Origin of the sequence: Sphingomonas jinjuensis, assembly GCF_014197105.1 — a bacterium.
In the GTDB taxonomy this organism is placed as follows: Bacteria; Pseudomonadota; Alphaproteobacteria; order Sphingomonadales; family Sphingomonadaceae; genus Sphingomonas; species Sphingomonas jinjuensis.
The window spans coordinates 56,686-111,671 of the sequence record NZ_JACIEV010000005.1 but is presented as its reverse complement, the minus strand read 5'-3'; the positions used below and the strand labels follow the sequence as shown (position 1 = coordinate 111,671).

57 protein-coding genes and 1 pseudogene (2 of these 58 only partly in view) are annotated in these 54,986 nt (G+C 67.9%); 28 read left to right on the top strand and 30 right to left on the bottom strand.

Features of this window, described 5'->3' with window-relative positions; all coding sequences use genetic code 11:
* A protein-coding gene (gene fmt, locus GGQ80_RS09960) for a methionyl-tRNA formyltransferase (RefSeq protein WP_183984319.1) crosses the window boundary here: on the bottom strand, positions 1–613 show its 5' portion. The gene continues 299 nt to the left of window position 1, outside the view; 613 of the gene's 912 nt are visible here — the first part of the coding sequence; it begins with the start codon at positions 611–613; its stop codon lies off the left edge, out of view.
* A gap of 79 nt (positions 614–692) precedes the next feature.
* Here fmt and recR point away from each other — a divergent pair, with 79 nt between their 5' ends.
* Complete coding sequence (gene recR, locus GGQ80_RS09955; protein WP_183984317.1) at positions 693–1,289, top strand: recombination mediator RecR; 597 nt, start codon at positions 693–695, stop codon at positions 1,287–1,289.
* Here recR and GGQ80_RS09950 read toward each other — a convergent pair.
* The gene (locus GGQ80_RS09950) at positions 1,270–1,761 is read right to left on the bottom strand and encodes a GAF domain-containing protein (protein WP_183984315.1); all 492 of its coding nucleotides are present in this window, start codon (positions 1,759–1,761) and stop codon (positions 1,270–1,272) included. The two genes, recR and GGQ80_RS09950, sit on opposite strands and share 20 nt — an antisense overlap.
* A gap of 97 nt (positions 1,762–1,858) precedes the next feature.
* On the opposite strand from GGQ80_RS09950, the gene def reads away from it, so the two are divergent.
* From def to GGQ80_RS09935, 3 genes are all read left to right on the top strand, one after another.
* Complete coding sequence (def, locus tag GGQ80_RS09945) at positions 1,859–2,380, top strand: peptide deformylase (protein WP_183984313.1); 522 nt, start codon at positions 1,859–1,861, stop codon at positions 2,378–2,380.
* 245 nt (positions 2,381–2,625) lie between these two features.
* Positions 2,626–3,960 carry a DNA recombination protein RmuC gene (locus GGQ80_RS09940; protein ID WP_183984311.1) on the top strand — a complete coding sequence of 445 codons (1,335 nt, stop codon included), beginning with the start codon at positions 2,626–2,628 and terminating at the stop codon, positions 3,958–3,960.
* Positions 3,961–4,125: 165 nt separating this feature from the next.
* Entirely contained in the window at positions 4,126–4,407 is a 282-nt protein-coding gene (locus GGQ80_RS09935) for a hypothetical protein (RefSeq protein ID WP_246346989.1), read from the top strand.
* Positions 4,408–4,419: 12 nt separating this feature from the next.
* Here the strand turns inward: GGQ80_RS09935 and GGQ80_RS09930 are convergent, their stop codons facing one another.
* The 7 genes from GGQ80_RS09930 to GGQ80_RS09900 form a co-directional block, all read right to left on the bottom strand.
* The gene (locus GGQ80_RS09930) at positions 4,420–5,220 is read right to left on the bottom strand and encodes a TrmH family RNA methyltransferase (RefSeq protein WP_183984309.1); all 801 of its coding nucleotides are present in this window, start codon (positions 5,218–5,220) and stop codon (positions 4,420–4,422) included.
* Positions 5,221–5,361: 141 nt separating this feature from the next.
* Positions 5,362–5,637 carry an HPr family phosphocarrier protein gene (locus GGQ80_RS09925; RefSeq protein WP_183984306.1) on the bottom strand — a complete coding sequence of 92 codons (276 nt, stop codon included), beginning with the start codon at positions 5,635–5,637 and terminating at the stop codon, positions 5,362–5,364.
* Positions 5,634–6,041 carry a PTS sugar transporter subunit IIA gene (locus GGQ80_RS09920; RefSeq protein ID WP_183984304.1) on the bottom strand — a complete coding sequence of 136 codons (408 nt, stop codon included), beginning with the start codon at positions 6,039–6,041 and terminating at the stop codon, positions 5,634–5,636. Before GGQ80_RS09920 ends, GGQ80_RS09925 begins: the two co-directional genes overlap by 4 nt.
* A 17-nt stretch (positions 6,042–6,058) precedes the next feature.
* Entirely contained in the window at positions 6,059–6,973 is a 915-nt protein-coding gene (gene rapZ, locus GGQ80_RS09915) for an RNase adapter RapZ (protein WP_183984302.1), read from the bottom strand.
* Positions 6,970–7,392, bottom strand: coding sequence for an HPr kinase/phosphorylase (locus GGQ80_RS09910; RefSeq protein ID WP_183984300.1), 423 nt, complete (start codon positions 7,390–7,392; stop codon positions 6,970–6,972). The genes rapZ and GGQ80_RS09910 overlap by 4 nt, the downstream gene beginning before the upstream one ends.
* On the bottom strand, positions 7,389–8,966 hold the full coding sequence (locus GGQ80_RS09905; protein ID WP_183984298.1) for a sensor histidine kinase: 1,578 nt from the start codon (positions 8,964–8,966) through the stop codon (positions 7,389–7,391). The genes GGQ80_RS09910 and GGQ80_RS09905 overlap by 4 nt, the downstream gene beginning before the upstream one ends.
* Complete coding sequence (locus tag GGQ80_RS09900; protein WP_183984296.1) at positions 8,935–9,642, bottom strand: response regulator transcription factor; 708 nt, start codon at positions 9,640–9,642, stop codon at positions 8,935–8,937. The genes GGQ80_RS09905 and GGQ80_RS09900 overlap by 32 nt, the downstream gene beginning before the upstream one ends.
* A 169-nt stretch (positions 9,643–9,811) precedes the next feature.
* Between GGQ80_RS09900 and GGQ80_RS09895 the strand changes: the two genes are divergently transcribed.
* Both GGQ80_RS09895 and GGQ80_RS09890 read left to right on the top strand, forming a co-directional pair.
* Positions 9,812–11,425: a phosphoenolpyruvate carboxykinase gene (locus GGQ80_RS09895; RefSeq protein WP_183984294.1), complete on the top strand. Its 1,614-nt coding sequence runs from the start codon at positions 9,812–9,814 to the stop codon at positions 11,423–11,425.
* A gap of 43 nt (positions 11,426–11,468) precedes the next feature.
* On the top strand, positions 11,469–11,924 hold the full coding sequence (locus tag GGQ80_RS09890; protein ID WP_183984292.1) for a hypothetical protein: 456 nt from the start codon (positions 11,469–11,471) through the stop codon (positions 11,922–11,924).
* Here GGQ80_RS09890 and GGQ80_RS09885 read toward each other — a convergent pair.
* Both GGQ80_RS09885 and GGQ80_RS09880 read right to left on the bottom strand, forming a co-directional pair.
* A complete protein-coding gene (locus GGQ80_RS09885; RefSeq protein WP_183984290.1) occupies positions 11,921–12,376 on the bottom strand; it encodes an NfeD family protein in 456 nt (151 codons plus the stop codon). The genes GGQ80_RS09890 and GGQ80_RS09885 overlap by 4 nt on opposite strands.
* Positions 12,373–13,341, bottom strand: coding sequence for an SPFH domain-containing protein (locus GGQ80_RS09880; RefSeq protein WP_183984288.1), 969 nt, complete (start codon positions 13,339–13,341; stop codon positions 12,373–12,375). The genes GGQ80_RS09885 and GGQ80_RS09880 overlap by 4 nt, the downstream gene beginning before the upstream one ends.
* A 117-nt stretch (positions 13,342–13,458) precedes the next feature.
* Between GGQ80_RS09880 and guaB the strand changes: the two genes are divergently transcribed.
* Positions 13,459–14,916 (top strand): IMP dehydrogenase, encoded by a 1,458-nt coding sequence (gene guaB, locus GGQ80_RS09875; RefSeq protein WP_183984286.1) that lies wholly within the window; start codon positions 13,459–13,461, stop codon positions 14,914–14,916.
* Here guaB and GGQ80_RS09870 read toward each other — a convergent pair.
* The gene (locus GGQ80_RS09870) at positions 14,882–16,255 is read right to left on the bottom strand and encodes a chloride channel protein (RefSeq protein WP_183984284.1); all 1,374 of its coding nucleotides are present in this window, start codon (positions 16,253–16,255) and stop codon (positions 14,882–14,884) included. The two genes, guaB and GGQ80_RS09870, sit on opposite strands and share 35 nt — an antisense overlap.
* 472 nt (positions 16,256–16,727) lie before the next feature.
* On the opposite strand from GGQ80_RS09870, the gene GGQ80_RS09865 reads away from it, so the two are divergent.
* The 3 genes from GGQ80_RS09865 (at position 16,728) to GGQ80_RS09855 (ending at position 19,182) form a co-directional block, all read left to right on the top strand.
* On the top strand, positions 16,728–17,252 hold the full coding sequence (locus GGQ80_RS09865) for an acyloxyacyl hydrolase (RefSeq protein WP_246346988.1): 525 nt from the start codon (positions 16,728–16,730) through the stop codon (positions 17,250–17,252).
* Between the two features lie 199 nt (positions 17,253–17,451).
* Entirely contained in the window at positions 17,452–18,633 is a 1,182-nt protein-coding gene (locus GGQ80_RS09860; RefSeq protein ID WP_183984280.1) for an RsmB/NOP family class I SAM-dependent RNA methyltransferase, read from the top strand.
* A 33-nt stretch (positions 18,634–18,666) separates the two neighbouring features.
* Positions 18,667–19,182, top strand: coding sequence for a tetratricopeptide repeat protein (locus GGQ80_RS09855; RefSeq protein ID WP_183984278.1), 516 nt, complete (start codon positions 18,667–18,669; stop codon positions 19,180–19,182).
* On the opposite strand, the gene rsmA is transcribed toward GGQ80_RS09855, so the two are convergent.
* From rsmA to GGQ80_RS09835, 4 genes are all read right to left on the bottom strand, one after another.
* Positions 19,163–19,990 carry a 16S rRNA (adenine(1518)-N(6)/adenine(1519)-N(6))-dimethyltransferase RsmA gene (gene rsmA, locus GGQ80_RS09850; RefSeq protein ID WP_183984276.1) on the bottom strand — a complete coding sequence of 276 codons (828 nt, stop codon included), beginning with the start codon at positions 19,988–19,990 and terminating at the stop codon, positions 19,163–19,165. The two genes, GGQ80_RS09855 and rsmA, sit on opposite strands and share 20 nt — an antisense overlap.
* Positions 19,987–20,982 carry a 4-hydroxythreonine-4-phosphate dehydrogenase PdxA gene (gene pdxA, locus GGQ80_RS09845; protein ID WP_183984274.1) on the bottom strand — a complete coding sequence of 332 codons (996 nt, stop codon included), beginning with the start codon at positions 20,980–20,982 and terminating at the stop codon, positions 19,987–19,989. The genes rsmA and pdxA overlap by 4 nt, the downstream gene beginning before the upstream one ends.
* A 4-nt stretch (positions 20,983–20,986) precedes the next feature.
* Positions 20,987–22,276, bottom strand: a complete 1,290-nt coding sequence (locus tag GGQ80_RS09840; RefSeq protein WP_183984678.1) for a peptidylprolyl isomerase — start codon at positions 22,274–22,276, stop codon at positions 20,987–20,989.
* A gap of 158 nt (positions 22,277–22,434) precedes the next feature.
* The gene (locus tag GGQ80_RS09835; RefSeq protein WP_183984676.1) at positions 22,435–24,609 is read right to left on the bottom strand and encodes an LPS-assembly protein LptD; all 2,175 of its coding nucleotides are present in this window, start codon (positions 24,607–24,609) and stop codon (positions 22,435–22,437) included.
* Between the two features lie 233 nt (positions 24,610–24,842).
* On the opposite strand from GGQ80_RS09835, the gene GGQ80_RS09830 reads away from it, so the two are divergent.
* Positions 24,843–26,315, top strand: coding sequence for a leucyl aminopeptidase (locus tag GGQ80_RS09830; RefSeq protein WP_183984272.1), 1,473 nt, complete (start codon positions 24,843–24,845; stop codon positions 26,313–26,315).
* Between the two features lie 16 nt (positions 26,316–26,331).
* The gene (locus GGQ80_RS09825; protein WP_183984270.1) at positions 26,332–26,772 is read left to right on the top strand and encodes a DNA polymerase III subunit chi; all 441 of its coding nucleotides are present in this window, start codon (positions 26,332–26,334) and stop codon (positions 26,770–26,772) included.
* On the opposite strand, the gene GGQ80_RS09820 is transcribed toward GGQ80_RS09825, so the two are convergent.
* Positions 26,769–27,479 (bottom strand): hypothetical protein, encoded by a 711-nt coding sequence (locus tag GGQ80_RS09820; RefSeq protein WP_183984268.1) that lies wholly within the window; start codon positions 27,477–27,479, stop codon positions 26,769–26,771. The two genes, GGQ80_RS09825 and GGQ80_RS09820, sit on opposite strands and share 4 nt — an antisense overlap.
* An 89-nt stretch (positions 27,480–27,568) precedes the next feature.
* On the opposite strand from GGQ80_RS09820, the gene ndk reads away from it, so the two are divergent.
* Together ndk and GGQ80_RS09810 are read left to right on the top strand one after the other, a co-directional pair.
* On the top strand, positions 27,569–27,991 hold the full coding sequence (gene ndk, locus GGQ80_RS09815) for a nucleoside-diphosphate kinase (RefSeq protein WP_183984674.1): 423 nt from the start codon (positions 27,569–27,571) through the stop codon (positions 27,989–27,991).
* Position 27,992: 1 nt separating this feature from the next.
* Complete coding sequence (locus GGQ80_RS09810) at positions 27,993–28,514, top strand: GNAT family N-acetyltransferase (protein ID WP_183984266.1); 522 nt, start codon at positions 27,993–27,995, stop codon at positions 28,512–28,514.
* On the opposite strand, the gene GGQ80_RS09805 is transcribed toward GGQ80_RS09810, so the two are convergent.
* The 4 genes from GGQ80_RS09805 to purM all read right to left on the bottom strand — a co-directional run bounded on the left by GGQ80_RS09805 (position 28,511) and on the right by purM (position 31,121).
* Positions 28,511–29,095 carry a hypothetical protein gene (locus tag GGQ80_RS09805; RefSeq protein WP_183984264.1) on the bottom strand — a complete coding sequence of 195 codons (585 nt, stop codon included), beginning with the start codon at positions 29,093–29,095 and terminating at the stop codon, positions 28,511–28,513. The two genes, GGQ80_RS09810 and GGQ80_RS09805, sit on opposite strands and share 4 nt — an antisense overlap.
* Entirely contained in the window at positions 29,092–29,451 is a 360-nt protein-coding gene (locus tag GGQ80_RS09800; protein ID WP_183984262.1) for an MmcQ/YjbR family DNA-binding protein, read from the bottom strand. Before GGQ80_RS09800 ends, GGQ80_RS09805 begins: the two co-directional genes overlap by 4 nt.
* Entirely contained in the window at positions 29,448–29,954 is a 507-nt protein-coding gene (gene purN / locus GGQ80_RS09795) for a phosphoribosylglycinamide formyltransferase (protein WP_183984672.1), read from the bottom strand. Before purN ends, GGQ80_RS09800 begins: the two co-directional genes overlap by 4 nt.
* A gap of 75 nt (positions 29,955–30,029) precedes the next feature.
* Positions 30,030–31,121 (bottom strand): phosphoribosylformylglycinamidine cyclo-ligase, encoded by a 1,092-nt coding sequence (purM, locus tag GGQ80_RS09790; RefSeq protein WP_183984260.1) that lies wholly within the window; start codon positions 31,119–31,121, stop codon positions 30,030–30,032.
* 65 nt (positions 31,122–31,186) lie between these two features.
* Here purM and GGQ80_RS09785 point away from each other — a divergent pair, with 65 nt between their 5' ends.
* From GGQ80_RS09785 to GGQ80_RS09770, 4 genes are read left to right on the top strand one after another with little or no spacing between them, the layout of a single operon-like run.
* Positions 31,187–32,425, top strand: coding sequence for a heavy-metal-associated domain-containing protein (locus GGQ80_RS09785; protein ID WP_183984258.1), 1,239 nt, complete (start codon positions 31,187–31,189; stop codon positions 32,423–32,425).
* The gene (locus GGQ80_RS09780) at positions 32,422–33,051 is read left to right on the top strand and encodes a P-loop NTPase family protein (protein WP_183984256.1); all 630 of its coding nucleotides are present in this window, start codon (positions 32,422–32,424) and stop codon (positions 33,049–33,051) included. The genes GGQ80_RS09785 and GGQ80_RS09780 overlap by 4 nt, the downstream gene beginning before the upstream one ends.
* 3 nt (positions 33,052–33,054) lie before the next feature.
* Positions 33,055–35,214, top strand: a complete 2,160-nt coding sequence (locus tag GGQ80_RS09775; RefSeq protein WP_183984254.1) for an RNA degradosome polyphosphate kinase — start codon at positions 33,055–33,057, stop codon at positions 35,212–35,214.
* Positions 35,211–36,698: a Ppx/GppA phosphatase family protein gene (locus tag GGQ80_RS09770; RefSeq protein ID WP_183984252.1), complete on the top strand. Its 1,488-nt coding sequence runs from the start codon at positions 35,211–35,213 to the stop codon at positions 36,696–36,698. Before GGQ80_RS09775 ends, GGQ80_RS09770 begins: the two co-directional genes overlap by 4 nt.
* An 11-nt stretch (positions 36,699–36,709) precedes the next feature.
* Here the strand turns inward: GGQ80_RS09770 and GGQ80_RS09765 are convergent, their stop codons facing one another.
* Together GGQ80_RS09765 and rnd are read right to left on the bottom strand one after the other, a co-directional pair.
* Positions 36,710–36,994 (bottom strand): I78 family peptidase inhibitor, encoded by a 285-nt coding sequence (locus tag GGQ80_RS09765; protein ID WP_183984250.1) that lies wholly within the window; start codon positions 36,992–36,994, stop codon positions 36,710–36,712.
* Positions 36,991–38,166 (bottom strand): ribonuclease D, encoded by a 1,176-nt coding sequence (rnd, locus tag GGQ80_RS09760; protein WP_183984248.1) that lies wholly within the window; start codon positions 38,164–38,166, stop codon positions 36,991–36,993. The genes GGQ80_RS09765 and rnd overlap by 4 nt, the downstream gene beginning before the upstream one ends.
* 148 nt (positions 38,167–38,314) lie before the next feature.
* Between rnd and aspS the strand changes: the two genes are divergently transcribed.
* Positions 38,315–40,108: an aspartate--tRNA ligase gene (gene aspS / locus GGQ80_RS09755; RefSeq protein ID WP_183984246.1), complete on the top strand. Its 1,794-nt coding sequence runs from the start codon at positions 38,315–38,317 to the stop codon at positions 40,106–40,108.
* Between the two features lie 45 nt (positions 40,109–40,153).
* On the opposite strand, the gene GGQ80_RS09750 is transcribed toward aspS, so the two are convergent.
* A complete protein-coding gene (locus GGQ80_RS09750) occupies positions 40,154–40,597 on the bottom strand; it encodes a hypothetical protein (protein ID WP_183984244.1) in 444 nt (147 codons plus the stop codon).
* Positions 40,591–41,088: a hypothetical protein gene (locus tag GGQ80_RS09745; RefSeq protein ID WP_183984242.1), complete on the bottom strand. Its 498-nt coding sequence runs from the start codon at positions 41,086–41,088 to the stop codon at positions 40,591–40,593. Before GGQ80_RS09745 ends, GGQ80_RS09750 begins: the two co-directional genes overlap by 7 nt.
* Positions 41,089–41,338: 250 nt before the next feature.
* On the opposite strand from GGQ80_RS09745, the gene lipA reads away from it, so the two are divergent.
* Both lipA and GGQ80_RS09735 read left to right on the top strand, forming a co-directional pair.
* Positions 41,339–42,268 (top strand): lipoyl synthase, encoded by a 930-nt coding sequence (lipA, locus tag GGQ80_RS09740; protein ID WP_183984240.1) that lies wholly within the window; start codon positions 41,339–41,341, stop codon positions 42,266–42,268.
* Positions 42,261–42,728, top strand: a complete 468-nt coding sequence (locus GGQ80_RS09735) for an SRPBCC family protein (RefSeq protein ID WP_183984238.1) — start codon at positions 42,261–42,263, stop codon at positions 42,726–42,728. Before lipA ends, GGQ80_RS09735 begins: the two co-directional genes overlap by 8 nt.
* On the opposite strand, the gene GGQ80_RS09730 is transcribed toward GGQ80_RS09735, so the two are convergent.
* Genes GGQ80_RS09730 through GGQ80_RS09720 form a run of 3 tightly spaced genes read right to left on the bottom strand, consistent with a single transcriptional unit; the run spans position 42,680 to position 44,837 of the window.
* On the bottom strand, positions 42,680–43,192 hold the full coding sequence (locus GGQ80_RS09730) for a CinA family protein (protein ID WP_183984236.1): 513 nt from the start codon (positions 43,190–43,192) through the stop codon (positions 42,680–42,682). The two genes, GGQ80_RS09735 and GGQ80_RS09730, sit on opposite strands and share 49 nt — an antisense overlap.
* A complete protein-coding gene (locus GGQ80_RS09725) occupies positions 43,189–43,716 on the bottom strand; it encodes a hypothetical protein (protein ID WP_183984234.1) in 528 nt (175 codons plus the stop codon). The genes GGQ80_RS09730 and GGQ80_RS09725 overlap by 4 nt, the downstream gene beginning before the upstream one ends.
* Positions 43,710–44,837, bottom strand: a complete 1,128-nt coding sequence (locus GGQ80_RS09720) for a bifunctional 2-C-methyl-D-erythritol 4-phosphate cytidylyltransferase/2-C-methyl-D-erythritol 2,4-cyclodiphosphate synthase (RefSeq protein WP_183984232.1) — start codon at positions 44,835–44,837, stop codon at positions 43,710–43,712. The genes GGQ80_RS09725 and GGQ80_RS09720 overlap by 7 nt, the downstream gene beginning before the upstream one ends.
* Positions 44,838–44,924: 87 nt before the next feature.
* Between GGQ80_RS09720 and dusB the strand changes: the two genes are divergently transcribed.
* The 7 genes and pseudogenes from dusB to hflX all read left to right on the top strand — a co-directional run bounded on the left by dusB (position 44,925) and on the right by hflX (position 54,003).
* Positions 44,925–45,923: a tRNA dihydrouridine synthase DusB gene (dusB, locus tag GGQ80_RS09715; protein ID WP_183984230.1), complete on the top strand. Its 999-nt coding sequence runs from the start codon at positions 44,925–44,927 to the stop codon at positions 45,921–45,923.
* Entirely contained in the window at positions 45,892–46,974 is a 1,083-nt protein-coding gene (locus GGQ80_RS09710) for a two-component system sensor histidine kinase NtrB (protein ID WP_183984228.1), read from the top strand. Before dusB ends, GGQ80_RS09710 begins: the two co-directional genes overlap by 32 nt.
* Positions 46,971–48,389, top strand: coding sequence for a nitrogen regulation protein NR(I) (gene ntrC / locus GGQ80_RS09705; RefSeq protein WP_183984226.1), 1,419 nt, complete (start codon positions 46,971–46,973; stop codon positions 48,387–48,389). Before GGQ80_RS09710 ends, ntrC begins: the two co-directional genes overlap by 4 nt.
* A gap of 104 nt (positions 48,390–48,493) precedes the next feature.
* Positions 48,494–50,716: a sensor histidine kinase gene (locus GGQ80_RS09700; RefSeq protein ID WP_183984224.1), complete on the top strand. Its 2,223-nt coding sequence runs from the start codon at positions 48,494–48,496 to the stop codon at positions 50,714–50,716.
* Between the two features lie 3 nt (positions 50,717–50,719).
* Positions 50,720–52,093 carry a nitrogen assimilation response regulator NtrX gene (gene ntrX / locus GGQ80_RS09695; RefSeq protein ID WP_183984222.1) on the top strand — a complete coding sequence of 458 codons (1,374 nt, stop codon included), beginning with the start codon at positions 50,720–50,722 and terminating at the stop codon, positions 52,091–52,093.
* Between the two features lie 60 nt (positions 52,094–52,153).
* Positions 52,154–52,705: pseudogene (gene hfq, locus GGQ80_RS09690) on the top strand (RNA chaperone Hfq); the annotation flags it as partial.
* Positions 52,702–54,003, top strand: a complete 1,302-nt coding sequence (hflX, locus tag GGQ80_RS09685) for a GTPase HflX (protein WP_183984218.1) — start codon at positions 52,702–52,704, stop codon at positions 54,001–54,003. The pseudogene hfq and the gene hflX, both read left to right, overlap by 4 nt.
* A gap of 21 nt (positions 54,004–54,024) precedes the next feature.
* On the opposite strand, the gene mazG is transcribed toward hflX, so the two are convergent.
* On the bottom strand, positions 54,025–54,759 hold the full coding sequence (mazG, locus tag GGQ80_RS09680; protein WP_183984216.1) for a nucleoside triphosphate pyrophosphohydrolase: 735 nt from the start codon (positions 54,757–54,759) through the stop codon (positions 54,025–54,027).
* A gap of 36 nt (positions 54,760–54,795) precedes the next feature.
* Positions 54,796–54,986: the final stretch of a retropepsin-like aspartic protease family protein gene (locus GGQ80_RS09675; RefSeq protein ID WP_183984214.1), read on the bottom strand. Its footprint extends 427 nt past the window's final position; the window shows 191 of its 618 coding nt (coding positions 428–618); its start codon lies off the right edge, out of view — the gene reads right to left on this strand; its stop codon occupies positions 54,796–54,798.

The window sequence follows — 54,986 nt, the reverse complement described above, 5'->3', positions numbered from 1 at the left end:
CCTTGCTGATCTTGGCGGCATAGGTGACGCCGTCGTCGGGCTGCGCGACGGGAGGATGGCCGTCGAGGTCGCCCAATACCGTCACCATCAGCGCGGCGCCCATCGCCGCCAGCTCCTGCGTCATCTCGCCTGCCGTCTTGCCGTCGACCGGCGTCCGCCCCTCCAGCCGCACCGGCCCGGTGTCGAGGCCGATCTCCATCTGCATGATGCCGACGCCCGTCTCGGCATCGCCTGCCTCGATCGCACGCTGCACCGGCGCCGCCCCCCGCCAGCGCGGCAGCAGTGAGCCGTGGACGTTGAGGCAGCCGTGGCGCGGCGCATCGAGCACCGGCTGGGGGAGCAGCAGCCCATAGGCCGCGACCACCGCGACGTCGGCGTCGAGCGTGGCGAATGCCGCCTGCGCCTCGGTATTGCGCAGGGTTTTCGGAGATCGCACCTCGATCCCCAGCGTTTCGCCACGCCGCTGGACGGGAGAGGCGACCAATTCGCGACCGCGCCGTCCGCCAGGGCGGGGCGGCTGGGTATAGATGGCGACGACGTCATGCCCGGCCTCGACCAGGGCATCGAGTGTCGGCACCGCGAAGTCGGGCGTTCCCATGAAGACGATCCGCATGTCCGCCCTTCACCACATCATGGCGTCTCCGTCACCCCGCCGCTGGCGAAGCGGGACACAAGGCGCCATATCGGACGCCATGGCCTCTCCCGAGATCGACGCGCTGACCCAGGCGCTTTCCCGCCTGCCGGGCCTCGGCCCGCGATCGGCACGCCGCGCGGTGCTGCATCTGCTCAAGAAGCGCGAGGCGGCGCTCGGCCCCTTGCGGGCCGCGCTGGAGGCAGTCGACGAAAAGCTCACGACCTGCTCGGTCTGCGGCAACGTCGATACCGCCGATCCTTGCGCTATCTGCGCCGATCCGCGTCGCGACCAGCGCGCCCTCTGCATCGTCGAGGAGGTCGCGGACCTGTGGGCACTCGAACGCTCGCGGCTCTTCCCGGGGCGCTTCCACGTTCTTGGCGGGCGATTGTCCGCACTGGAGGGCGTGCGGCCCGAGGACCTGTCGATCGACCAGCTCGTTCGCCGGATCGAGGCGGGGGGAATCGACGAGGTCGTGCTGGCGATGAACGCGACGCTGGAGGGGCAGACCACCGCCCATTATATCGCCGAACGCATCGAGCGCTTCCCGATCCGCGTTACCCAGCTGGCGCACGGCCTGCCGGTCGGTGGCGAACTCGACTATCTCGACGAAGGCACGCTCGCCCAGGCGCTTCGCGCTAGGCGGCCACTCGCTTGAGCGCGAGCCGCTTTTCCAGCAGCTCGATCACCTGCGCCGCGAAGCTCGCCAGCTGGCGCTTCTCGCGCTCGGTCAGCGGCGGCCTCGGCACCTTGTCGTAGATACAGACGGTGCCGATCCGCGCGCGATTGAGTGCCTTGATCGGCGCGGCGGCGTAGAAGCGAATGCCGTCCGACCCACGCACCGCCGGGTTGCCGCGAAACCGCTCGTCGAGCCGCGCGTCGGGGACGACCACCACCTCGTCGGCGTCGATGACCCTGGTGCAGAAGGATTCGCTTCGCCGCACCTCGCTCGCCGCGGCTCCGATCCGCGCCTTGTACCACTGGCGCTCCCCGTCGATGAACGAGATCAGGACCGATGGTACGGCGAACAGCTCCGCGATGCGGCATGCCAGGTCGTCGAATTCAACCTCATTGGCTGTATCGAGGATGTCGTAGCGGTGTAACGTGGCAAGACGGTTGGATTCATCCATGTGGATACCCCCGACTCGACGATAATACAGCCGTCCTTACCGAATTGCTAAAGCCCGCGCGCTTGACGCTCGCGATCGTCGAGCATAGCCGCGCGCCATGGCCGTTCTACCCATCGTCGAGATTCCCGACCCGCGTCTCCGCCTCGTTTCCAAGCCCGTCGAGGCGGTAACCGACGAGACGCGCACGCTTGTCGCCGACATGATCGAAAGCATGTACGACGCGCACGGCATCGGCCTTGCCGCGATCCAGGTCGGCGTCGACCAACGCGTCCTCGTGATCGACCTGCAGGATCAGGAGGATGAGGAGGGCAAGCCGATCAAGGATCCTCGCGCGTACATCAATCCCGAGGTGCTCGAAGAGAGCGAAGAGACCAGCGTCTACAACGAAGGCTGCCTTTCGATCCCCGAGCAATATGCCGAGGTGCAGCGCCCCGCGCGCTGCCGCGTTCGCTGGCTCGACGAACAGGGGGAGAGCCATGAGGAGGAATTCGACGGCCTTCGCGCCACCTGCATGCAGCACGAGATCGACCATCTGAACGGCGTGCTGTTCATCGACCATATCTCGCGATTGAAGCGCGGCATGCTGCTCAAGAAGCTCGACAAGGCGCGGCGGGGGTAGACACACGTCTTTCCACTCCCGTCATGTTGAACTCGTTTCAGCATCTCATCGAGGAGTGGACGACCTAACCTGGCGGTCCTGCACCAATTTTTAGGGCTGTCCTACCAACTCCGTTCGTTATACGTTCCACCAATGGCTTCGCATAAAACTCTGGTCCGAACGAATATCGCCGTGCCGTCGCCGACCGCCCCCGGCACCTCTCGCATACGGGTCGTCACCTTCGTTACCTTTGCGAGCCTCGCGGCATGACCGAACTCATCCTCGCCGCCATCCTGGCCCTGGCCATCGGCCTTCTGATCGGCTGGCTCGTCGCAAGTCGCCGCGTCGGCGCGATCGCCAGCGACCTTGCCGTCGCACAAAGCCGCGTGGCCGACGCCGATCTCGTCCGCCAGGCACGCGACGCGGTCGAGCGCGAGCGCAACGATGCGATGCGTGAGGTCGCGATCCTCCGCGCCCAGGCCGAAGAGCGCGACGCCGCCCATGCCCGCACGCTTGCCCAGCTCGAACAGCATTTCGGCGCGACCGCGGGCAAGGTGCTCGCCGCGGCGCAGACCCAGTTCCTCGAACAGGCTCAGGCGCGCTTTGCCGACTCCGAACGTGCGCAGGGCCAGCGCCTCGCCGCGCTACTCCAGCCGGTCAATGAGCGCCTGCTCCGCTACGAAGAGGGCGTCCGCAAGGTCGAGGACGAGCGCCGTTCCGCCTTCGGCGAGCTGAAGGGCCAGATCGAGGCGATGCGGGTCGGGCAGGAGCGCGTGTCGGGCGAGGCGGCGAAGCTCGTCAACGCGCTGCGCAATGCGCCCAAGGCGCGCGGTCGCTGGGGCGAGCAGCAGCTGCGCAACGTGCTCGAAACCTGCGGCCTCGCCGAGCATACCGATTTCCGCACCGAAGTCAGCATCGACGACGGGGAAGGGGGTCGGCTGCGCCCCGACGCGATCGTTCGCGTGCCCGGCGGCAAGGCGCTGGTGATCGACGCCAAGGTGTCGCTCAACGCCTATCAGGACGCGTTCGGCGCGGTCGACGAGGCGGAGCGCCATGCCGGCCTGACCGCCCACGCCGCCGCGATGCGCGCGCACGTCAACGGTCTCGGAACCAAGGCGTATTGGAGCCAGTTCGACGACGCGCCTGACTATGTCGTGATGTTCGTCCCCGGCGAGCATTTCCTGTCGGCCGCGCTCGAACATGATCCGACGCTGTGGGACTATGCGTTCGACAAGCGCGTGCTGCTCGCCACCCCGACCAACCTGATCGCGATCGCGCGCACCGTCGCCGCGGTCTGGCGCCAGGAGCTGCTCGCGACCGAGGCGCGCGAAATCGGCAAGCTCGGCAAGGAGCTGTATCAGCGCCTTGCCGTGATGGGCGGCCATGTCGCGAAGCTCGGCCGCAACCTCGACACGGCGATGACGGCCTACAACCAGTTCGTCGGCAGCCTGGAAAGCCAGGTGCTGACCAGCGCCAAGCGCTTCGAAACGCTCAATATCGATCCCGGCGCGAAGACGATCGAAACGCTACCCGTCGGCGAGCAGGCGGCACGCCCGCTGACGAAGCTGATGAGCACGGTCGATCCGGCTGGGACGTCGTGACCGCCTCCCTCCCGTCATTCCCGCGAAGGCGGGAATCCATATCCCAGAGGCGCCGATGAGTCCCACTGTGCCCAGCTATTATGGATTCCCGCGTTCGCGGGGATGACGAAAGTGGCAAGGGCGGTCCTATTTCGCCCCGTCGTGCTGAACTTGGCGCCGGCGGCAATGAACCGCATCGATCCACCCCGCGTTATCGCGCCAACCTTGGGAGCGTTAACGATGAACAGGATGCATGCCGGCGATCTCGTCGTGGAACAGGACGGCCGGATTCGGGCCATGGTCGCAGGCGACGTCATCGTCCGTCCCGGCGTCCGCGCGCAGATCGACGCGATGATCGGCGGCGACTTGATCGTCGAGGAGGGCGCCGACGTCAGCGTGCGCGGTATGGTTGGCGGGCGCGTGATCGGCGCCGCGAATGTCACGGGGATGGTCGGATCGCGGCATTGATCCGGCGCCGCGTCAGCCCCGCTGCTGCGCCAGCACCTCATAGGCCATCACCGCCGTCGCGACCGCCGCATTGAGGCTGTCGGCCTTGCCCAGCATCGGGATCTTCACCAGCAGGTCGCACGCCGCGGCATAGCCCTCCGGCATCCCCTGCGCCTCGTTGCCGGTCAGCAGGAACGTCGGCGCCGCATAGGTCGCCGAGCGGTAATCGATGTCGGTATCGAGGCTCAGCCCCACCAGCTGCCCCGGTCCACCGCGCAGCCAGTGCAGGAACGGTTGCCAGTCGCTCCGCACCACCGGTACGGTGAACAGCGCCCCCATGCTGGCGCGCACCGCCTCGACCGAAAAGGGATCGACGCACTCCCCGACCAGGATCAGCCCGCCGGCGCCCACCGCGTCGCCGGTGCGCAGGATCGTGCCGAGATTACCCGGATCGCGCAGCCGCTCGGCGACCAGCCAGATACCGGCCCGCGATCGATCGAGATCGGCGAGGCTGGTCTCGAACTCGTCGAACACGCCGACGACCGCCTGCGGATTGTCCTTGCCCGACAGCTTCGACAGGATATCGGCAGTCGTCTCGATCGCCTCGCCCCCCGCCGCCTCGACGTCGCGCACCAGCGCCTGGACCAGCGGATGCAGCCGGCTTGGCGCGGCATAGAACAGCATCGCGGGCAGGCGGCCGGTCTCGCGCGCCTCAGTCAGGATGCGCAGCCCCTCGGCCAGGAACTGCCGCGCCTCGCGCCGATGCCGCTTGTCGCGCAGGTCGCGGACCCGCTTGATGAGGGGGTTGGAATAGGCGGTGATTTCGCGGGGCATAAACGTCTCGTTCGATGAGCCTGACCTCACCCTTCGCTGCCTTCGGCAGCATTTTCCCTCTCCCGTTGGGAAAGGGAAGGGGCCCGCGTCGCGCAGCGGCGTGGGAAGGGTGAGGGCAGTGAGTTGGTCGAAGGCGGCGCCTCAATCCTCGCCGAATTTCGCCTCGACCAGATCGGCCAGGCACGCGACCGCCGCGTCGGCACCCTCGCCGTCCGCGCTGATCGTGATCGTATCGCCCATCGCTGCGCCGAGCATCATCAGCCCCATGATCGACGTGCCCGTCACCTGGCCCGATCCGGCCTTGGCGACCTGCACCTCGCACGGCTGGCCCGATGCCAGCGTCACGAACTTGGCGCTGGCCCGCGCGTGAAGGCCGCGACGGTTGGTGATCATCACGTCGCGCGTCACCGCGCTCATGCCGCTGCCTCGCCCAGCACCTCGGACGCGACCGAGATATATTTCCGCCCCGCCTCGCGCGCCGCGGCCACTGCCTCGACCACCTTCATCGACTTGCGCGCCGATCCCAGCCGGATGAGCATCGGCAGGTTCATGCCGGCGATCACCTCGACATGCCCGCGCCGCATCAGCGAGATCGCGAGGTTCGACGGTGTACCCCCGAACAGGTCGGTCAGCACGATCACGCCTCGCCCGACGTCGACCGTCTCGATTGCGGCGGCGATGTCTGCGCGGCGTTCCTCCATGTCGTCGTCGGGGCCGATGGAGATCGTCGCCACCCGCTCCTGCGGGCCGACGACGTGCACCATCGCGGTCACGAACTCCTCCGCGAGCCGTCCGTGAGTCACCAGAACCAGACCAATCATGGGATTTGTCGTATCACTCATTGTGCGACCGGCGAACCCTCCAGCGAGTCCTGCGGCGCGGTTGCCAGGTCACGATGGGTGACCGTGGGCGAAAATCCCTCGCCGCGCAACCGGGCGGCGATCCGTTCGGCGACATGGACCGACCGGTGTCTCCCTCCGGTACAGCCGATCGCGACGGTGACATAGCTTTTGCCCTCAGCACGATAGCGGGGCAGCAGCAGCGTGAGCAGGTCCTCGATCCGCGAGACCGCCGGCTCATAGGCAGGGTCGGCGGCGACATAGGCGGCGACGTCGGCGTCGAGTCCCGTCCCGGGCCGCAGCCGGGCGTCCCAATGCGGGTTGCGCAGGAAACGCATGTCGAACACCAGGTCGGCGTCGCGCGGCAATCCCCGGGCGAAGCCGAACGACGTCACCGACAGGACCGGCCCAGCGCTCTTGGGCGCGAAATCGCGCCGCACCTGCTGTGCCAGATCGTTCGCGCTCATCCGCGTCGTGTCGATCAGCCGGTTCGCCCAGTCGCGCAGCGGTGCCAGCAGCTCGCGCTCGCGAACGATCCCGTCCGCGGCGGGGCGGTCGGCGGCGAGCGGGTGGCGCCGCCGCGTCTCGGTATAGCGGCGTTCCAGCTCGGCGCCCGAACAGTCGAGGAACAGGATGCCGACGTCCCAGCCGTGATCGTCGCGCAGCCGGCGGATCCGCTCGACGATTCGCACGGGATCGAAGTCGCGGGTCCGCGCGCCGATGCCGATCGCCAGCGGCTGGTCGGGACCCGACGCACTCTCGGCGACCGGCGCGTCGAGCAGTCGGTCGAGCAGCACCAGCGGCAGGTTGTCCACCGTCTCCCAGCCCAGGTCTTCCAGCGTCTTCAACACCGTCGACTTGCCGCCGCCCGACAGGCCGGTGACGATCAATATGTCCTTGCGCTCGGCAGTCATGGCAGAATGGCCTCCGGTTGGCGAAGCGCCAGTTCGATCTTGATCGGCGTCGATGCCTCGAATGCGTCGAGCGCGATAGCGGGTATGTCGACCCCGGCAAGGCGGCGGGTCATCGGCTCGGGCAGGCGCTTGACCGGCGCGCCGAGCATGACGAGCAGCGCGACCGGCGCCTCGGCCAGGAACGGCAGCGTCGCGATGCCGACCCCGCGCACCTCGATCCGGCCGGCGATCGTCGGCACCGCATGCGCGACCAGCCGCCCGCCGGCGGCCTCGATCCGCACCCGGTCGTCGCCGACCAGTACTGCGCCGCGATCGATCAGCCGCAGGGCAAGGTCGGACTTGCCCGTCCCGGATCGCCCCTCGATCAATACGGCGCGACCGTGGATCGCGACGCAGGTCGCATGGACGGTGTCGCTCATCGCAGGTCCGCCCGCGGCAGATGGACGACGAACCGCGCGCCGGCGATACGGTCCTCGCGCGCCTCGACCGCGATCGTGCCCTGATGCGCCTCGACGATCGTCCGGGCGATCGCGAGGCCAAGCCCCGAATGCTGGCCGAACGTCTCGGTCGCCGGACGGACCGACTGGAAGCGGCGGAAGACCGCCTCGCGCGCGTCCTCGGGCACGCCGGGCCCCTCGTCCTCGATACGCACGATCAGGTCATCGTCCAGAACGCCGATGCCGATCCCGATCAGCCCGTCATCGGGAGAGAATGAGATCGCATTGTCGATCAGGTTCTCGAACACCCGCTCCAGCCGCGCGCCTTCGCCCAGCACCGGGGGCAGGGCGCCATCGTCGCGATCGTAGCGGATGCGGATGCCGCGCTCGACGCCGCGCTGGGCCCGCTGGTCGAGCAGCGCACCGATCATCGCCGCGACGTCGACCGGCTCGAACTTGGCGCGGCTTAGCTGGGCGTCGAGCCGCGACGCCTCGGAAATGTCGGTAATCAGCCGGTCGAGCCGATGGACGTCGTCACGCACGATCGCCAGCAGCCGCTGCTGAAGCTCGGGATCGCGGACATGGCCCAGACCTTCGACCGCCGATCGCAGTGATGCGAGGGGGTTCTTCATCTCGTGCGTCACATCGGCCGCGAACGCCTCCGTGGCGTCGATCCGCGCGCGCAGCGCGATGCTCATGTCCGACAGCGCCCGCGCCAGCATCCCCAGCTCGTCGCGACGCGACGGCAGCCGTGGCACCACCACCTCACGCGCGCGGCCCAGCCGCACCCGCACCGCCGCGCGCGCCAGTCGCCGTAGCGGCCGCACAATCGTGCGCGCCAGGAACAGCGACAGCAGCACCGACAGCAGCGTCACGACCAGCAGCACCAGGCTCAGCCGAAACCGCTCGATCCGCACCGTCTGGGTGATGTCGCGCGCGTTGACCGTCGTCATCACCACGCCGCCCGGCACGCGCGCCGCCGCGGTGATGACCGGTGTGCGATCGGGCGCTCGCCAGACGCTGGCGGCGATCGCGCCCTCGCTCGCCGCCATCTTCACGTCGGGCCACGCCATGCCGCCGTCGCGCTCGCGATAGAGGGGAGGACGCACCGCACCGACGACCGTGTCGATGCCCGCGTCCAGCCAGCGGGCGACCTTCTGGTCGGCGCCCTCGCGATCGGGATCGACCAGCCGGAAGTTGCGGACGCCGAGCGCCCTGCTGTCCGCGACCATCGCGCCCGCCTCGTCGAACACGCGGATGCGGGCGCCGGTATCGACCGCCAGCCGCTCGACCAGCTCGTCCCGATGCGCCGGCGTCACCGTCGCCATCGCCTCGGCGATCAGCCGCGCCTCGCGCGTCGCCTGCTGGACGCGGCTGTCGATGATCCGCGACCGGAACGAATCCAGGTAGAAGAAACCGCCCGCCAGCAGCAGCAGCGCCAGGATGTTGACCGCCAGGATGCGCCGCGTGAGCGAAATCTGCCCCGACCAGCGCAGCGTCAGGTCGCTGCCTACGCCAGGCGGATCACTCCTCGGAGAATCGGTAGCCGGCGCCATACAGCGTCTCGATGGCGTCGAATTCGGGATCGACCTGGCGGAACTTGCGGCGCAATCGCTTGATGTGGCTGTCGATGGTGCGATCGTCGACGTAGATGTCGTCCTGATAGGCCGCATCCATCAGCTGATTGCGCGTCTTCACGATCCCCGGCCGCTGCGCCAGCGTTTCCAGGATCAGGAATTCGGTGACGGTCAGCGTCACCGGCTGGCCGCCCCACAGCGTACGATGCCGCGCCGGGTCCATTGACAGCCGGCCCCGCTCCAGCGGCCCCGAAACCTCGGCGTCCGCCTCTCCGCCGCCCTGCTGTGCCACCTCGGTCCGGCGCAGGATCGCGCGGATGCGGGCGATCAGCAGCCGCTGGCTGAACGGCTTGGCGATATAATCGTCGGCGCCCATCGCCAGGCCCAGCGCCTCGTCGAGCTCGTCGTCCTTGCTGGTCAGGAAGATGACCGGCGTCTGGCTCTTCTCGCGCAGCCGGCGCAACAGCTCCAGCCCGTCCATCCGCGGCATCTTGATGTCGAAGATGGCGAGATCGGGCGGATTGTCGATCAACGCCTTCAGCGCCGTCTCGCCATCGGAATAGACGCGGGTCAGAAAGCCCTCTGCCTGCAGCGCGATCGATACCGAGGTCAGGATGTTGCGGTCGTCGTCGACCAGCGCGATCGTGGCGGTCATCGGCTATGGGTCCGGCGGGGCACGTGCCTGCGGTAGTGCAAAGCCGGGACAGGCTCAACCACAGGATGGCGGATCGTGATTTGACCGGGCGGCCGCTGCCGCTTAGTCGCACGCATACGTATGCGGCAGCCAAAGACCGCAACGACGACCCATGGGGAAGGATGACGACGTGAACGAGCGTATACCCGAGGCTGGCCTCGAGGCGCAGGGCATCGAGACCCGCGCAGATCTACATTGGAACCTGGTTACCGCCCGCCTGCTCGAGGCGGCGGTTGCCCGCGGCGAGGGCAAGCTATCCGCCGATGGCCCGCTGGTGGTCGAAACCGGCGCGCACACCGGTCGCAGCGCGCAGGACAAGTTCATCGTCCGCGATGCCGAGACCGACTCGACCGTCTGGTGGGGCAAGACCAACAAGGCGATGGAGCCCGACCATTTCGCCGCGCTGAAGGCCGACTTCATGAAGGCGCTGCGCGACAAGGAGGACCTGTACGTCCAGGACCTCTACGGCGGGTCGCAGCCCGAGCACCGCGTGCGCGTCCGCGTCATCAACGAACTGGCGTGGCACAACCTGTTCATCCGCACCATGCTGGTGCGGCCCGAAGAGCATGAGTTGAAGGGTTTCCAGGCCGAATACACCATCATCGATCTGCCGAGCTTCCGCGCCGACCCCGCGCGCCACGGCACCCGCAGCGAAACGGTGATCGCGGTCAACTTTTCCGAGAAGCTGATCCTGATCGGCGGCACCCGCTATGCGGGCGAGATGAAGAAGTCGGTGTTCGGCCTCCTCAACTATTTGCTGCCGACGACCGGCGTCATGCCGATGCACTGCTCGGCGAACATGGCGCACGACGGCGGCAACACCGCGGTATTCTTTGGCCTGTCCGGCACCGGCAAGACGACGCTCTCGGCCGATGCCAGCCGCACGCTGATCGGCGACGACGAGCATGGCTGGTCGGACACCGCCGTCTTCAATTTCGAGGGCGGCTGCTATGCCAAGATGATCCGCCTGTCGGAGGATGCCGAGCCCGAGATCTTCGCGACCACCAAACGCTTCGGCACGGTGCTCGAGAATGTCGTGATGGACCCGGTCACGCGTCAGCTCGACCTCGACGACAACAGCCTCGCCGAAAATTCGCGCGGCGCCTATCCGCTCGATTTCATCCCGAACACGTCCGAGCACAATATGGGCGGCGTGCCCGAGAATATCGTGATGCTGACCGCGGACGCCTATGGCATCCTGCCGCCGATCGCGAAGCTGACGCCTGAGCAGGCGATGTACCACTTCCTGTCCGGCTACACCGCGCGCGTGGCGGGCACCGAGATCGGTGTGACCGAGCCCGATGCCACCTTCTCGACGTGCTTCGGCGCGCCGTTCATGCCGCGCCATCCGTCGGTCTACGGCAACCTCCTCAAGGAGCGGATCGCCAAGGGCGGGGTCGACTGCTGGCTGGTCAACACCGGCTGGACTGGCGGCAAGTATGGCGTCGGCCACCGCATGCCGATCAAGGCGACGCGCGCGCTGCTCAATGCCGCGCTCGACGGCTCGCTGAACGACGCGGAATTCCGCACCGATCCGAACTTCGGCTTCAAGGTGCCGGTCGCGGTGCCGGGCGTTGATTCCGCCATCCTCGACCCACGCGAAACTTGGCCTGACGAGGCCGAATATGACGCGACCGCGGCCAGGCTCGTCGACCTGTTCGTCGAGAACTTCGCCCAATTCGCCGATCACGTCGACGAGGGTGTGCGACAATCCGCCCCCCGCATCGCCGCCCAGACTGTCTGACGAGGACCCGGCCGCGATCGGGTCCGCCATCAAGGACCCGATCGTGACCGACCTCCACCCCATCCGCCTCTTTCCCGACGACGACGCCGTCGCGCATGTCGGCGCGGGGCTTCTCGCCCGCACACTGCCACGTCCGGAATGGACGCACGAGGCGCATCTCGCCGCCATCGCCTGGCTGGTCCGCAAGCGGCCCGACATCGATCTTGATGCGCGCATCGTGGCCATCATCGCCGGCTATAATGAGAGCGTCGGCGGGGTGAACGACGATCACCACGGCTATCACGAAACCATCACGCGCTGTTACCTGGCGGGGATCCGCGCTTTCCTCGCCGAGCGTCCGGCCGACGAGTCGATCCACCGTTCGGTCAACGCGATGCTCGCCGCGCCGGTGGGCGCGCGCGATTGGCCGCTCCGCTTCTATCGACGCGAGCAGCCGTTATCGCTCGAAGCTCGCCGCAACTGGATCGAGCCGACCGACTCACTGATGGACATCGACTAGGCCGGGGGCGACGACGCCGCCACGATGAGCACCCCGCCATCCACGGCCACCACGTCGGCCAGCGCGCCGACCGCCATGTCCGGGCCCCGCGCCGGCCAGCTGCCGTCACCGACCCGAACCCGTCCGCGGCCTCCCTCGATCGCGGTTTCCACAATCACCGTCTCGCCCAGCAACCGCGCCGTGCGGTCGTTGAGCCGCGCGTCGCCCGCGACGGGAAAATCCCGATACCAGCGTCGCCCCACCAGCACCGCGACCACGCTCCACAGCGCGAATGACGCCAGCTGTCCCGCCACCGGCAGGTCGGCCAGCGCCAGCGTCGCGACGCCGGTGATCGCCGCCGCGATCGCCAGGAACACCAGGAACACCCCCGGCACCAGCAGCTCGAGGATGCCCAGCACGAGCGCCGCGATCAGCCATAGCCCTGCCGCGCCGCCGAGCGTATCGATCGTCACGGCCGCGGCAGCCCCGTCGGGTTCGGCTTGGCCGCCGAGGCAGGGGCAGGGGCGTCGCTCTTGCCGAGCGCTTCCTTGGCCAGCTCGCCGATCCCGCCCAGCGTGCCGATCAGCTGAGTCGCCTCGACCGGGAACAGGATCGTCTTCGCGTTGGGGCTGGTCGCGAATTTGCCGATCGCCTCGACGTACTTCTGCGCGATGAAATAGTTGATCGCCTGGGTGCCGCCGCTTTCGATCGCCTCCGACACCACCCGCGTCGCCTTCGCCTCCGCCTCCGCCGCACGCTCGCGCGCCTCGGAGTCGCGATAGGCCGACTCGCGCCGTCCTTCCGCCTCCAGGATGCGCGCCTGCTTCTGCCCCTCGGCGCGCAGGATTTCGCTGGCACGCGAGCCTTCCGCTTCCAGGATGTTGGCGCGCTTCTCACGCTCCGCCTTCATCTGCCGGCCCATCGCCGCCACGATGTCGGTCGGTGGGCGGATGTCCTTGATCTCGACCCGTGTGATCTTCACGCCCCACGGCACCGTCGCATGATCGACCACCGAGAGCAGCCGGGCGTTGATCTCGTCGCGCTTCGACAGCGTCTCGTCGAGATCCATCGACCCCATCACCGTGCGCAGGTTGGTCGTCGTCAGCTGGAGCAGCGCGACATACAGGTCGGAGACCTCATAGGCAGCCTTGGCGGCGTCAAGGACCTGGAAGAACACCACGCCGTCGGTCGAGACGATCGCATTGTCCTTGGTGATGATCTCCTGCCCCGGAATGTCGATCACCTGCTCCATCATGTTCACCTTGCGGCCGACGCGATAGAAAAAGGCAGGGTAGAAGTTGAATCCGGGCGAGGCGGTGGTCGTGTACCGCCCGAAATGTTCGATCGTATATTGATAGCCCTGGCGGACGATCTTGATGCTCGTCGCCAGATAGAACAGCACCAGCGCCAGCAGCAGCCCAGCGATCGTCACAGCCATGGTCGATACCCCTCCGCGTCCACGCGGCGACCCTACCACTTCGTCCGCCCCCTAGCGATAGCCGGCGGAGGCGGTTACATGGCGCGCCACCTCGTACCCAACCGGAGTCGGCACCCCGTGGACATCAGGCTCGGCCTCACCTTCGACGACGTTCTTCTCGTGCCGGCCGAATCCGCCGTGTTGCCGGGACAGGCCGACACCCGCACCCGCGTGACGCGAGAGATCGCGCTCAATATCCCGGTGCTGTCCTCGGCGATGGATACCGTGACCGAAGGGGCGATGGCGATCGTCATGGCGCAGCTCGGGGGGCTCGGGGTGCTCCACCGCAACCTGACCGTCGAGGAACAGGTCGCCGCGGTCCGCCAGGTCAAGCGCTTCGAGAGCGGCATGGTCGTCAACCCGATCACCATCGCCCCCACCGCGACGCTGGGCGAAGCGCAGGCACTGATGACCGAACATCGGATCAGCGGCATCCCCGTCGTCGAATATGACGGCAAGCTGGTCGGCATCCTGACGAACCGCGACGTCCGCTTCGCCGAAAACCCCAAGCAGCCCGTCGCCGAGCTGATGACCCACGACAACCTGGCGACCGTCCGTACCGACGTGGGCAAGGACGAGGCGCGCCGCCTGCTCCATCAGCGCCGGATCGAGAAGCTGCTGGTCGTCGACGACGCCTATCGCTGCGTTGGCCTGATTACCGTCAAGGACATCGAGAAAGCGGTTACCTATCCCGATGCGACCAAGGATGCCGCCGGCCGCCTGCGCGTCGCCGCCGCCACCACGGTGGGCGACAAGGGCTTCGAGCGGACCGAAGCGCTGGTCGATGCCGAGGTCGACCTGGTCGTCATCGACACCGCCCACGGCCACAACCGCGACGTCGCTCGCGCCGTCGAGCGCGTCAAGAAGCTGTCGAACGCCGTCCAGGTCGTCGCCGGCAACGTCGCCACCGGCGAGGCGACCCGCGCGCTGATCGATGCCGGTGCCGACGGCATCAAGGTCGGCATCGGCCCCGGCTCGATCTGCACCACCCGCGTCGTCGCCGGCGTCGGCGTACCCCAGCTGACCGCGGTGATGGACTGCGCCAAGGCCGCGGCGACGAGCGGCGTCCCTGTCATCGCCGACGGTGGCCTGCGCACCTCGGGCGACCTTGCCAAGGCACTCGCTGCCGGTGCCTCGACCTGCATGGTCGGCTCGCTGCTCGCCGGCACCGAGGAGGCGCCCGGCGAGACGTTCCTGTATCAGGGCCGCGCCTATAAGTCGTACCGCGGCATGGGCAGCGTCGGCGCGATGGGGCGCGGCTCTGCCGACCGTTATTTCCAGGGCGAGATCAAGGATCAGCTGAAGCTGGTCCCCGAAGGCATCGAGGGCCAGGTCGCGTTCAAGGGCCCGGCGCGCGACGTCATCCACCAGCTCGTCGGTGGCATCAAGGCGGCGATGGGCTATACCGGCTCGGCGACGATCCCCGACCTTCAGCAGCGCGCGCAATTCGTCCAGATCACCGGCGCCGGGCTGAAGGAAAGCCACGTCCACGACGTGACGATCACGCGAGAGGCGCCGAACTACCCGACCCGGTGACGGGATCCGCGTGGGGGACGAACCCGCGTGACAGACTGTGGTACAGCTTGTCGGCTGAAACGCGGGTGCTGGCCCAGTCGGCGATGAAGGCGGTCGCGAACATCGGCAGCATCAGGCCGCGGCTGCCGGTCGTCTCCGCCAGGATCACGACCGCGGTCAGCGGCGCGCGCACCACGCCGGTAAAATAGGCAACCATTCCCAGCATCACGACCGCGCGCGCCGGCTCGTCGGCGAATGGCAGGCGCAGCAGATTACCGACGCCGGCGCCCACCGCCAGGCTGGGCGCGAAGATCCCGCCAGGCAGCCCGGCCACCGCCGTCGACAGCGCGGCGACGAATTTCGCCGGCCCGAACCACAGCGGCGCATCGACGCCGGACAGCATGGCTTGCGCCGCGCCATAGCCGGTGCCCCAGGTCAGGCCATGGGTGCCGATCCCGAGCGCTGCCACGACGATGCCGCATCCGCCCGCCATCGCCAGGGGGCGCCGTCGCGCGACACCGGTGATCGCATGCCGCGGCGACGCGACCGCCATCATCAGCCGGGCGAACAGCCCGCCGGCAAGACCTCCCACCAATCCCGCGACCGGCACCACGACCAGCGCGGAGCCCAGCGGCAGCGTCGCATGGACGACGCCGAAATAGACGTAATCCCCCGAGAGGCTCTGCGCGACTATACCGGCGACGACGATCAGCGACAGCACAAGCAGCGTCACCCGCTGCTCATAGGCGGCGGCCAGTTCCTCGATCGCGAACAGGATGCCAGCAAGCGGCGTGTTGAACGCGGCCGCCACGCCGGCCGCGCCGCTCGCGATGACCACCGACGCGCGCATCGGCACTCGGAAGACGCGGTGGACCTGCGCCATGATCGCCGCGGCCAGCTGGACGGTCGGCCCCTCGCGGCCGACGCTCGCCCCCGACAGGATGGCACCGATCGTCAGCCCGATCTTCGCCACCGCAGTGCGCATCGCGATCAGCGAGCCGACGCCGAAATCGGCCTGCTCGCGCGCGGCCATGACCTGCGGGATACCCGATCCGCGTGCCGCCGGCGCGAACCGCCGCGTCAACCAGACGAGCACCACGAAGGTGATCGGCGTCGTCGCCAGCGGCGCCCATCGCCAGGCCTCCGCATAGCGCGCGAATGCCGCGCCGGCGGTGTCGGCGATCCCGGCGAACAGCACCGCGACGATCCCGATTGCGATCGCCCCTGTCACGACCGCGATCCGGCGGCGGAACAGCAGCGACGTCGGCCCGCGCGACCGCATCAGCGCACGGGCGCGGCGCATCGTCCAGCGGCGGGGCGGGCGGGCAAGGGGCAGGGGCACGTCGTGGTGGTTAGCCATTTGCCACCGTGACGTCACCCGGTCTTACCGGACGAGCCCCTCGGCGCGATCGAATGCCGCCAAGGCTCCGGGCGATCCGATCATGATGGTGGGAATGTCCAGGCCGCGCGTCATCAGAGCTTAGCGTCGGCGATTGGCACGCGTCGTCACCGCGATATGGTGGATCATATCCCACTTCACGCTGTCGCGCCCCGCAATCCTAATACTTGTTAAATGCGGGATCCGCACATAGACGGGATGGTATCGATCGGAAACCCGACCTTGGTGTTCTTCCATCGACGGGAGAAACATGGGGGCTTTCATACGTCGGTCGGCTGCGCGAGCGGTTACGTGGCGCCATGCCGCCTTGGCATTGCTAGGAACAAGCACCGGCGTGATGCCACAACCGGTATCCGCGCAATCCGCCGCGGATCAAGGGCGCCGTTCGGAAATTGCCGTTGGCGTTTTCCAACATGGCGCCAACTTCCATCCGTTGGGCGATCGCCTGATCTTCGATCTCCCCCAGCTGCCGCCGGGCGAGATCTATGAGGGCAGCGAAGAGGACGGCACTGTCGACGTCCAGCTCTTGTACCGTACCGCGCCGTTGCAATTCCTCTTGAAACCGCGGCTTTCCGCGAAGGTGCAGATCAGCACGGCTGGCCGAACGAGCTTCGCAAGCGGCGGCGCGGAATGGCGTCAGCACATATTGCGCGGGCGGCTCTACGGTCAGGTGGGCATCGGGCTGACCCTCCACGACGGCTATCGCTTCACGCCCGATCCGTTCGCCGCCGGTCTGCCTGCGCAGGAAGCTCAGCGTCGCTACGACATCTACCGGCGACGTACGTCATTCGGTTCTCAGGTGCTGTTCAATCCCAACGCCTCGCTCGGCGTTCGCGTCGACCGGCGCTGGTCCATCGAGGTCGCGTGGGAGCATTTCAGCCACCGCCAGCTGTTCTCGGATCAGAATCCCGGTATCGACAATATCGGCATCCGCCTGTCCCGCACGCTGGGCCGCTGATCGACCGGGGCGGTCGGGAAAAAACGCTGTCCTACATTCGATCCGCTGGGCATGGCGTTGCCATGACCGTGCTGCCGTGCCCCTTTTCGCTGCCGATGGTGCCTGATGGCTTCGCCCGCCATGGTGTCAAGAGTCTCAACATTCGCGGCGTAGAACCGTTTTCGCGTGTGAAGAGTCTCAACATTCGCAGGGCCGCGGCATGACGCCGGCCGCGCTCACGCAAGCGGCGATCGAGCTGGTCGATGCCATCGCCGCCGCCGCGCAGGCGGGTGGGGCGGCGGCCGACACGTTGATTGCCCGGTATTTCGCGACGCGCCGCTACGCTGGGTCGAAAGATCGCCGTGCCGTCCGCGACCTCGTCTATCGCGCGATCCGCGCCGCCGGCGAGCCGCCGGCGAGCGGTCGCGCCGCGATGCTGCTCGTCGCGGACGGTGATCCCGCGCTCGCCGAGACCTTCAACGGGTCGGTGCATGGTCCCGCCCGCACCGCACCCGACGAGCCGCGGGCAGCTCCCGGCGCTGCGCCGGCCTGGCTGGTCGAGCGCCTCGAGGACTCCGGGGTGAGCGATGACGCCATGGCGGCACTCGTCGGGAGGGCCACGCTGGACGTCCGCGTCAACTCGCTCAAGGCACGCCGCGCGACGCTGACGATCCCCGGCGCCGAACCGACGCCCCATGCGCCGGCGGGGTTGCGCCTTCCGTCCGGGACCAACGTCGAGACGCTGTCGGAATATCGCGACGGGCTGATCGAAGTGCAGGACGAGGGCAGCCAGATCGTTGGGGCCGCGCTCGCCGCTGCGCCTGGCCAGCGGATCATCGATCTGTGCGCCGGTGCCGGCGGCAAGACGCTTCAACTGGCGGCGGAGATGGCAGGGGCGGGGGAAATTCTAGCCTGCGACATCGATCGGGCACGCCTGTCGCGATTGCCCGCACGCGCCGAGCGGGCAGGGGCGACGATCGTCGAGACGCGGCTGCTGAACCCTGGGCGTGAGGCGGAGATGCTTGCCGACTGGCAGGCGAGCGCCGACGGCGTGTTGATCGATGCGCCCTGCTCGGGCACCGGTACCTGGCGACGAAATCCCGAGGCTCGGTGGCGGCTGAACGCCGATCGGCTGGCCCGCTACGCCGCCGCGCAGCAGCATGTCCTCAAGGTCGGTGCCGCATTGGTGAAGCCGGGCGGCGCGCTCGCCTATATCGTCTGCTCGCTGCTGGACGAGGAAGGGGCGGATCGGATCGCCGCCTTTCTCGCCGCCAATCCCGGCTGGCAGGCGGAAGCGCTGTCGCTCGGCGCGGGAGCGCCGCGCGGGGCCGGGGTTCGGCTCGACCCGGCAAGCGATCGCACCGACGGCTTTTTTGTCGCACGGCTGCGGGCGCCGTGCTAGCCGATGCCCATTGTGCCCGTTTCGGAGACGATCATGCGCGTTTCGTCGGTTGCCATCGCCGCGTCGTTGGCGGTGGTGTGTATGTCGACCTCCCTTTCCGGCCAGCGACCCGATGACCAGATCGATGCCCGCTCAATGCAGCTGCTCGCCCAGGGCAAGGCGGCACGGGCGGCGGGCAACCTCGATGGCGCGGTCGATCTGATCGAGACGGCGGTCGCGGTCGATCCGCGCAATCGTCAGGCGTTCATCACGCTCGCCGACATCGCTGACAGCCGCGGCCTGCCGGGCAAGGCGATCCGGCTCTATCGCGAGGCGTTGCTGCTCGAGCCCAACGACGTCGCCGCCTTGCGGGGTCAGGGCGAGGCGCTGGTTCAGAAGGGCGCGCTCAACCAGGCGAAGGCGAACCTCGCCCGCATCAAGACGCTATGCAAGGGCCAGTGCGGCGACGCCACCCAGCTCGCCGCCGCGATCGCCAAGGGGCCGCCCGTGACCCCGCCGACGACGACGGCGGCGGTCGAGACGAAGCCGGCTACGACCGCGAAGGAATAGTCCGGGCGATCGCGACGAAGTCGGCGACGCTGATCGTCTCGGCGCGCCGCGTCGGATCGATGCCCAGGGTATCGAGCGCGTCGAGCGCACCGGGCACCGACTTCAGGCTCTGCCGCAGCATCTTGCGCCGCTGCCCGAAGGCCGCCGCGGTCACTCGCTCGAGCACGTCGACGCGAACGCCCTCCGGCGGCTCGATCGGCGTGATGTGAACCACCGCCGACATCACCTTGGGCGGCGGGGTGAAGGCGGAACGATGGACCGGCATCGCGATCCGCGCCGCCGACCGCCACTGCGCCAGTACCGCCAGTCGCCCGTAATGGTCGCTCCCCGGCTGGGCGACGATACGCTTGGCGACTTCCCTCTGGAACATCAGCGTCAGCGACTGCCACCACGGCTGCCACGCCCCCGTCAGCCAGCCGACGAGTAGCGCCGTGCCGACGTTATACGGCAGATTGGACACGATGTGTGGCCGCTCCGCGAACAGCGCCGGCGCGTCGACTTCCAGCGCGTCGCCTTCGATGACCCGAAGCTTGCCCGGATAGGCCTCGCCAAGCTCCAGCAGCGCAGGGATGCAGCGCCGATCGCGCTCGATCGCGGTGACATCGGCACCCGCCGCCAGCAGCGCCCGGGTCAGGCCGCCGGGCCCAGGCCCGACCTCCAGCACCTCGGCATCGGTCAGATCGCCGGGTATCGCCGCGATGCGCGCCAGCAGCTGGCCATCGAACAGGAAATTCTGCCCCAGCGCCTTCGACGCCGACAGCCCGTGTCGGGCAATGACATCGCGCAGCGGCGGCAGCGATACGCTCATCCGCAGGATCTGGCGCGAAACGCGGCCGCCTCCGCCGCCATGCGGATCGCCGCGATCGTCGCGCCGGGCTCGGCGACGCCCTTGCCGGCAATGGCGAAGGCGGTGCCGTGGTCGGGCGAGGTGCGGACGATCGGCAACCCCAGCGTGATGTTCACGCCCTCGTCGAAGTGCAGCGTCTTCAGCGGGATCAGCGCCTGATCGTGATAGGGGCACAGTACCGCATCGAAGCGAGCGCGAGCGCGGGGATGGAATAGCGTGTCGGCCGCGAACGGTCCTTCGATCGCCAGCCCCTCCGCTTGCAGCAACGCCACCGCCGGCTCGATTACCTCGATCTCCTCGCGACCCAGCGCGCCGCCTTCGCCGGCATGGGGATTGAGCCCGGCGATCGCCAGCCGCGGCACGCTGATGCCGAAATTGCGCGCCAGCCCGCGCGCCGTAGCCCGCGCCTTCGCGGCGATCAGCTCCACGGTCAGCAGCGACGATACCGCCGCCAGCGGCACATGCGTCGTGATCGGCACCACCCGCAACGTGGGTCCCGCCAGCATCATCACCGCATTGGCCGGCGCAACGCCGCACCGCTCGGCGACGAATTCGGTCTGGCCGGGATGCGAGAAGCCGATGTCGTATAACTGCGCCTTCGACACCGGTCCCGTCACCAGCGCCCGCGCGGCGCCGGAGCGGACGAGACCGGCGGCCAATTCCAAACTGCGCAGCGCGCATCGGGCACCCTCGGTATCAGGCTGGCCGGGCACGATCTCACCGCCGTCCTCGACGCTGAAGATGGGGAGGGCGGTGGCGAAGACTCCGATCGCGTCGGCCGGCGAGTCGATACGTGCGACGGGGCCGTTCCAAACCCGCTCGATCGCGCGCATGTCACCGACCGCGACGAAGGGTGGCAACGCTTCCTTCTGACGCAACGCCCAGCTTTTGGCGACGATCTCCGGCCCGATCCCCGCGGGATCGCCCATCGACACCGCGATCGGCGCAGTCATCGGCTCAGCGATACTCGATGACCGCATCGCGGCGAAGATCGCGCAGCTTGCTCTGCGCGCGCAGGTTGACGCGCTGCTGCTCCAGCTGCCCCTGGATCTGGTCGGCACGCGGCAGGTCGCCCGCCTTGGGATCGTCGCGACCGCACAGCACGAGCGCGCGAACGCCCTCCTGCGGCGAACCGAACGGCGGCGTTGCCTGGCCGACCTGAAGCTTTAAGATGATGTCCTGCAACTGCGGCGGCAAGTCGCGGACGCGGACGGTATCGTTGTCGACAACCTCGGCACCGATGGTCTTGGCGACCTTCTCGACGGTGCCGCAGCCCTGGATCGTGCGCAGCGTCTTGGCGAACTCGGCCGCACGCCCTTGAGCCTGCGGCTCGGTGGTGCCGGCGGGGAAGCGGACCGTCAGCTGCTTCAGGCTGAGCTTGGCGTCGCGCGGATCGGCGGCGCCGAGCTGGCGCTTATCGACGAGGTAGAGGATCGAAAAGCCACCGGGCGTCGCGATCGGACCGACGACCTGGCCGGTCTGCATCTGCTGCGCCGCCTCGGCAAGCGGCCCGGGCAGCGTCGAGGCGCGCACCCAGCCAAGGTCACCACCGACCGCGCGGGTCGAGGCCTCGGAGAAGTTGCGCGCGAAATATTCGAACGGTTGCTGGCCCTTCTGGATCTCGGCGATCATCTCGCGCGCCTTGGCGAACACCTGCTGCTGGTCGGCGTCATTGGCCGCCAAATAGATTTCGCGCAGGTTGAATTCCTGCGTGCCCTTCGCCTGCTCGAGCCGGCTGAGGATGCCCTTGACCTCCTCGTCACCGACGTTGACCAGCGGTTCGATCCGCTTGCGCAGGTAACGCTGCCAGGCGAGCTCGGCTTCGATCTGCCGGCGAAGCGACGCTTCCGACGAACCCGCCTTGCGCAGCTCGGTGCGCAGCTGGTCGCGGCTGTAACCGAAACGCTGGGCGATGCCGGCGATGCTCTGGTTCATCTCGTTGGCGGTGATGGTAATCTCGGCGGTCTTCGCCTCCTGGATCTCCAGCGTCTCGTCGATCAGCTGGCGAAGCACCTGGAGCTTCAGGGCGTTGAGCTGGTCCGGCGGGATCTGCGCCAGCGTCGTCTTGTTGGCGAGCGCGAGCAGGCCGATGCGCTGATCGACGTCGGTGCCGGTGATGACCGTGTCGTTGACGATCGCGGTCGGCTTGCGGACGTTCGGGTCCAGCTTGCCGAAGATCTGCAGATTCGCCGGGATGTCGAGATTGCCGGTCGTCGACTGCGGCGCTTCGGGGACGCTCTGCGCCATCGCGACGGCCGACACGGCGGCCAGCGCGCTGCAGGCCAGGGCACGGCGAAGCGTCGCCGTCGATCGAACAAGATGAATCACGTTTAGAACTTACCCCATGCCGGCGCGCCGGTCGCGCGCATCCTCACCCGCATGCCCAAGGCTGGCTGAATGCGGGCTTAGCGCCCGAGTGTCTTCAACGCCAGCGTGAACAGGACGGCGTTGCCGGCGCGGGCGTCGCCGACCACGCGATAGTCGCGCCGCCACGTCAGGCCGAGGCGAAGGCAGTCGTCCTCATATTGCACGCCCAGCCGATGCCGGATCGGCGAGAAGCCGTCGGAGGTCGACAAGGGATCCTCGCGCCGGCTGGTGAGATCGACGACGGTCGACCCGAACAGCGACCAGAAGTTACCGATCGCGACGCGCCCCGCCAGCCGGCCTTCCTCGCGGTCCTGAAGATCCTCGATCGTCGGCAGGATATTGCGGTTGAGGCGAAGATAGCCTGCCAGGATATAGGTGCCACGCGATCCAATGGTCGCGTCGATCTCGTTGCGGCGCACCGCAAAGCCATCCTTGTCGAGCCGATAACGGTGGATGATCGACACAAAGTCGCGGATGCGCAGTTCGGTGCGGCCGACGAAGTCCGACCAGCGATCGCTCAACCCCGTTCCGTCGTACAGGATCGTCGGGCGCTCCGAGAGACGATAGCTTTGGCCGATGACGGCATCGAGCGTAATGCCGGGCAGGGTGACCGCCCATTCCGCGCCATAGGTGACGCGGCTGCTGTCCTCGAACCGGTCGTAGCCGGGGAAGCGATTCAGATCGAAGAGGTTCGACGTATCGAGGTCGACCGCGCGCGAATCCTCGTTGGGCACCGCGAAATTTTCCAGCCGCGGGGCGGCGACGATCTGGATATGCGGGGTCAGCCGCTGGCTGCCGCCCAGGAACGAGCCGGCGAGCGGCCATTTGACGTCCATCGCCGCGACCGCGATACCGCGGGTGTGGACGCCGTCCTCGCCGCGATAGACCAGCGGGCTCAGCAGCGAATCGGCGGTGTGGTAGACGTCGCCCCGCGCGAGGCCGGTGAACGTCACCTCCTGGCCCCAGCGCGTCAGCTTGCGCAGGTCCCAGCGGACGCTGGCGAAGGCGCGCTGCGTGTCCTGGCCATCGGGCCGGGTCAGCGCGACGCTGTTCGCCTGGAACAAGAATTGGCCGCCGAGCACGCTGTTGCGGACAATCCGGCGATAGTCGATCTCGGGGATCGCAATCGGCTGCTGCCCCTGCGGATCGTTGACCCGCATCGTCTGCACGTACCAGCCGTTGACCGCGAAATAGCTGTCGGCGTCGATATGCTCGAGCGACGCCGTCGTGCGCAGTCGATCGTCGCGCGAGATGTCGTAGCGGCGCAGAAAGGTGCGGTCGGTCGTCAGGCGCAGCGAGCCGCTCAGGCTCCATTCCGGCGAGAATTGGTAGCGGCCGATGCCGTCCAGATAGCCGCGAAAGGCGCGGCGCGTGTCGGTCGGCGTCTGGGTCAACAGGTCGTCGCTGCGCCGACTTTCGGTGGCATAGCCGGTGACGCGGAAGGCGCCCTTGTCGTTCAGGGCCGAATAGTCGACCTGGAGCATCGGCAGCACCGACGAATAGATGTGCGGCGTTACCGTCAGCCCGCGATTGGGCGCGAGGCGGAAGTAATAGGGCGTCGCCACCTCGACGCCGTTGACCTGGTTGTAGCGGATGATCGGAGTCAGCAAGCCGCTGTCCGCTCCCTGGCCGATCGGGTTCGAAAAGCGCGGCAGTGGGATGCCCGGCAGCCCGAACAGGTGGAACGACCCGCCACCGTAGTAGATACGCTCGCGGTCCGGACGATAGGTGACGCTGACCGCGGTGATCTTCCACGACGGGTTCTTGGGACAGCCGTTCAGCCCGGTCACCGAACAGGGCGTGTACGCCGCCCGGACGAGCCGCATCGTGCCGTCCTGGTCGCGGGTGCCCTTCTCCGCCGCGAGCCGACCGCCCTCCGACAGGACGACGAGCATGTTGTCGATCACGCCGTCCTTCAGCGAATCGGTCAGCTCGATCGAATCGCCATAGGCGACGTCGCCGTCGGGATTGGTGACGGCGATATCGCCGGTCGCGACGACCTTCCCGGTCTTGCGGTTCCACACAACCTTGTCGGCCCGCAACCGGTCACCGGTGCGATACATCCGCACGTCGCCGGTCGCCGTGACGACGTCTTCGTTGAGGTCGTACTCCAACTGACCGGCGCTGAACTTCACCTGATCCTCAGCCGGCGGCGCATCGGCGGCGGGCGGTGGGGGCGGGGCCACGTCACGCTGGGTCAGGTCCTGCGCCATCGCCGGCGCCGTCGCCACCAGCGCGAGCGGCAGGGCACAACTGGCCAGGAAGTGGTTACGCAACACTCGGTTTTCGCCCTTTCGACGCTCGCTGGCGTACCGCGTCGCCGCCCTGAACGGCGCGCGTTCGCCGCTATTGCATTGCCCCGGTCCGACTGCAATCGCCGTGCTTTGCTTGATCGCCAAGAGCGCCTAGGACTGGATCATTGTCGCAATCCCAAGGTTTGATGCTCATGCAGGTTCGTTTCGTCGCCTCCCTCCACGCCGACACCGCTGCCGTCGTCCTGCCCGTCGCGAAGGACGGTATCGACCGGATCGCCGCCGATGCGCTGGGCGAGAACGCCGCGCTGGTCAAAGCGGCGGCAAGCGCGCAGCGGTTCGAGGGAGAGGCGGGCGGCATCGTCGATGCGGTGGTGCCGGCCTCGGGCGGCACCCGCCGCGTGATTCTGGTCGGCGTTGGCGGCGGCGCCGAGCCGGACTGGGAAAAGGCCGGCGGCGCCATCACCGCCAAGCTGCTGGCATCGGGCGCAACGAGCGTCGCGGTCGACCTTTCGGCCATTACGGAGGCGCCCAGCACTGCCGCGGCCGCGCGGTTCGCAGGCGCGATCGCGCAGCGCGCGTGGCGCTATGACGTCTATCGCACCAAGCTGCCCGAAAAGCAGAAGCCGACGCTGACCGAGGTGACGATCGCCGGCGCACCCGCCGGGACCGAGGCGGCATGGGCGGCGCAGGAAGCGCTGACCGCCGGCCTGGCGCTGACCAAGACGCTCGTCTCGGCGCCGCCCAACGTCCTGTATCCCGAAAGCTTCGTCGAGTGGGTACTGAAGGACGTCGACGGTCTCGGCCTGGAGGTAACCGTGCTCGACGAGGCGGCGATGCACGACCTCGGCATGGGCGCGCTGCTCGGCGTGTCGCAGGGGTCGCGCCGCGACGCTCGGCTGCTTGCGCTGAAGTGGAACGGCGGCGCGGACGGCGACTTGACCGCGCTCGTCGGTAAAGGCGTGACCTTCGATACCGGCGGCATCTCGATCAAGCCCGCGGCCGGCATGGAGGACATGAAGTGGGACATGGGCGGCGCCGGCGCCGTGGCGGGGACGATGCGCGCACTCGCCCAGCGCAAGGCGAAGGCTAACGTTATCGGCGTCATGGGCCTCGTCGAGAATATGCCCGACGGCAATGCCCAGCGGCCCGGCGACGTCGTGACGTCGATGTCCGGGCAAACGGTCGAGGTCATCAACACCGACGCCGAAGGGCGGCTGGTGCTGTGCGACGCGATCACCTGGGTCCAGCGTACGCATAAGCCCAAGACGATCGTCGACCTCGCCACGCTCACCGGCGCGATGATTGTCAGCCTCGGCAACGAATTTGGCGGCCTGTTCGCCAATGACGATGCACTCGCCGAGATGCTCACCGCCGCCAGCCTGGCAACCGGCGACAAGCTGTGGCGCTTCCCGCTGGCGGCGGCCTACGACAAGCTGATCGATAGTCCGATCGCGGACATGAAGAACGTGGGCCCGCGCGGCGCCGGCTCGATCACCGCGGCGCAGTTCCTCCAGCGCTATGTCAACGACGGCGTGAAGTGGGCGCATCTCGACATCGCCGGTATGGTGTGGTCCGACAAGCCGGGCTCGACCTACGAGAAGGGCGCGACCGGCTATGGCGTCCGCCTGCTCGACCGCTTCATCGCCGAGCGGCACGAGCGCTGAGGGAGCGGGGAGGGCCATGCGGGTCGACTTCTATCACCTGACCCGCATGCCCCTCGAACGCGTGCTGCCGCAGATCGCCGACAAGGTCGTTGCGACCGGCGAGCGCCTGCTGATCGTCTCGTCGAATGAGGCGCAGCAGGTCGCGCTCGACGCGCTGCTATGGAGCTATGCACCCGACAGCTTCCTGCCCCACGCCAGGATCGGCACCGGTGACGATGCCGCCCAACCGATACTGATCGCCGGCGACGTCAACGCCGCCAACCGAGCGCGCAACGTCGCGATCGTCGACGGGGAATGGCGCGACGACGCGCTCGACTTCGACCGCGCCTTCCATTTCTTCGACGATGACGCGATCCGCGGTGCGCGGGCGGCGTGGAAGTCGCTCGCCGACCGCGATGGCGTCGAACGCCGCTACTGGAAGCAGAACGACGCGGGTCGGTGGGAGAATGTCGCTTAGGTGAGCGGGCGGCGGATAGCGGATGCAGCGAGCGATGCCGACAAACCGCTAGCGTCGACGTAACGCCCAAATTCAATGGGGACGCGCTTCCCGGCCAACAGTCGGTCGGAGCGGTGGATCGTTGTTTCGATCGCGTGGGCGGATGCACGGGCCACTCCCAGCGCCTGCCGAAGCGTCAGGACCGTATCGCCGTCGATGGGACCCGGCGATCGCTCGATTATCGCCAGGGTGGTCCACGCGTTCGGCTCCGCCTCGCTCTCGCGGGCAAAATCGTCGACCGTGACTGAATAGGCGAGCGCGATGTCGCGCGCCTCGCCGATCGGCGCGTGGAGCAATACGCCGTCCGACAAAGCGACATCGAAGGCGGCGCGCTCGCTGACGCGGTCCGGAGGCCGCCCGATCGAGGCGATCATCGGCAGGACCGCTCCGGTCCGCCTAGCTGCGATCAGCCGTTCGATCTCGTCCAATCGTCGCGCCACGCAGGGCCGAAGCAGCCAGCGCTCGCCCAGGTTGAACCGGTTGCCGGCCATTTCGGTACGCATCGCCGCGGCGCTCCGGTCGAGCCTCAGGCGCCAGCGGATCGCATCGGCGACTTCGCCGATCGCCAGCGCGATCAGAACCCCCAGCGCGATACTGCCGATTTCTCGGCCGAAGCGCCGCCGTCGCCGGCGATCGCTCGTCGCCTCTCCAGCCGTCGCGTCGGTCATCGTCGCCCCCCCCGCTTGCATCGCCGAGGGACGAAGACTAGGGCAGCGCCACTTTTCCGCAATCAGCAACGCAGGAGCACGTGACCGTCATGGCCGCGAACCGTACCTTTTCGATCATCAAGCCCGACGCCACCCGCCGCAACCTGACCGGCGCGGTCACCAAGATGCTGGAGGAGGCAGGCCTGCGCGTCGTCGCCTCGAAGCGCATCCAGATGACCAAGGAGCAGGCCGAGGGCTTCTACGCGGTCCACAAGGAGCGTCCGTTCTTCAACGACCTCGTCAGCTTCATGATTTCGGGCCCGGTCGTCGTCCAGGTGCTCGAGGGCGAGAATGCCGTGCAGCGTAATCGCGACATCATGGGCGCGACCAACCCCGAGAATGCCGAGCCGGGCACCATCCGCAAGGAGCTGGCCGAGTCGATCGAGGCGAACTCGGTCCACGGATCGGACTCGGACGAGAATGCCGCGATCGAGATCGCCTACTTCTTCAAGCCGGAAGAGATTGTCGGCTGACATGGCCGACTGGCGCCTGCGGCGGGCCGGCGAGGGCGATGCGCCCGCGCTGTCGCTCGTCGCGGGGGCCAGCTTTCTGGAAACCTTCGCCGGCATCCTCGCCGGTCCCGATATCGTCACGCACTGTGCCGCCAAGAGCAGCACCGCCGCCTTTGCCGCCTGGCTGGCCGATGACCGTTGCGCGCTGACGCTGGCGGAGACGAACGCCGGCCATGCCCCGATCGGCTATGCGGTGGTGACGCCGCCCGATCTTCCCGTCGACACTGATGATCGCGACCTCGAGCTGCGACGGATCTACGCGCTGTCGCGGTTCCACGGCGGCGGCCTCGGCGCGGCGCTGATGGCGGATGCGATCGAGGGTGCCCGCGAGCGCGGCGCCGAACGGCTGCTGCTCGGTGTCTATGGCGGCAACACCCGTGCGCATCGCTTCTACGAGCGGCAGGGCTTCACCATCATCGGCACGCGCCGCTTCCTCGTCGGCGCCACGTGGCACGACGACTTCATCTACGGGCGGTCCCTTTAGGGCTTGAGGCGCGCCCAGGCCTTGTCGAGCGCCGCCTGATCGCCACCGCGCTGGCGCAGCTTCAGCCCCTCGACCTTCAGCGCGCGGCCGAACAGCCGGCGGCCATGCGTGCTCCAGATGACGTCATAGATGCCGGTCGCGGACCGCTCGACGTCGTCGTCCCAATAGCGCAGCGTCAGCAGAACCGGCAGGCGGCCGGTGCGGTCGTCGGGGCCGCCGTCGGTCATCCTCAGTATCTGCTTCTCGAACCAGGCCGCGTCGATCACGGGATCGCCGGCCGGGCTCTGCGATCCGATCAACAAGGCGGTCGGAAAGACGACGCGCGCGTCGGCAATGTCGTGGCGCTCGTCCTTCAACGCCAGCCGCTTGCCGTCGTCTTCGACGCTCGCCGTGAGTTCGATCCGTGCCTTCTCTCGCGCCGCGCCGGCCTGCTCGGCCGCCCTGCTCGCCTCATCGGCGCGGCGATCGGACCAGTTGCTCCACAATGTCAGCGCACCGATCAGCAGGCCGGCGACCGCAACGAATTCCGCCAGCGAGATCCAGCGCCGGCGGGTACGAGCCTGTTCGGCGCTTTCGCTCATCGCCCGCCAGCCTCCAGCAATGCCCGCGGCGCGGCGAGTTCCCAGCTGCGCGCGACGCGATCCTCGACCAGCGTCCAGTCGGCATCGCCCGACAGGTCGATCGCGACCCATCCCGAGGGGCCGAGATAGGCCGGCTTCGAATAGGTGTCCGGCGCCGCGTCGAGCAGCATCGCCTGTTCGTCCTCGCCACTGGTCTTCACGCACACCACCACGCGGCCATCGCCATGATGATCGTCGCGAAACTGCGCGAACTGCTTGCCCGCGACGAAGAAGGTCGGCTGGCCGTGGCTCTCCCGCTCCTCAACGTCGGGCAGCAGCAGCGCGATCTCGCGCAGGCGGGACAGTGTGTCGGTCATCGGTTCACGAACTCCGCAAGCACCTTGGGATAGAGCCGGTGCTCCTCGACGAGCACGCGGGCCGCCAGCGTATCGGGAGTGTCGCCCGCCAGGATCGGCACCTCCGCCTGGCCGAGCACCGCGCCACCGTCCAGTACCTCGGTCACGACATGCACCGAGCAGCCATGAACCCCGTCGTTGGCGGCGATCGCCCGTGCATGCGTGTCGAGCCCCTTGTACTTGGGCAACAACGACGGATGGATGTTGACGATCCGCCCGCGCCAGTCGGCGACGAAGCGGTCGGACAACAGCCGCATATAGCCGGCCAGCGCGATCACCTCGACGCCCGCATCACGTAGCGCACGATCGAGCGCCCCCTCATAGGCGGCCTTGCCCAATCCCTTGGGCGACAGCGCAAAGGTGGCGAGGCCGCGGTCGCGCGCCCAGGCGATGCCGGGCGCATCGGGCTTGTCGGAGGCGACCAGCGCCACGTCGAACAGCTCGGACTCGACCAGCGCCATCATGTTCGATCCGCGACCGGACAGCAGGATACCGACGCGCTTGGTCACGCGGCCCGCCCCGCGACGCCATCGGCGACGTCAGGCATCATGGCCGGCTTCCCAGGCACCGCGCGCACTCCACGTCTCGTCCGAACCGCGGACGGTGCAGCCCCGCTGCCCCGCCTCGATTCGGCCGATCCGATGTACCGTCTCGCCAGCGTCGGTCAGCGCCTGCGCCACGCTATCGGCCTCGTCCGACGACACGACGACGGCCATGCCGATGCCGCAGTTGAACGTCCGCGCCATCTCCTCGGGCTCGATATTGCCCTGCGCCTGAAGGAAAGCCATCAGTCGCGGCTGCGGCCAGGCATCGGCGTCGACCACTGCCCGCACGCCATCGGGCAGGACGCGCGGAATATTTTCGAGCAGTCCGCCACCGGTGATGTGCGCGAGCCCGCGGATGCGCCCCGCACGCAGCAGCGGCAGCATGCTGGCGACATAGATCCGCGTCGGCGCCATCAGCGCATCTATCAGCAGCCGGTCGGCGTCGAACAGCGCCGGACGATCGAGCTTCCATCCCTTGTCGGCGGCAAGGCGCCGCACCAGGCTGAAACCGTTGGAATGGACACCCGACGAAGCGAGGCCAAGGATGACGTCGCCCGCTGCGATCGTGGCCCCCGTCAACAGGCGGTCACGCTCGACCGCGCCGACGCAGAAGCCGGCGAGGTCGTAGTCGCCGCCGGCGTACATCCCCGGCATTTCAGCGGTCTCGCCGCCGATCAGTGCGCAACCGGCCTGACGGCATCCCTCGGCGATCGACGCGATCACCTGTTCGGCGACGCCCTGGTCGAGCTGGCCGGTGGCGTAATAGTCGAGGAAGAACAGCGGCTCGGCGCCCTGGACGATCAGGTCGTTGGCGCACATCGCGACCAGGTCGATGCCGACGCCGGCGTGCCGCTCATGCTCGATCGCGAGCTTCAGCTTGGTGCCGACGCCGTCGTTCGCCGCGACCAGCAGCGGATCGGAAAAGCCCGCCGCCTTGAGATCGAAGATGCCGCCGAAGCCGCCGAGGTCCGCGTCGGCGCCGCTGCGGCGCGTCGAGCGGGCGAGGGGGCCGATGGCCCGCACCAATGCATTTCCCGCGGCAATCGAGACGCCGGAGTCGGCGTAGGTATAGGGTCCGTCGCTCATGCGGAGTGCTGCTAGCCACATCGCGCTTGGATTTCCACGCCCGCTTCGTCAAAAGGCTGCCAATCATGCCAGCGCGCCCCCTGACGACCGCCATCGCGATCGCCGCCCTGCTTGGCGGAGCGGCGGCGCTTGCCCAGATCGAGGGTGGACGCGGCATCGCCCCGATCGACAGCGGCGGCAGCTACGAGGTTGCGGGCGTCACCGTCGATGTGGCGGGAAAGACGGCTGACGCTGCGCGGTTTGCCGGCTGGCGATTAGCGCAGCGGCGCGCGTGGGTGCAGCTGTCGCGGCGGCTGGGCGGCGGCGGCGAGCTGGTGTCGGACGGCACGCTCGACCAGATGGTGTCGGGCATTGTCGTCGAAAAGGAACAGATCGGGCCGACGCGCTACATCGCGCGGCTCGGCGTGCTGTTCAATCGCGCGCGGGCGGGCGGGCTGCTCGGCATCGCCGCCTATGCCGATCGCTCGCGGCCGATGCTGGTCGTCCCATTGCAGGTCTCGGGCGGCGTCGAGACGGTGTTCGAGCGGCGCAACCCCTGGCAGGAGGCGTGGGCGCGGTTCCGCACCGGGAACAGCGCCGTCGATTACATCCGTCCGTCGGGAAGCGGCGCCGATTCGCTGCTGCTCAATGCCGGACAGATCGGGCGGCCGGGACGCGGCTGGTGGCGGACTGTGATCGACCAATATGGGGCGTCCGACGTCCTGATCCCGGTCGTTCGGCTCTATCGCACCTATCCCGGCGGTCCGATCGTCGGCGTGTTCGAGGCGCGCCACGGACCCGACAACCGCTATCTGGGCAGCGCGACGCTTCGCGTCGGCAGCGCGGCGGGCCTGCCGCAACTGCTCGACGCCGGGGTGAAGCGGCTCGATGATATGTTCCAGCGCGCGCTACGCGGCGGCATGCTCGGCTTCGATCCCAGCCTGGCGCCGCTGCCCGATCCGACCCCGGCGGCGACCGACGATATCGAGGGAGGCGATACGATCGCCGAGATCGTCGGTGATTCGGCGACTGCCGGATCTGTCGTGACCGTACAGTTTGACACGCCCACCGCGTCGGCCGTCGCCAACACCGAATCGGCGCTGCGCTCGATCCCCGGCGTGCGCCGTGCGATCACGACCAGCCTGGCGCTCGGTGGTCTGTCGCTGATGACGGTCACGCTCGACGGCGACCCAGAGGCCTTCAAGGCGGCGCTGACCGCGCGCGGCTATCAGGTGCTGGGTTCGGGCCAGACGCTACGCATTCGCCGCTCCGCCATCACGCCGCCAACAGCCGCTCCGGCGACGGAGGAGGTGCCCGCGGGATGAGTCAGATCGCGCTACCGCTCGGCTGGCCGGCGGACCCACGCGACGACGGCTTCCTGGTGACACCCTCCAACGCGCGTGCCGCGCACGGTCTCGAACATTGGGGTGCCTGGCCGGTGATGACCGCGCTGCTCACGGGACCGCGCAAGTCGGGCCGCAGCCTGCTCGCCCGCATCTTCGCGGCAAAGAGCGGCGGCAGCGTCGTCGACGATGCTGAACGGCACGACGAGGCCGAACTGTTCCACGCCTGGAACGACGCGCAGGCGCAGCGCCGGCCACTCGTCATCGTCGCCGAGGCGATGCCGCCCGCCTGGGAGGTTGCACTGCCCGATCTGCGCTCACGTCTCGCCGCCAGCCCCCATTTTTCGATCGAGGCGCCAGACGATGCGCTGATGCGTGGGCTGCTCGCCCATCTGTTCGCTAGGCGCGGGCTGGATGCCCGCCCCGATCTGATCGAATGGCTCGCCACCCGCACCGAGCGGAGCCACCTGGCGATCCTGCGCGTCGTCGACCTGCTCGAACAGGACGTCGTCGAGCGGCGCAAGCGGCTCTCGATTCCACTCGCGCGCCATGTGCTCGCCGAAGCGGGGATCGTAACAGGATCGCCATCGGTTGGGTCTAGCGACTAACCCATGACACGCCCCGCGCACCTCCGCCTCTCGCTCGCCGACGATACTTTCGCCGCGCAGGGCAGCGATCGCTACTTCAATCGCGAGCTGTCGTGGCTCGCCTTCAACCGCCGCGTCCTCGAGGAGGCGTGCAACGAGGCGCATCCGCTGCTTGAGCGACTGCGCTTCCTGTCGATTTCGGGCTCGAACCTCGACGAATTCTTCATGGTCCGCGTCGCCGGCCTGAAAGGACAGCAGGTACAGGAGGTCGAGCGCCGCTCCGCTGACGGCCTTACCGCCGCGCAGCAGCTGGTGCCGATCATCGCCGAGGCCGACGCGCTGATGGCCAGCCAGCAGGCGGTTTGGGGCGATCTTCGCGTGCTGCTCGACGAGGCGGGTATCTTCGTCCTTCGCCGCGACGAGGTGGACGAGGCGGCGAGCGACTGGCTGGAGACGCATTTCCGCGAGCAAATCTTCCCGATCCTGACCCCGCAGGCGCTTGATCCGTCGCACCCGTTCCCGTTCATCCCCAACAAGGGGCTGTCGGTGATCTTCGACCTCGTCCGCATCTCGGACAGGGAGCCGGTGCGCGAACTGGTCATGATCCCCGCCAGCACGCCGCGCTTCATTCGGCTGGCAGGCGATACGCCGCGCTACATCTCGATCGAGGCGGTGCTGAAGCGCTTCGCCAGGCTGCTCTTCCCCGGCTACGAGGTGCAGAGCGCAGGCACCTTCCGCGTGCTGCGCGACAGCGACATCGAGATCGACGAGGAGGCGGAGGATCTGGTCCGCTACTTCGCCAATGCGATCAAGCGCCGCCGCCGCGGCCGGGTGATTCGGCTCGAGCTGGAGACGGGCCTGTCCGACGCGCTCGCCAACGTGCTGCGCGACGAGCTGGGCGGTGCCGATGCGATCATCACCGAAAGCGGCAACTTGCTCGGCATCGGCGACCTCGACGCGGTGCTGGAGGAGGATCGGCCCGACCTCAAGTTCCAGCCCTATGTCCCGCGCTTTCCCGAGCGGATCCGCGAATTCGGCGGCGACTGCTTCGCGGCGATCCGCTCGAAGGACATCATCGTCCAGCACCCCTATGAGACGTTCGACGTCGTCATCGAATTCCTGAAACAGGCCGCCGCCGATCCCGATGTCATCGCGATCAAGCAGACGCTCTATCGCGCCGGCAAGCAGCCCGCGATCATCAACGCGCTGATCGCCGCCGCCGAGGCGGGCAAGTCGGTCACCGCCGTCGTCGAGCTGCGCGCGCGCTTCGACGAGGAGCAGAACCTCTATTGGGCCGCGGCGCTGGAACGGGCGGGTGTGCAGGTGGTCTACGGCTTCCTCGACTGGAAGACCCATGCCAAGGTGTCGATGGTGGTGCGGCGCGAGGGCTCACAGTTCCGCACCTACTGCCACTTCGGCACCGGCAACTATCACCCGGTCACCGCGCGCATCTACACCGATCTCAGCTTCTTCACCGCCGATCCGCGGATCGGGCGCGATGCGGCGCAGATGTTCAACTACGTCACCGGCTACGTCGAGCCCACCGACATCGCCAAGCTGTCGCTGTCGCCGCAGCATCTGCGCGCCAAGCTGATGACGCTGATCGATGCTGAGATCGCCAATGCCCGTGCCGGCCGATGCGGCATGGTGTGGGCGAAGATGAATTCGCTGGTCGACCCGGCGATCATCGAGAAGCTGTACGAGGCGAGCAGCGCCGGCGTCGAGGTGGAGCTCATCATCCGCGGCATCTGCTGCCTGCGACCCGGCGTGCCCGGCGTGTCGGACAATATCCGCGTGAAGTCGGTGATCGGTCGCTTCCTCGAGCACAGCCGCGTCTTCGCCTTCGGCAATGGCTCGGCGCTGCCGAACGACGGGGCGAAGGTGTTCATCTCGTCCGCGGACTGGATGCCGCGCAACTTCGACATGCGCGTCGAATATATGCTGCCGATCGAGAACCCGACGGTCCACGACCAGGTGCTCGACCAGGTGATGGTCGCGAACCTGCTCGATAACGAGCAGAGCTGGGAGCTGGAGCCCGATGGTCGCTACGTGCGCGAGGAGCCGGGCGACAAGCCGTTCAACCTGCACCGCTATTTCATGATCAACCCGTCGCTGTCGGGCCGCGGCGCTGCCTTGACCCGCGATGCCGTGCCGACCCTGTCGTTGCGGCGCCGCAAATCTTGACGTTGCCGCTCCTGCGCCGGTCGCCGGCCGCTCGCCCCGCAGAGGGGCGACGGGCGATCATCGACATCGGGTCGAACTCGGTGCGCCTGGTCGTGTACCAGGGCCATCCGCGCGTGCCCGCGATCATCTACAACGAAAAGGTCATGGCCGGGCTTGGCCGCAGCCTGGGCGCCACCGGGGCGATTGACGCCGAGGCGATGGCGACCGGCACCGCGGCGCTCGCGCGGTTCGCGGCGCTCGCGCGGGAAATGGACGCCGACCTGCGCGTCGTCGCCACCGCCGCTGTTCGCGATGCCAGCAACGGGCCGGAATTCGTCGCGAGTGCCAAGGCGCTCGGGCTTGCGGTCGAGCTGCTGTCGGGCGAACAGGAAGCGGTTGCGGCGGGGGAGGGGGTCCTGTCCGCGATTCCCGACGCCGACGGCATCGTCGGCGACCTTGGCGGCGGCAGTCTCGAGCTGGTGCGGATCGTCGCGGGCACCGTGACCGATCGTGCGTCCTTTCCGCTCGGCGTGCTGCGGATCGCGGGGCAACGCGGCAAGGGGCTCGACCGGCTCGTCGCCGGGCTGCTCAAGAAGGCGGGTTGGGCCGGCCGCGGACGAGGGCTGCCGGTGTATCTCGTCGGCGGTTCGTGGCGAGCGCTAGCCAAGCTCGACATGAACCAGTCGGGCTACCCGCTGCCGATCATCCATGGCTATGCGATGAGCGCGGTGACGGTGACCCGGCTCGGGCGCACCATCGCGCATCTCGCCAAGCCGCGTCTGCGCGCCATCGCCGAACTGTCGGCCTCGCGGGCCGCTACGCTGGGCGATGCCGCCGCGCTGCTGTCGTTGCTGATGCGCGAATTGGGCAGCGATCGTGCGATCGTCTCGGCCTTTGGCCTGCGCGAAGGCCTGCTCCACGGTGCGCTCGACGCCGCGACTCGCCGGCTCGATCCGCTCATCGTTGCCGCACGCGAGGAGGGCCGGGCGCTCGGTCGCTTCCCGGAGCATGGCGACCTGATCGACCGATGGATCGCGCCGCTGTTCGCCGCCGAAAGCGAGGCGGAGGCGCGCGTCCGTCATGCCGCCTGCCTGCTCGCTGATGTCGGCTGGCGCGCCAATCCCGAATTCCGCGACGAGCGCGGCGCCGAGATCGTGCTGCATGGCAATTGGGTCGCGATCGAGGCGGCCGAGCGCGCGATGCTGGCGCAGGCGGTGTACAGCAGCCTGGGAGGCAACGAGATGGCGCCTGTGCCAATCCCCGTGCTCGCCGGCGCGGAACGACGGCTGCTCGCCTATCGCTGGGGCATGGCGATCCGGTTCGGGCAGCGGCTATCGGCGGGCATGGCCGGGCCGCTCGAGCGCTCGTCGCTGAGCGCTGACGGCGACACGCTCGTCCTCACCCTCAAGGAAGCTGATCGCGCGCTCTACAGCGAGGCGGTGCAGCGACGCCACGGCGCGCTGGCAGCGGCGCTGGGGTTGGAGGCGGTCGCGCGAATCGCGTGACCACGCGCGCCTCAGCCGCAGCGCAGCCCGGCGATCAGGCCGGCATCGTCGACCAGGATGTTCAGGCGATCGGGGCGCAGGTCCATCGTCGCCGCGTCGCCGGGACGCAGCACGCGCGCGATCCGCGCGCTGGTTTCCTGTTGAAGGGCCATCCGCTGATGCTCGCGGAATTTGGTGCCGACGAACCGCATCCGCGCCTGCTCGCTGACGATGCACGGCCCGGCGGGTACCGGCTCGGGGCGATCGACGGCGGCGCACCCGGCAAGCATCAGCAGGGCGATCGGCCAGGTCTTCATGCGGCGTCCTCCGTTCGCGTCATCTTGAGCTTCCCGCCCTGGACGGCGAAGCCCAGTCGCCCCTCGACGAGATCGAGCGCGTCCTGCCCGAACTGGTCGAAGCGCCAACCCTGCAGCATCGGCAGTCCGGTCCTGACACCCGCGGCCAGCGCCTCCAGCTCGTCCGAACGCGCCAGCAGGCGCGAGGCAACGTCGATGTCGCGCGCGCGAATCTTGAGCAGCAGCTTGAGCAAGTCGGCCACGAGCGCGCCGTCCTTGCCCAGCCCCGGCTTGCGATCGTCGCGCGGCGGCATCTCGTCGTCCGACAGGGGCTGCGCGCTCTCCAGCGCGATCATCAGGCGATTGCCGATGTCGTTGCCCGCCCAGGTCGCCGACAATCCGCGCACCTTGGCAAGATCGCCCTGGCGCCGCGGCGGATGGCTGGCGAGGTCGGCAAGCGTCTCGTCCTTGACGATGCGTCCGCGCGGCAGGTCCTTCGCCTGCGCCTCCATCTCACGCCAGCGGGCAAGCGCCTTCAGCCGGCCGAGCACCTCGGGTTTGCGGCCGGGAATACGCACGCGCTTCCAGGCCAGCTCTGGATCGTTGACGTAGTTGGCCGGATCGCCCAGCCGCTCCATCTCCTGGTCGAGCCAGCCGCCGCGCCCGGTCTTGCGCAGTCGCTCCAGCATCAACGGAAAGATCCGCGCCAGGTGGGTGACGTCGCCGATCGCATAGTCGACCTGGCGCTCGTCGAGTGGGCGGCGCGACCAGTCTGTGAACCGCGCCCCCTTGTCGACCTGGATGCCGAGCCAGCTGTCGACGAGGTTCGAATAGCCGATCTGCTCGCCTTGGCCGAGCGCCATCGCCGCGACCTGGGTGTCGAACAGCGGATGCGGCGTCTTGCCGGTCAGGTTGTAGACGATCTCCAGGTCCTGGCCGCCGGCGTGGAAGACCTTTAGCACGTCCTCGTTGTCGACGAGCAGCTCGAGCAACGGGCCCATGTCGAGGCCCGGCGCCAGCGGATCGATCGCCGCCGCCTCGTTCACGTCGGCGACCTGGATGAGGCACAGCTCCGGCCAATAGGTGCTCTCTCGCATGAACTCGGTGTCGACCGTGATGAAATCGGCCTGGGCGAGGCGGGTGCAGAGGTTGGCGAGCGTCGCGCTGTCGGTAATCAACGGGTGGATGTGCATATCGCGTCCTCCTTAGACCGGCCTGCGCGGGTTGACAAAGAGGGGCGTAAGAGGGGAGGGCGCGACCTCCCTTATCAGCCACCCTGGCGCAGGCCGGGGCCCAGTCACGGGTCGTCCATGGATCGGCCCTGCATATGAGACGACACACATGCACGCCTACCGCTCTCACACCTGTGCCGCGCTGACCGCCGCGAATGTCGGCGAGACCGTCCGCCTGTCGGGCTGGGTTCATCGCAAGCGCGATCACGGCGGCGTGCTGTTCGTCGACCTGCGCGACAATTACGGCATCACCCAGGTCGTGGCCGACGTCGACTCGCCGGCGCTCAAGGTGCTGGAAGAGGTCCGCGTCGAATCGGTCGTGACGATCGACGGCGAGGTGAAGGCCCGCGCCGCCGGTACCGCGAACGCCAATCTCGCCACGGGCGAGATCGAGGTGTTCGCGCGCGCCGCGACCGTCCAGTCGCACGCGCAGGAGCTGCCGATGCCGGTGGCGGGCGACCAGGAATATCCCGAGGATATCCGCCTGCGCTATCGCTTTCTCGACCTGCGTCGCGAGCGGCTTCATGCGAACATCAAGCTGCGCTCGGACGTCATCGCCTCGCTGCGCCAGCGGATGATCGGCCAGGGCTTCACCGAATTCCAGACGCCGATCCTGACCGCCTCGTCGCCCGAGGGGGCACGCGACTATCTGGTCCCCAGCCGCGTCCACCCGGGCAAGTTCTACGCGCTGCCGCAGGCGCCGCAGATGTTCAAGCAGCTGCTGATGGTCGCGGGCTTCGACCGCTATTTCCAGATCGCGCCCTGCTTCCGCGACGAGGACGCCCGCGCCGACCGCTCGCCCGGTGAATTCTACCAGCTCGACTTCGAGATGAGCTACGTCACGCAGGACGACGTCTTCGCCGCGATCGAGCCCGTGCTCCACGGCGTGTTCGAGCAGTTCGCCGACTGGCAGGGCAAGGGTCGCACCGTCAGCCCGCTGCCGTTCAAGCGCATCCCGTTCCGCGAATCGATGCTGAAGTACGGCAACGACAAGCCCGACCTGCGCAACCCGCTCATCATCACCGACGTCAGCGAGCATTTCGCGGGCTCAGGCTTCGGCCGCTTCGCATCGATCGTCGAGGCGGGCGACGTCGTCCGCGCGATCCCGGCGCCGGGCACGGCGGACAAGAGCCGCAAGTTCTTCGACGACATGAACAGCTGGGCGCAGGGCGAGGGCTTCGCCGGCCTCGGCTATGCCACCCGCAAGGGCGGCGAATGGGGCGGTCCAATCGCCAAGAACCATGGCGAGGACAAGATGTCAGCGATGGCCGACGCGCTCGGCCTCGGCCCGGACGACGGCATCTTTTTCGCGGCGGGCAAGGAAGCGCAGGCGGCCAAGCTCGCGGGGCTGGCGCGTACCCGCGTCGCCGATCAGCTAGGCCTGCTCGACCAGAGCCGGTTCGAGTTCTGCTGGATCGTCGACTTCCCGATGTTCGAATATGACGAGGACGCCAAGAAGGTCGACTTCAGCCACAACCCCTTCTCGATGCCGCAGGGCGAGCTGGAGGCGCTGGAGACCAAGGACCCGCTCGATATCCTGGCGTATCAGTACGACATCGTCTGCAACGGCATCGAGCTGTCCTCCGGCGCGATCCGGAACCATCGGCCCGAGATCATGTACAAGGCATTCGAGATCGCCGGCTACAGCCGCGAGGACGTCGACACCAATTTCGCGGGCATGATCAACGCCTTTAAGTACGGCGCACCGCCCCACGGCGGCTCGGCGCCCGGCGTCGACCGCATCGTCATGCTGCTGGCAGACGAGCCGAACATCCGCGAGGTCATCACCTTCCCGATGACGCAGAAAGCCGAGGACCTGATGATGGGCGCCCCCAGCTTCGTCTCGGCCAAGCAGCTGCGCGAACTCAACATCCGCTCGACCGCTGACCAGCCGATCGGATGATCATGGAGCGTCGGCCGCGTGCCGGGAAGGCCGGACGGTCGACGCTTACAATGGAGCCGGGGGGATCATTCGCAACGGCAGCGGCAGCGCCTGATGCCAGAGCACGGCATCCTGCTGACGCTTCGGCAGACCCGCGGCGATTACCGCCAGCTGGTCGCGGGTCAGTCCTGACCGTTCGCAGAAGAATGGATGGCGCGGCCGCCGGGCGAAATAGCTGAAGAAGGCTGCAGCCCGATCCCGGGCGAACGCCGGCGCCCCCCGATGGAAATACTTCGCGGTGTCGGCGAAGACCACCGTGCCGGCAGGGCCGGTACAGCTCGTTACCGAGTCGGCATAGTTTTCGCCGAACAGCTCGCGGAAATGGACCTCGTCCGCTTCGTGATAGCGATAGCCATGGCGGTCGTTCTGACGTTCGTCGACGCGTGAAAAGAGCTGAAAGGGTCCGCCGTCTGACCCGACATCGTTGAGGTACACGGCAACCTTCAACATTCGACGGTCTTCCCGATCGCGATGCCACAGCCGCGTCGCTCCTTCGCGTCCGTCCGCGACCGTATAGATGATCGACGGCCCGTCATAGGCAACGGGAAGCTCCAGATAGCGCTCGACGATATCGAGAGCCGGGCCTGCAGTCCCCATTCGAACAGCACGGGCTTCGCAGTCTGTTCGGCAGGAACGATCAGGTGTTGGTCGCCGTCAGCGTTGCGGTGTCTTGCCTCTACAGCATAGCGATCCGACAGATCGCGAGCCGCCGCGATCATCTCTTCGGATCGGTCCAGCCCGAGTGCGGGGAGGCTGGTGACATGAACGCCGCGCCGATGCAGCCCGTCGACGATCGAGGCGTCGACGTCGCTGAGCGTCGGCAGCTGGAACCGGTAGGCGTCGAGATCACGCTGATAGCGGCGCCTCAGCAGCGGCCTGACGACCGGCAGGTTCACCGCAATGAAGGCGACCGACGCCGGCCATTGTCGCAGGCGGTGCACACGCCTCGACCATCGCGGTGATAACATCAAACATTCTCCGCCAAAGCGGCTTCCCGGCTCGAGCTGGCATCGTGTCCGATTATTGCAAACTATGTCCATAGACCTTTCGACGCATGTCCGATCGTGATCCATGTCAAAATCGGACAGTCGACACATTGGCGTCACGCCAGGCCAGGACCGCCGCCCACGCTTCGATGATCCTGGTACAGCTTCGTTGTTTCGCGCGCGCACAATCGCTATCTGCGCCCCCATGAACGAGATGACTCCGCTGGCCGCACCGCGCGTTCGCAAGCCCGACTGGATCCGCGTCAAGGCACCGACCTCCGTCGGGTTCGCTGAAACCAAGCAGCTGATGCGCCGGCTGAACCTCGCCACGGTGTGCGAGGAAGCCGCTTGCCCCAACATCGGTGAGTGCTGGACCAAGAAGCATGCGACGGTAATGATCCTGGGTGACACCTGCACCCGCGCCTGCGCGTTCTGCAACGTGAAGACGGGGATGCCGCGCGCGGTCGATCCGCTCGAGCCCGAGCATGTCGCCGTGGCCGCCGCAGAGCTTGGGCTCGAACATATCGTCGTCACCTCGGTCGATCGCGACGACCTGCCCGATGGCGGCGCATCGCAGTTCGTGAAGGTCATTCAGGCGCTTCGGCGCAACACGCCCAAGACGACGATCGAGATCCTGACGCCGGACTTCCGCAACAAGGCGCAGGCCGCGGTCGAGTCGATCGTCGAGGCAGGGCCCGACGTCTACAACCATAATCTGGAGACGGTGCCCCGGCTTTATCCGACGATCCGCCCCGGTGCCCGCTATTACGCCTCGCTGCGGCTGCTGGAGAGCGTGAAGCGGCACGACCCGTCGATCTTCACCAAGTCGGGCGTGATGCTCGGCCTGGGGGAGGAGCGGCTCGAGGTTCATCAGGTGATGGACGACATGCGCTCGGCCGACATCGATTTCCTGACGATGGGCCAATATCTCCAGCCGACGCCGCGCCACGCCAAGGTGGCCGAATTCGTGACGCCCAAGGCGTTCGACGCCTATGCCGGCATCGCGCGCGCCAAGGGCTTCCTGCTGGTCGCCTCGTCGCCGCTGACGCGGTCGAGCTATCATGCGGGCGACGATTTCGCGCGGCTGCGCAACGCGCGCGCTGCCAAGCTGGCGAAGGACGCGGTGCGTGCCTAAGCATCACGAGACGCGGCATCTGCCCTATAGTGCGGAGCAGATGTTCGACCTCGTCGCCGACGTCGGCCGCTATGCCGAGTTTCTGCCCTGGGTCTCGGCGATGCGGGTGAGGCGCGACACGCCGACCGAGACGATCGCCGACATGATCGTCGGCTTCAAGGGTCTGCGCGAGACGTTCACGTCGAAGGTCGGCAAGGATCGGCCAAACAGCATCCATGTCGAATATATCGATGGTCCGCTGAAGTATCTCCATAACGACTGGCGCTTCCGCCCCGAAGGGACGGGCTGCGCGGTGGATTTCACCGTCGATTTCGCGTTCAAGAACCGGGTGTTCGAGATGCTGGCGGGCCAGGTATTCGGCCAGGCGCTGCGCAAGATGATCGGCGCCTTCGAAGAGCGCGCCGCGCAGCTCTACGGTGCCGGCGGCAGCAATAGTTCGAGCGCGCACAGCGCGGCCTGACGGCGAACGCCGCCACGGCCGGTGTCGGGAAACTCGCGCCGGTCGGCATGGACGTCGGCCGGGTCGCCGCCCTTTTCCGCACGGGCGAAGACGACCGTGCCGACCGGCTTCTTCGCCGACCCGCCGCCCGGCCCGGCGATGCCTGTGATCGCCACGGCCACATCGGCGCCGGTCTGCTCCAGCGCACCGCGCGCCATGCTCCAGGCGACGGCGATCGACACCGCGCCGAAGGTCTCCAGCACGTCCGAGCTGACACGCAGCAGCTTCATCTTGGCGTCGTTCGAATAGGTGACGAGGCCGCCTTCGAACACATCCGACGACCCCGGCACCTCGGTCAGCGCCGCGCTGACCAGGCCTCCGGTGCAGCTCTCCGCCAGCGCGATGCGACGCCCGGCGGCGCGATTGGCCTCGATCACGCGCGTGGCGGCCTCGACCAGCTCGTCGGGCAGCGTCCAGTCGCTCATCGCTGAACCGCCTGGCACAGCGGCAGGTCGGGCACGTCGATCCGCGCGCCCTTCGCCTTTTCGGCTTTCAAATACTGAAGCGCGGCGACGACGATGCCCGCGGTGTTGCGCGGGGGCAGGGGATCGAGCAGCGTCACCAGCCGATCGATCATCGCGCAGTCGCTCACCGCGATCCTCCCGACGATCTGCGGCACCAGCAGCGACACGAGCAGCCCACGGGCGAAATCGGAGTCGAGCAGCGGCGCGATAGCCGGATCGCTGAGCTTGACGATGCCGCCGCGCGCGTTCGGCCAGGCGCGATCGGCCTCGCGCTGGTAGCGATCGATCAAATTGCTGTCGCTGCGGCGGATCAGGCTGGTCGCCGGCAGTCGCGCGGCACAGACCGTGCCTGTCTGGCGCAGGATCTCTGGCATCGCGACCATCGTCATCGCCTCCGCCTCGGGCGCCGTGATGCAGCCGGTCTGCGCGGCGACCGGCTGGGCGACCAGCGTCAGGGCGGCAGTGATGGCGGCGGACCTCAGCATCGCGGCACGCTGACCGTCGCGATCGCCTGGGTCGCGATGCCTTCGCCGCGTCCGGTGAAGCCGAGTCGCTCGGTGGTCGTCGCCTTGATGCTTACCCGCTCTTCCGACAGGTTGAGGAGACCGGCGATCCGGCTGCGCATCGCCGCGCGGTGCGGGCCGATCTTCGGCGCTTCGCACATGATCGTCAGGTCGACGAAGTCGACCCGCCCGCCCCTGGCGGCGATCAGCCCGGCGGCATGGACCAGGAACTGCGCGGAGTCGGCGCCCCGCCATTGCGGGTCGCTCGGCGGAAAATGCGTGCCGATATCGCCCGCCGCGATCGTGCCGAGCAGCGCATCGGTCAGCGCATGCAGCGCCACGTCGGCATCGCTGTGGCCGGACAGGCCCTTGTCGTGGGGAATCAGCACGCCGCCCAGCCACAACTCCTCGCCCTCTTCGAGCCGATGGACGTCGAAACCGCTCGCGCTGCGCGTCTCGAACGCCGCGCGCGCCTCGGCCTGGGCGAAGTCGTCGGGATGGGTCACTTTATCGAGCATCGCATCGCCCTGCACCAACGCGACGCGTCCGCCAAGCCGGCGAACCATCTGCGCGTCGTCGGTGGCTTCCTCGTCGACCGGCCAGGCGGCGTGCGCCGCGCGCAGGCAGGCGGCGGAAAAGGCCTGCGGCGTCTGAATGCGCATCACCCCGCCACGCGGTACGACCTCGCCGAGCACGCCCTCGTCGCGCGCCAGCGTATCGGCGATCGGCAACACCGGCACCGCGCCGTCGTGATCGTCGAGCGCTGCGATCAGGCGGTCGATTACCGCCGCTGTGAGGAAGGGGCGGGCGGCATCGTGGACGAGCACACGGTCGGCCCGCACCGCCGCCAAGCCATGCCCGACCGACTCGCGGCGGGAGGCACCACCGATGACGTAGCGCACCGGCCCCAGTGCCTCGGCGAGGTGATCGATACCGTCTGCGGCCACCACCACCACCACCTCGTCGATCGCGGGATGAGCGACGAGCGCGGCATGGGCATGAGCGATCAGCGGCCGACCGGCCAGTCGTTGAAACTGCTTGGGCACATCGCCACCGGCACGGGTGCCGCTGCCCGCGGCGACGAGGATGGCTGCGGTGGTCATGACGCCGCCCTACCGGCTCTGCGATGACGTCGCCAGCCTTGCGCCGCGAGAGGCGCGCGCGTACATGCCCATTTTTCAGGCACCACCATGCGTCCACTCGCTCCCATCCAGATCGGTCCCGTGCGGATCGACAACCCCGTCGTGCTGGCGCCGATGACTGGCGTCACCGACATGCCCTTTCGTACGCTCGTGCGGCGCTATGGCTCCGGGCTCAACGTCACCGAGATGATCGCCAGCCAGGCGGCGATCCGCGAGACCCGTCAGTCGCTCCAGAAGGCGGCGTGGCATCTGTCGGAAGAGCCGGTGTCGATGCAGCTGGTCGGCTGTACGCCCTACGAGATGGCGGAAGCGGCGAAGCTCGCCGAGGATCGCGGGGCGGCGATTATCGACATCAACATGGGCTGCCCGGTCCGCAAGGTTACGAACGGCGACGCCGGATCGGCGCTGATGCGTGATCTGACGCTCGCGGCGCAGTTGATCGAGGCGATCGTCAAGGCGGTCGAGGCGCCGGTGACGCTGAAGATGCGGATGGGCTGGTGCCACGACAGCCTGAACGCGCCCGAACTGGCGCGCATCGCCGAGGATCTGGGCATCAAGCTCGTCACCGTCCACGGCCGGACGCGCAACCAGATGTACAAGGGCGAGGCCGACTGGGGCTTCGTTCGCCGCGTCAAGGAAGCGGTGTCGCTGCCGGTCATCGTCAACGGTGATATCTGCTCGATCGAGGATGCCGAGGCGGCGCTCGACCAGTCGGGTGCCGATGGCGTGATGATCGGGCGAGGCGCCTATGGCCGGCCCTGGCTGCTCAGCCAGATGATGCACTGGCTGGCGACCGGCCAGCGCCTCGACGATCCCGATCTCGACGAGCAATATACCGTTATCGCAGAGCATTACGACGCGATGCTAAGCCATTACGGCACGATGACCGGCGTGAACATGGCCCGCAAGCATATCGGCTGGTACACGCGCGGGCTCCCGGGATCGGCGGAATTTCGCAACAAGGTGAACCAGGAGCCGGACGCCGACGTCGTGAAGGCGATGCTCGCTGAATTCTATGCTCCGTGGCGGCGACGTGCCGCTGCATGACGCTGCCCACGGCGGCGGTCATCCCGGTTTTCCCGCCCTGTTCGACGCCCTGCCAGTCGCCGTCCTGGTGATCGATCCCGACGATCGTATCAGTGATACCAATGCGTTAGCGGAAGAACTTCTTCAGCTGTCCGAACGGACGATGCGTGGTCGTCCGGTGGGCGAGGTGCTGCCGCCGGTCGGGCTTGAGCGCGGCGACGCCAAGGGGCTCGCGCTCTATGATATCGAGATCGTCACCCCGCGCGGCCAGCGGATCCGCGTCGACTATGTCCAGTCGGCGGTGGCCGATCGTCCCGGCTGGCGGACGATCGCGCTCCATCCCGCCGCCAGCACGCGTGGCCTTGGTCATTCCGCCGAGCGCAGTGCCGGCGCGCGCGCGGCGATCGGCGCGGCGGCGATGCTCGCGCATGAGATCAAGAATCCGCTGTCCGGGATCCGCGGTGCCGCGCAGCTGATGGGGCAGGGGGAGCTGCCGACGCTGATCGTCGACGAGGTCGATCGCATCGCGCGGCTGATCGATCGCATGCAGGATTTCGGCGATACCCGGCCGCTCTCGCTGGCCGCCGAGAACATCTACCCCCTGCTGGCACACGCGCGCGGCCTGGCGCGAGCCGGGTTTGCGCGCGACGTCACGATCGTCGAACGCTATGATCCATCGCTGCCCCTTGCTCGCTGCAATCGCGAAGCGCTGCTGCAGATTCTCATAAACCTTATGAAGAACGCCGCAGAAGCCACTGAAGGCGGACCTGATCGTCGTATCCATCTGACCACCGCCTATCGTCACGGTCTGGCGGTCAGCGCGGCACCCGGCCGGCCGCGCCGGCCGCTGCCGATCGAGATCTGCGTTATCGACAGCGGCCCGGGTGCCGCGCCCGACATCGCCGACAATCTGTTCGATCCCTTCGTTTCCGGGCGCCCCGACGGGCAGGGGCTTGGGCTGGCGCTGGTCGACAAGCTGATGCGCGATATGGGCGGCACCGTCCAGTATAGCCGCGAGGGAGATCCCGAAGTAACCGTCCTGCGCCTGTTACTGCCGAGGGCGTCCGAATGAGCCGTATCCTGGTGGTCGACGACGACGCCGCGATCCGCACCGTCGTGGGGCAGGCGCTGCGTCGTGCCGGTCATGACGTCGTGGCGGTCGGCACGCTGGCGGAGCGTGACCGGCAGCTGGCCGGGGCCGAACATATCGACGTCCTCGTCACCGACGTCGTGCTGCCCGATGGCGACGGCATCGCCGCGCTGGCGGCGGTCGCGACGATCAAGCCGCAGCTTCCCGTCATCATCATGTCGGCGCGCAACACGCTGGTCACCGCCGTCCGCGCCACCGAAGCCGGCGCCTACGAATATCTGCCCAAGCCGTTCGATCTCGACATGCTGACCGGCGCGGTGGCGGGGGCGCTGGCGCGCGGCGCCGCGGTCGCCCAGCCGGAGCCGGCCGAGGACCCTGCGCTGCCGCTGATCGGCCGCTCGCCGGCGATGCAGGACGTCTATCGCGTCATCGCCCGGGTGGTCGCGACCGACCTTACCGTCCTCATCTCCGGCGAATCGGGGACGGGCAAGGAACTGGTAGCCCGCGCGATCCATGATCTCGGCCCGCGCAGTGCCGCACCCTTCGTGGCCATCAACATGGCGGCGATCCCCCGCGAGCTGATCGAAGCCGAGCTGTTCGGCCATGAGCGCGGTGCCTTTACCGGCGCGGCCCAGAGAAGTGCCGGCAGGTTCGAACAGGCCGCGGGCGGCACCCTGTTTCTCGACGAGATCGGTGACATGCCGATCGAGGCCCAGACCCGGCTGCTCCGCGTCCTACAGTCGGGCGAATTCACGACGGTTGGCGGAGTCCGCGCGCTGCGTGCCGACGTGCGGATCGTCGCTGCGACCAATCGCGATCTCCTCGGCCAGGTCGCGAGCGGACAGTTCCGCGAGGACCTCTTCTACCGCCTCAATGTCGTGCCGATCGCGCTGCCCGCCCTGCGGGAACGTCGTGAGGACATACCGACGCTGGCCAGCCACTTTCTCGATCAGGCCGCCGCGATGGGCCTGCCGCGCCGCATCCTGTCCGACGAGGCGACGGCAGTACTCGTCGCGCACGACTGGCCGGGGAATGTCCGCGAGCTGGAAAACCTGATGCGGCGGCTGGCGGCGTTGCTGCGGGACGAGGTGATCGACGCCGCTGCCATTCGCGCAGCGTTGGGGCCGGTCGGCGCCGTCCCGACCGACGGCGGCGATGCGATCGAGGATGCCGTACAGACGCTGATCGAGCGGATCGCCCGCGAGCGGCCGGGCGCGCTCGACGACGGCACGCTGTATGACCGGGTGATCGGCGAGGTCGAGCGCCCCCTGATCCAGATGATGCTCGCGCGACACGGCGGCAATCAGCTGCGTGCCGCCCGCGCCATGGGCATCAATCGCAACACGTTGCGTAAACGGCTGGATAGCCTAGCGATCGCCCCGCGCGGTGACGGCTGAGGACGACGACGTCATGCCGTCACGATCCCTCGACACAGCCAATTGACGCGCCTCATTTGAATTATGTGGTTTCCGTGCAACAGATCACGTTGTACGGCAGGTCGATGACAGCGTCGCTGACGCCCTCGATGATCGAAGACGAGCCCCGCCGCGGTTTCACGGTGACGCCTGCGATCGAACTGCTGGTGTTCGCCATCGCCGTGGTGATCGCAGCGACGACCTATGGGGTGCTGGAGGGCGGAACGTCGACCCAGCCGATGACGCCGCCGCTGGTCGCGCTGCTTCTCGTCGCGAACCTGGTTCCCGGTGTCGGCCTGCTGATGCTGGTCGGGCGGCGGATCGCCCGGCGCCGCGCCGCGCGCTCGCCGATTGGGGGCAACGGTCAGCTCCACGTCCGGCTGGTGGCGATCTTCTCGACCGTCGCCGCGGTGCCAATGATCCTCGTCACCATCTTCGCCTCGGTGCTGTTCCAGTACGGCGTTCAGTTCTGGTATTCAGACCGCGCCCGCGGGATGCTTGAGAATGCAAGCTCTCTCGTACGGGAGAATGTCCAGCAGGAGTTGAACCGCGTCGACGGCGAAACGCGCGCTATGGCGGTCGATGTGTCCAACCTGCTTCGCGAAGGGCCGATCGACGCGCCGCGCTTCGCGCAGGGCTTCGGCCTTCAGTTATACCGGCGCAACCTGTCCGAAGCGGTTATCGTTCGCCGCGGTGATGCCAACCCGCTTGCCCTCGTCAATCCCTACGACCGTCCGCTCAATCGGGTGGTGACTGAGGCGATGATGAACCGCATCGACACCGGTGAGCCCAGCGTTACCGTGCAGAGCCGCGACCGGGCGGGTGCGCTCGTGCCCCTTGACTATGGGCCCCACACATACCTCTACACGGCGCGCGTGTTCGACGAGACGATCGCGACGCAGCTGCGTCGAGGCGACCAGATCGTCGCCGACTATCGGGCGCTCCAGTCGCGATCAAAGACGCTCCAGCTGCGGTTCAACGCTGCGCTGCTGATCGTGTCGTTGCTGATCGTCGGCATCGCCGTGTGGATCGCGCTGGCGGTTGCCGACCGGCTGGTCCGGCCCGTCGGCGACCTCGTCGCCGCGGCCAGGCGGGTAGCGGACGGTGATCTGACGGCGCGCGTGCCCGATCCTCGAAGCCGCGACGAAGTCGGCACGCTAGCGCGCGCCTTCAATCAGATGACGGGGCGGATCGAGGAGCAGAATACGGAGCTGCGCACCGCCAACAACCAACTCGACAATCGCCGCGCGCTGATCGAGGCGGTGATGGCCGGCGTCTCTGCCGGCGTGGTGTCGGTCGACCCCGACGGCTGCGTACGGATCGCCAACCGTTCGGCGACCGAGCTGCTGGGCACCGGCAGCGATGGCCTGGTCGATCGGCCGCTCGCCGATGTCTCGCCCGAACTCGCCTCGCTCGTCGCCAGTGGCGAGCGCGAGGCGATCGTCCAGGTGGCGCGAGCCACCGACCCGCGAACGCTCGCGGTCCGTATCGCGCGGACCGATGCCGGTCCGATTCTGACGTTCGACGACATCACCCAGCAGGTCCTAGACCAGCGCCGCGCCGCCTGGTCCGACGTCGCGCGCCGGATCGCGCATGAGATCAAGAACCCGCTGACGCCGATCCAGCTCGCTGCGGAACGGCTCCAGCGACGCTATGGCGGCAAGGTCGACGAAGGCGATCCCACCTTCGCGCGGCTTACCGACACGATCGTCCGCCAAGTCGGCGACCTGCGGCGGATGGTCGATGAATTCTCCGACTTCGCGCGCATGCCCAAGCCGGTGTTTCGCGAGGAATTGCTGGTCGATATCGGGCGCCAGGCGATGTTCCTGCACGAGGTCGCGCATCCCACGATCCGCTTCGTGCTCGAGCATGACGAACCCGGCCCGTCGCTGGTGTGCGACCGCCGCCAGATCGGCCAGGCATTGACCAACATCGTCAAGAACGCGGTCGAGGCGATCGAGGCGCGCGACGCCGGCGATCGCGTGATCCGCATGACGATCGGCGAGGACGGTCCCCGATCGTACGTCGCCGTTGCCGACACCGGCGTCGGCCTGCCGGCGGATCGCGACCGGATCGTCGAACCCTATATGACGACGCGCGCTCGAGGGACGGGGCTCGGCCTCGCGATCGTCAAGAAGATTGCTGAGGAACATCATGGTACCATTACTTTTTCCGATCGTGACGGCGGAGGAACGGTGGTCACGATGACGTTCGACGCGGCATCGCTCGCCGCACTCGACCAGGGAGCAAACGCCCCCGAGCCGGCAGGGGAGGGCCAGCTCGCCGCATTGATCAGGAATCGGAACTAGCTGATGGCGCTCGACATCCTCGTCGTCGACGATGAACTGGATATTCGCGAACTCGTGTCGGGCGTGCTCGACGACGAGGGCTATGAGACGCGCACCGCCGCTGACAGCGACAGCGCGCTGGAGGCGATCGCGACCCGGCGTCCATCGCTCGTCCTGCTCGACGTCTGGCTTCAGGGCTCGCGGCTCGACGGACTGGAATTGCTCGACGAGATCAAGCGGCGCGACGCGTCGATCCCGGTACTGGTCATCTCCGGCCACGGCAGCCTCGACACCGCCGTGGCGGCGATTCGCAAGGGGGCGGCCGACTTCATCGAGAAGCCGTTCGAGGCCGAACGCCTGCTGCTGATGGTCGCGCGCGCGACCGAGACCGAACGGCTGCGCCGCGAGGTCGCCAGCCTTCGCGCCAGCGCCGGACGTGAGAGCGACCTCACCGGCACGTCCGCTTCGATCAATACCGTGCGCGCTACGTTGAAGCGCGTCGCCGGAACCGGCAGCCGGGTGCTCATCATGGGAGCCGCGGGCGTCGGCAAGGAAGTCGCCGCGCGGCTGCTCCACGGCTGGTCCACGCGGGTCCAGGCGCCGTTCGTCGTCGTCAGCGCGGCGCGGATGACGCCCGAACGAGTCGAAGAGGAGCTGTTCGGCGTGGAGGAGGGGGGCGACCTGGTTCGCCCGGGCCTGCTCGAACAGGCGCATGGAGGCACGCTGTTCCTCGACGAGATCGCCGACATGCCGGTCGCGACCCAGGCGCGAATCCTGCGCGTCCTGACCGACCAGAGCTTCACGCGTATCGGCGGCACCCGCGTCGTCAAGGTCGACGTCCGCGTCGTGTCCGCCACCGCGCGCGATCTGACGCACGAAATTGCTGAGGGACGGTTTCGCGAGGACCTCTATTACCGGCTCAACGTGGTGCCGGTGACGATCCCGCCGCTGGCCGACAGGCGCGAGGATATCCCCGCGCTGGTCGAGCATTTCATGGCGCATTACGCCAACGAGCGCCGCGTCCCCACGCCCGAGATCGCCGCCGACGCCATGGTCGCGCTGCAATCCTACGACTGGCCGGGCAACGTCCGCCAGCTGCGCAACGTCGTCGAACGCACGATCATCCTGGCGCCGGGCGACCGGATCGGCCGGATCGACCTCGACCTGCTGCCGTCCGAGGTGCTGGGCGACCAGGGCGAGCTCGCGGCCGGGGGCGGCGCGATCATGGGCGCGCCGCTGCGCGAGGCCCGCGAAACCTTCGAGCGCGAATATCTGCGCGTGCAGATTCGTCGCTTCTCGGGGAACATCAGCCGCACTGCGAGCTTCATCGGCATGGAACGCTCGGCGCTTCACCGCAAACTGAAGCTGCTCGGGATCACCGATGTGCGGGACGACTGAGCGGGTGGACGCCGGCTTGGCGCGTCCATAGACTGATCACGGGCGGCCGCTGGCCGTCATCCGACGCCGGGAAACGGCGCACAGCGAGCGAACGGCTCGCCAACAAGAAGGAAGGGCAACATGGCCGACAAGCAGGGATCGCTCCAGGATCTGTTCCTCAACGCGCTTCGCAAATCCAAGACCCCGGTGACGATGTTCCTCGTCAAGGGCGTGAAGCTGCAGGGAATCGTGACCTGGTTCGACAATTTCTCGGTGCTGTTGCGCCGCGACGGGCAGAGCCAGCTCATCTACAAACATGCGATTTCCACGATCATGCCCGCGGGCACGATGGATATCGCGCCGATCGTCGATGCGGTCGGTGAGCCGCAGAAGAAGCAGCCACTGCTTCAGGAAATCTTCCTCGGCGCGGTGAAGCGGTCCGACGAATCGGTGACGATGTTCCTCATCAACGGCGTCATGCTCCAGGGGCATATCGCCGGCTTCGATCTGTTCTGCATGCTGCTCCAGCGCGAGGGCATGGTCCAGCTGGTCTACAAGCATGCGGTGTCGACGATCCAGCCGGCGCGTCCGCTCAACCTTGCCGACGACGGCGGCGAGGACGAGGACGCTTGACCACCGGCTTCGAACGCGACCGCGACGACTTCGCCCGCGGCGCCAAGGCGATCGTCGTCCTCCCCGACCGCGGTGATTCCACCCGTGACGCCGATGCCCGGCTCGAGGAGACGGCGGGGCTGGCGGCCGCAATCGGGCTCGACGTCACCGATCGGGTCGCGTTCCGCGTGCGCGCGCCCAAGCCGGCGACGCTGATCGGGAGCGGCCAAGTCGAACAGCTCGCCGCCACGGCGCGGATGGAAGAGGCGGCACTGGTCGTCTTCGACGCCAGCCTGACTCCGGTCCAGCAGCGCAACCTCGAGACCGCGCTCGAAGCCAAGGTGATCGATCGCACCGGCCTGATCCTCGAAATCTTCGGCGAGCGGGCGGCGACCGCGGAAGGGCGGCTCCAGGTCGAGCTGGCGCATCTCGACTATCAGGCGGGTCGACTGGTGCGCAGCTGGACCCACCTCGAGCGGCAGCGCGGCGGCTTTGGCTTCCTCGGCGGACCGGGCGAAACGCAGATCGAGGCGGATCGACGTTTGATCCGCGACCGGATGGCACGGCTCCGGCGCGAGCTCGAGCAGGTGAGCCGAACGCGCGGCCTGCACCGCGAGCGTCGCCAGCGCGCGCCGTGGCCGGTGATCGCGCTCGTGGGGTACACCAACGCCGGAAAGTCCACGCTCTTCAACCGGTTGACCGGCGCTGACGTCATGGCGGAGAACCTCCTCTTCGCCACTCTCGATCCCACACTTCGCCAAATCAGCCTGCCCGGCATCGACAAGGCGATCCTCTCGGATACCGTGGGCTTCGTCTCCGATCTGCCGACGCAGCTGGTGGCGGCGTTCAAGGCGACGCTGGAAGAGGTGGTCTCAGCCGACCTGCTGATCCACGTTCGCGACATCGCGCATCCCGATACCGAGGCGCAGCGCACCGACGTCGAGAATGTCCTCACCGAGATCGGCGTCGATGCAGAAACGCCGCGGATCGAGGCGTGGAACAAGCTCGACCTGCTCGACGCCGAGCGACACGAGGATATCCTGGCCGAGGCGGCACGACGCAGCGACGTCGCGGCGATCTCGGCGCTGGACGGAGAAGGGGTCGATCGTCTGATCGCCGAGGTGGCGGAGCTACTGACTGCCGGCCATCGCCGCTACTCGATCACGCTCGATGCCGCCGACGGCGCTGGTGCGGCGTGGCTCCACCAGCACGGCGAGGTGCTGGGGCACGAGGTCGACGGCGATCATGCCCATTATGAGGTGCGGATGGCCCCGGCGGATCACGATCGGTTCGTGCGCCGTAACGGCGGGGAGGGGTAGGGCGCCGCCCTTTCGCTCCTATCAGCCGCCGCGCTTGACCTGCTGCCACAGCGCTTCCTTGGCATCGAGCGGTAGGTCGGCGAACCCCTCGCCGCCCAGGGCCTCGATCGCGCGAAACCGATTCTCGAACTTGTTGTTTGCCGCGCGCAGAGCAGCCTCCGGGTCGACCTTCAGATGCCGTGCGAAGTTGACGACGGCAAGTAGCAGGTCGCCGACTTCCTCGGCCAACGTCTCCGGCGAGGCATCGGCGATCTCGGCCAGCTCCTCGTCGATCTTGGCGCGAGGACCGGCAAGGTCTGGCCAATCGAAGCCGACGCGCGCGGCGCGGTTCTGTAGTTTTTCGGCACGCGTCAGCGCCGGCAACCCGGCCGCTACGCCGGCGATGGCGCTTCCATCCGACTTCGCGGCGCGTTCCTCCGCCTTGATCGCCTCCCACAGATGATGGCCGCCCCCGGGGGCATCGCCGAAGATATGCGGGTGACGACGCTCCATCTTGTCGCTGATCGCGTCGACGACATCGGGAAATGCGAACGCGCCGGCTTCCTCGGCAATCCGAGCGTGGAAGACGACCTGAAGCAACAGATCGCCCAATTCGTCCTTCAGGTCACCGACATCGTCACGCTCGATGGCGTCGGCGACTTCATAGGCTTCCTCGATCGTATAGGGCGCGATCGAGGCCCAATCCTGCGCCCGATCCCATTCGCAGCCCTCGGGACCACGGAGTTTGGCCATGATCGTCAGCAGCCGATCAACCATGGCGCTAAACCATCCCCACAAGATCGATAATATTCATTATGTAAAATCCTGATGGTGGTGCGGCGTCAGGATCAACGTCCGCCCCTCGACCCGCCATGACTTCAACCGTGACAGGAAGTTCATCCCCAGCACGTCGCCATCGCCGAACGCCGGCGACACGACGACGCCGATGTCGCGAGCGACAATGTCGCCCAGCCGCAGTTCCTTCACGGTAGCGGTTTCCGCGG

Bases quoted from the DNA above. Each gene is read 5' to 3' on its own strand.
- GGQ80_RS09910 (WP_183984300.1), bottom strand. From the start codon at position 7,392: ATGAGCGACACCGTCCATGCGACCTGCGTCGCGATCCACGGTCGCGCC.
- GGQ80_RS09880 (WP_183984288.1), bottom strand. From the start codon at position 13,341: ATGGCTGTGACGATCGCTGGGCTGCTGCTGGCGCTGGTGCTGTTCTAT.
- GGQ80_RS09905 (WP_183984298.1), bottom strand. From the start codon at position 8,966: ATGGCGCCGGCTACCGATTCTCCGAGGAGTGATCCGCCTGGCGTAGGC.
- GGQ80_RS09700 (WP_183984224.1), top strand. From the start codon at position 48,494: ATGACAGCGTCGCTGACGCCCTCGATGATCGAAGACGAGCCCCGCCGC.
- GGQ80_RS09780 (WP_183984256.1), top strand. From the start codon at position 32,422: ATGAGTCAGATCGCGCTACCGCTCGGCTGGCCGGCGGACCCACGCGAC.
- GGQ80_RS09725 (WP_183984234.1), bottom strand. From the start codon at position 43,716: ATGCTGAGGTCCGCCGCCATCACTGCCGCCCTGACGCTGGTCGCCCAG.
- GGQ80_RS09920 (WP_183984304.1), bottom strand. From the start codon at position 6,041: ATGATTGGTCTGGTTCTGGTGACTCACGGACGGCTCGCGGAGGAGTTC.
- rsmA (WP_183984276.1), bottom strand. From the start codon at position 19,990: ATGAGCGTATCGCTGCCGCCGCTGCGCGATGTCATTGCCCGACACGGG.
- pdxA (WP_183984274.1), bottom strand. From the start codon at position 20,982: ATGACTGCGCCGATCGCGGTGTCGATGGGCGATCCCGCGGGGATCGGG.
- GGQ80_RS09810 (WP_183984266.1), top strand. From the start codon at position 27,993: ATGGCCGACTGGCGCCTGCGGCGGGCCGGCGAGGGCGATGCGCCCGCG.
- GGQ80_RS09710 (WP_183984228.1), top strand. From the start codon at position 45,892: ATGCTCCGTGGCGGCGACGTGCCGCTGCATGACGCTGCCCACGGCGGC.
- GGQ80_RS09935 (WP_246346989.1), top strand. From the start codon at position 4,126: ATGAACCGCATCGATCCACCCCGCGTTATCGCGCCAACCTTGGGAGCG.
- ntrX (WP_183984222.1), top strand. From the start codon at position 50,720: ATGGCGCTCGACATCCTCGTCGTCGACGATGAACTGGATATTCGCGAA.
- GGQ80_RS09855 (WP_183984278.1), top strand. From the start codon at position 18,667: ATGCGCGTTTCGTCGGTTGCCATCGCCGCGTCGTTGGCGGTGGTGTGT.
- purM (WP_183984260.1), bottom strand. From the start codon at position 31,121: ATGAGCGACGGACCCTATACCTACGCCGACTCCGGCGTCTCGATTGCC.
- rnd (WP_183984248.1), bottom strand. From the start codon at position 38,166: ATGCACATCCACCCGTTGATTACCGACAGCGCGACGCTCGCCAACCTC.
- GGQ80_RS09805 (WP_183984264.1), bottom strand. From the start codon at position 29,095: ATGAGCGAAAGCGCCGAACAGGCTCGTACCCGCCGGCGCTGGATCTCG.
- GGQ80_RS09940 (WP_183984311.1), top strand. From the start codon at position 2,626: ATGACCGAACTCATCCTCGCCGCCATCCTGGCCCTGGCCATCGGCCTT.
- GGQ80_RS09840 (WP_183984678.1), bottom strand. From the start codon at position 22,276: ATGGCGCAGAGCGTCCCCGAAGCGCCGCAGTCGACGACCGGCAATCTC.
- GGQ80_RS09800 (WP_183984262.1), bottom strand. From the start codon at position 29,451: ATGACCGACACACTGTCCCGCCTGCGCGAGATCGCGCTGCTGCTGCCC.
- GGQ80_RS09950 (WP_183984315.1), bottom strand. From the start codon at position 1,761: ATGGATGAATCCAACCGTCTTGCCACGTTACACCGCTACGACATCCTC.
- GGQ80_RS09730 (WP_183984236.1), bottom strand. From the start codon at position 43,192: ATGAGCGACTGGACGCTGCCCGACGAGCTGGTCGAGGCCGCCACGCGC.
- GGQ80_RS09785 (WP_183984258.1), top strand. From the start codon at position 31,187: ATGCCAGCGCGCCCCCTGACGACCGCCATCGCGATCGCCGCCCTGCTT.
- GGQ80_RS09930 (WP_183984309.1), bottom strand. From the start codon at position 5,220: ATGCCCCGCGAAATCACCGCCTATTCCAACCCCCTCATCAAGCGGGTC.
- GGQ80_RS09720 (WP_183984232.1), bottom strand. From the start codon at position 44,837: ATGACCACCGCAGCCATCCTCGTCGCCGCGGGCAGCGGCACCCGTGCC.
- GGQ80_RS09835 (WP_183984676.1), bottom strand. From the start codon at position 24,609: ATGGCGCAGGACCTGACCCAGCGTGACGTGGCCCCGCCCCCACCGCCC.
- aspS (WP_183984246.1), top strand. From the start codon at position 38,315: ATGCACGCCTACCGCTCTCACACCTGTGCCGCGCTGACCGCCGCGAAT.
- GGQ80_RS09925 (WP_183984306.1), bottom strand. From the start codon at position 5,637: ATGAGCGCGGTGACGCGCGACGTGATGATCACCAACCGTCGCGGCCTT.
- GGQ80_RS09870 (WP_183984284.1), bottom strand. From the start codon at position 16,255: ATGGCTAACCACCACGACGTGCCCCTGCCCCTTGCCCGCCCGCCCCGC.
- mazG (WP_183984216.1), bottom strand. From the start codon at position 54,759: ATGGTTGATCGGCTGCTGACGATCATGGCCAAACTCCGTGGTCCCGAG.
- GGQ80_RS09820 (WP_183984268.1), bottom strand. From the start codon at position 27,479: ATGACCGACGCGACGGCTGGAGAGGCGACGAGCGATCGCCGGCGACGG.
- GGQ80_RS09860 (WP_183984280.1), top strand. From the start codon at position 17,452: ATGACGCCGGCCGCGCTCACGCAAGCGGCGATCGAGCTGGTCGATGCC.
- def (WP_183984313.1), top strand. From the start codon at position 1,859: ATGGCCGTTCTACCCATCGTCGAGATTCCCGACCCGCGTCTCCGCCTC.
- GGQ80_RS09900 (WP_183984296.1), bottom strand. From the start codon at position 9,642: ATGACCGCCACGATCGCGCTGGTCGACGACGACCGCAACATCCTGACC.
- GGQ80_RS09775 (WP_183984254.1), top strand. From the start codon at position 33,055: ATGACACGCCCCGCGCACCTCCGCCTCTCGCTCGCCGACGATACTTTC.
- lipA (WP_183984240.1), top strand. From the start codon at position 41,339: ATGAACGAGATGACTCCGCTGGCCGCACCGCGCGTTCGCAAGCCCGAC.
- GGQ80_RS09830 (WP_183984272.1), top strand. From the start codon at position 24,843: ATGCAGGTTCGTTTCGTCGCCTCCCTCCACGCCGACACCGCTGCCGTC.
- rapZ (WP_183984302.1), bottom strand. From the start codon at position 6,973: ATGACTGCCGAGCGCAAGGACATATTGATCGTCACCGGCCTGTCGGGC.
- GGQ80_RS09750 (WP_183984244.1), bottom strand. From the start codon at position 40,597: ATGTTGAAGGTTGCCGTGTACCTCAACGATGTCGGGTCAGACGGCGGA.
- GGQ80_RS09825 (WP_183984270.1), top strand. From the start codon at position 26,332: ATGCGGGTCGACTTCTATCACCTGACCCGCATGCCCCTCGAACGCGTG.
- GGQ80_RS09765 (WP_183984250.1), bottom strand. From the start codon at position 36,994: ATGAAGACCTGGCCGATCGCCCTGCTGATGCTTGCCGGGTGCGCCGCC.
- ntrC (WP_183984226.1), top strand. From the start codon at position 46,971: ATGAGCCGTATCCTGGTGGTCGACGACGACGCCGCGATCCGCACCGTC.
- ndk (WP_183984674.1), top strand. From the start codon at position 27,569: ATGGCCGCGAACCGTACCTTTTCGATCATCAAGCCCGACGCCACCCGC.
- dusB (WP_183984230.1), top strand. From the start codon at position 44,925: ATGCGTCCACTCGCTCCCATCCAGATCGGTCCCGTGCGGATCGACAAC.
- recR (WP_183984317.1), top strand. From the start codon at position 693: ATGGCCTCTCCCGAGATCGACGCGCTGACCCAGGCGCTTTCCCGCCTG.
- purN (WP_183984672.1), bottom strand. From the start codon at position 29,954: ATGATGGCGCTGGTCGAGTCCGAGCTGTTCGACGTGGCGCTGGTCGCC.